At 72.7% G+C, this 56,657-nt stretch carries 48 protein-coding genes (1 of these 48 running past the window's edge); 21 read left to right on the top strand and 27 right to left on the bottom strand.

From position 1 onward, the window contains the following. Positions 1-31: 31 nt before the first annotated feature. From ABZ805_RS17800 to ABZ805_RS17860, 13 genes are all read right to left on the bottom strand, one after another. On the bottom strand, positions 32-877 hold the full coding sequence (locus ABZ805_RS17800) for a zinc ribbon domain-containing protein (RefSeq protein WP_358441109.1): 846 nt from the start codon (positions 875-877) through the stop codon (positions 32-34). 491 nt (positions 878-1,368) lie between these two features. Beyond that, positions 1,369-1,938 carry a phage tail protein gene (locus tag ABZ805_RS17805; protein ID WP_358441112.1) on the bottom strand — a complete coding sequence of 190 codons (570 nt, stop codon included), beginning with the start codon at positions 1,936-1,938 and terminating at the stop codon, positions 1,369-1,371. After that, complete coding sequence (locus tag ABZ805_RS17810) at positions 1,935-3,899, bottom strand: putative baseplate assembly protein (protein WP_358441115.1); 1,965 nt, start codon at positions 3,897-3,899, stop codon at positions 1,935-1,937. Before ABZ805_RS17810 ends, ABZ805_RS17805 begins: the two co-directional genes overlap by 4 nt. After that, on the bottom strand, positions 3,899-4,321 hold the full coding sequence (locus ABZ805_RS17815) for a GPW/gp25 family protein (protein ID WP_358441118.1): 423 nt from the start codon (positions 4,319-4,321) through the stop codon (positions 3,899-3,901). The genes ABZ805_RS17810 and ABZ805_RS17815 overlap by 1 nt, the downstream gene beginning before the upstream one ends. After that, the gene (locus ABZ805_RS17820; RefSeq protein ID WP_358441120.1) at positions 4,318-4,632 is read right to left on the bottom strand and encodes a PAAR domain-containing protein; all 315 of its coding nucleotides are present in this window, start codon (positions 4,630-4,632) and stop codon (positions 4,318-4,320) included. Before ABZ805_RS17820 ends, ABZ805_RS17815 begins: the two co-directional genes overlap by 4 nt. Positions 4,633-4,711: 79 nt before the next feature. Beyond that, complete coding sequence (locus ABZ805_RS17825; RefSeq protein ID WP_358441123.1) at positions 4,712-6,529, bottom strand: VgrG-related protein; 1,818 nt, start codon at positions 6,527-6,529, stop codon at positions 4,712-4,714. Beyond that, positions 6,529-7,248: a peptidase M23 gene (locus ABZ805_RS17830; RefSeq protein ID WP_358441126.1), complete on the bottom strand. Its 720-nt coding sequence runs from the start codon at positions 7,246-7,248 to the stop codon at positions 6,529-6,531. The genes ABZ805_RS17825 and ABZ805_RS17830 overlap by 1 nt, the downstream gene beginning before the upstream one ends. Before the next feature lie 13 nt (positions 7,249-7,261). Then, positions 7,262-7,690 carry a phage tail protein gene (locus tag ABZ805_RS17835; RefSeq protein WP_358441128.1) on the bottom strand — a complete coding sequence of 143 codons (429 nt, stop codon included), beginning with the start codon at positions 7,688-7,690 and terminating at the stop codon, positions 7,262-7,264. A 14-nt stretch (positions 7,691-7,704) separates the two neighbouring features. After that, positions 7,705-10,602: a hypothetical protein gene (locus ABZ805_RS17840; RefSeq protein WP_358441131.1), complete on the bottom strand. Its 2,898-nt coding sequence runs from the start codon at positions 10,600-10,602 to the stop codon at positions 7,705-7,707. A 5-nt stretch (positions 10,603-10,607) separates the two neighbouring features. Further along, positions 10,608-10,766, bottom strand: coding sequence for a DUF6760 family protein (locus ABZ805_RS17845; protein ID WP_358441133.1), 159 nt, complete (start codon positions 10,764-10,766; stop codon positions 10,608-10,610). Further along, complete coding sequence (locus ABZ805_RS17850; protein ID WP_358441136.1) at positions 10,763-11,230, bottom strand: hypothetical protein; 468 nt, start codon at positions 11,228-11,230, stop codon at positions 10,763-10,765. The genes ABZ805_RS17845 and ABZ805_RS17850 overlap by 4 nt, the downstream gene beginning before the upstream one ends. Then, positions 11,227-11,667, bottom strand: coding sequence for a phage tail protein (locus ABZ805_RS17855; protein WP_224959754.1), 441 nt, complete (start codon positions 11,665-11,667; stop codon positions 11,227-11,229). Before ABZ805_RS17855 ends, ABZ805_RS17850 begins: the two co-directional genes overlap by 4 nt. A gap of 223 nt (positions 11,668-11,890) precedes the next feature. Continuing rightward, the gene (locus tag ABZ805_RS17860) at positions 11,891-13,411 is read right to left on the bottom strand and encodes a phage tail sheath family protein (RefSeq protein ID WP_358441139.1); all 1,521 of its coding nucleotides are present in this window, start codon (positions 13,409-13,411) and stop codon (positions 11,891-11,893) included. Positions 13,412-13,645: 234 nt separating this feature from the next. Between ABZ805_RS17860 and ABZ805_RS17865 the strand changes: the two genes are divergently transcribed. Beyond that, positions 13,646-14,221: a DUF4157 domain-containing protein gene (locus tag ABZ805_RS17865; protein WP_358441142.1), complete on the top strand. Its 576-nt coding sequence runs from the start codon at positions 13,646-13,648 to the stop codon at positions 14,219-14,221. A gap of 86 nt (positions 14,222-14,307) precedes the next feature. Here the strand turns inward: ABZ805_RS17865 and ABZ805_RS17870 are convergent, their stop codons facing one another. The 3 genes from ABZ805_RS17870 to ABZ805_RS17880 all read right to left on the bottom strand — a co-directional run bounded on the left by ABZ805_RS17870 (position 14,308) and on the right by ABZ805_RS17880 (position 15,329). After that, a complete protein-coding gene (locus ABZ805_RS17870) occupies positions 14,308-14,742 on the bottom strand; it encodes a VOC family protein (protein ID WP_358441144.1) in 435 nt (144 codons plus the stop codon). A gap of 159 nt (positions 14,743-14,901) precedes the next feature. Continuing rightward, positions 14,902-15,087: a hypothetical protein gene (locus ABZ805_RS17875; protein WP_358441146.1), complete on the bottom strand. Its 186-nt coding sequence runs from the start codon at positions 15,085-15,087 to the stop codon at positions 14,902-14,904. Positions 15,088-15,095: 8 nt separating this feature from the next. Beyond that, positions 15,096-15,329, bottom strand: a complete 234-nt coding sequence (locus ABZ805_RS17880) for a hypothetical protein (RefSeq protein WP_358441149.1) — start codon at positions 15,327-15,329, stop codon at positions 15,096-15,098. A gap of 674 nt (positions 15,330-16,003) precedes the next feature. Here ABZ805_RS17880 and ABZ805_RS17885 point away from each other — a divergent pair. Both ABZ805_RS17885 and ABZ805_RS17890 read left to right on the top strand, forming a co-directional pair. Continuing rightward, a complete protein-coding gene (locus ABZ805_RS17885) occupies positions 16,004-16,852 on the top strand; it encodes a helix-turn-helix transcriptional regulator (protein WP_358441152.1) in 849 nt (282 codons plus the stop codon). Continuing rightward, positions 16,849-17,052, top strand: coding sequence for a DUF397 domain-containing protein (locus ABZ805_RS17890; protein WP_358441155.1), 204 nt, complete (start codon positions 16,849-16,851; stop codon positions 17,050-17,052). The genes ABZ805_RS17885 and ABZ805_RS17890 overlap by 4 nt, the downstream gene beginning before the upstream one ends. Before the next feature lie 68 nt (positions 17,053-17,120). Here ABZ805_RS17890 and ABZ805_RS17895 read toward each other — a convergent pair whose 3' ends face one another. Then, positions 17,121-18,182, bottom strand: coding sequence for an aldo/keto reductase (locus ABZ805_RS17895; protein WP_358441229.1), 1,062 nt, complete (start codon positions 18,180-18,182; stop codon positions 17,121-17,123). A 132-nt stretch (positions 18,183-18,314) separates the two neighbouring features. Here ABZ805_RS17895 and ABZ805_RS17900 point away from each other — a divergent pair, with 132 nt between their 5' ends. Then, positions 18,315-19,145: a helix-turn-helix transcriptional regulator gene (locus ABZ805_RS17900; protein WP_358441158.1), complete on the top strand. Its 831-nt coding sequence runs from the start codon at positions 18,315-18,317 to the stop codon at positions 19,143-19,145. Between the two features lie 580 nt (positions 19,146-19,725). Next, on the top strand, positions 19,726-20,067 hold the full coding sequence (locus ABZ805_RS17905; protein WP_358441161.1) for a hypothetical protein: 342 nt from the start codon (positions 19,726-19,728) through the stop codon (positions 20,065-20,067). Between the two features lie 210 nt (positions 20,068-20,277). On the opposite strand, the gene ABZ805_RS17910 is transcribed toward ABZ805_RS17905, so the two are convergent. Next, a complete protein-coding gene (locus tag ABZ805_RS17910; RefSeq protein WP_358441164.1) occupies positions 20,278-20,913 on the bottom strand; it encodes a TetR/AcrR family transcriptional regulator C-terminal domain-containing protein in 636 nt (211 codons plus the stop codon). A 49-nt stretch (positions 20,914-20,962) separates the two neighbouring features. Here ABZ805_RS17910 and ABZ805_RS17915 point away from each other — a divergent pair, with 49 nt between their 5' ends. Continuing rightward, entirely contained in the window at positions 20,963-22,399 is a 1,437-nt protein-coding gene (locus ABZ805_RS17915) for an FAD-dependent monooxygenase (RefSeq protein ID WP_358441167.1), read from the top strand. A gap of 593 nt (positions 22,400-22,992) precedes the next feature. On the opposite strand, the gene ABZ805_RS17920 is transcribed toward ABZ805_RS17915, so the two are convergent. Continuing rightward, positions 22,993-23,391 carry a hypothetical protein gene (locus tag ABZ805_RS17920; RefSeq protein ID WP_358441170.1) on the bottom strand — a complete coding sequence of 133 codons (399 nt, stop codon included), beginning with the start codon at positions 23,389-23,391 and terminating at the stop codon, positions 22,993-22,995. 155 nt (positions 23,392-23,546) lie between these two features. Between ABZ805_RS17920 and ABZ805_RS17925 the strand changes: the two genes are divergently transcribed. Both ABZ805_RS17925 and ABZ805_RS17930 read left to right on the top strand, forming a co-directional pair. After that, positions 23,547-23,846, top strand: a complete 300-nt coding sequence (locus tag ABZ805_RS17925) for a hypothetical protein (protein ID WP_358441173.1) — start codon at positions 23,547-23,549, stop codon at positions 23,844-23,846. Next, positions 23,843-24,148 (top strand): hypothetical protein, encoded by a 306-nt coding sequence (locus tag ABZ805_RS17930; RefSeq protein WP_358441176.1) that lies wholly within the window; start codon positions 23,843-23,845, stop codon positions 24,146-24,148. The genes ABZ805_RS17925 and ABZ805_RS17930 overlap by 4 nt, the downstream gene beginning before the upstream one ends. A gap of 6 nt (positions 24,149-24,154) precedes the next feature. Here the strand turns inward: ABZ805_RS17930 and ABZ805_RS17935 are convergent, their stop codons facing one another. From ABZ805_RS17935 to ABZ805_RS17950, 4 genes are all read right to left on the bottom strand, one after another. After that, on the bottom strand, positions 24,155-26,116 hold the full coding sequence (locus ABZ805_RS17935) for an ATP-binding protein (protein WP_358441179.1): 1,962 nt from the start codon (positions 26,114-26,116) through the stop codon (positions 24,155-24,157). Beyond that, positions 26,113-26,805 carry a DUF4255 domain-containing protein gene (locus ABZ805_RS17940; RefSeq protein ID WP_358441182.1) on the bottom strand — a complete coding sequence of 231 codons (693 nt, stop codon included), beginning with the start codon at positions 26,803-26,805 and terminating at the stop codon, positions 26,113-26,115. Before ABZ805_RS17940 ends, ABZ805_RS17935 begins: the two co-directional genes overlap by 4 nt. A 46-nt stretch (positions 26,806-26,851) precedes the next feature. Next, entirely contained in the window at positions 26,852-29,917 is a 3,066-nt protein-coding gene (locus ABZ805_RS17945) for a hypothetical protein (RefSeq protein WP_358441185.1), read from the bottom strand. Between the two features lie 119 nt (positions 29,918-30,036). Continuing rightward, on the bottom strand, positions 30,037-30,666 hold the full coding sequence (locus ABZ805_RS17950) for a LuxR C-terminal-related transcriptional regulator (RefSeq protein ID WP_358441187.1): 630 nt from the start codon (positions 30,664-30,666) through the stop codon (positions 30,037-30,039). A 138-nt stretch (positions 30,667-30,804) separates the two neighbouring features. Between ABZ805_RS17950 and ABZ805_RS17955 the strand changes: the two genes are divergently transcribed. From ABZ805_RS17955 to ABZ805_RS17980, 6 genes are all read left to right on the top strand, one after another. Next, positions 30,805-32,130 carry a hydrolytic protein gene (locus tag ABZ805_RS17955; RefSeq protein ID WP_358441190.1) on the top strand — a complete coding sequence of 442 codons (1,326 nt, stop codon included), beginning with the start codon at positions 30,805-30,807 and terminating at the stop codon, positions 32,128-32,130. Positions 32,131-32,615: 485 nt separating this feature from the next. Beyond that, complete coding sequence (locus tag ABZ805_RS17960; protein ID WP_358441192.1) at positions 32,616-34,091, top strand: helix-turn-helix domain-containing protein; 1,476 nt, start codon at positions 32,616-32,618, stop codon at positions 34,089-34,091. Between the two features lie 59 nt (positions 34,092-34,150). Next, the gene (locus ABZ805_RS17965; RefSeq protein WP_358441195.1) at positions 34,151-35,056 is read left to right on the top strand and encodes a YegS/Rv2252/BmrU family lipid kinase; all 906 of its coding nucleotides are present in this window, start codon (positions 34,151-34,153) and stop codon (positions 35,054-35,056) included. A 164-nt stretch (positions 35,057-35,220) separates the two neighbouring features. Then, positions 35,221-38,349: a DEAD/DEAH box helicase gene (locus ABZ805_RS17970; RefSeq protein ID WP_358441197.1), complete on the top strand. Its 3,129-nt coding sequence runs from the start codon at positions 35,221-35,223 to the stop codon at positions 38,347-38,349. A 153-nt stretch (positions 38,350-38,502) separates the two neighbouring features. Then, positions 38,503-39,504 carry a DUF4333 domain-containing protein gene (locus ABZ805_RS17975; protein ID WP_358441200.1) on the top strand — a complete coding sequence of 334 codons (1,002 nt, stop codon included), beginning with the start codon at positions 38,503-38,505 and terminating at the stop codon, positions 39,502-39,504. A gap of 51 nt (positions 39,505-39,555) precedes the next feature. Then, a complete protein-coding gene (locus ABZ805_RS17980; RefSeq protein ID WP_358441203.1) occupies positions 39,556-40,776 on the top strand; it encodes a GNAT family N-acetyltransferase in 1,221 nt (406 codons plus the stop codon). Between the two features lie 34 nt (positions 40,777-40,810). Here the strand turns inward: ABZ805_RS17980 and ABZ805_RS17985 are convergent, their stop codons facing one another. Next, complete coding sequence (locus ABZ805_RS17985) at positions 40,811-41,722, bottom strand: 5'-3' exonuclease (RefSeq protein WP_358441232.1); 912 nt, start codon at positions 41,720-41,722, stop codon at positions 40,811-40,813. Positions 41,723-42,096: 374 nt separating this feature from the next. Here ABZ805_RS17985 and ABZ805_RS17990 point away from each other — a divergent pair, with 374 nt between their 5' ends. From ABZ805_RS17990 to ABZ805_RS18010, 5 genes are all read left to right on the top strand, one after another. Next, on the top strand, positions 42,097-43,245 hold the full coding sequence (locus ABZ805_RS17990; RefSeq protein ID WP_358441205.1) for a Xaa-Pro peptidase family protein: 1,149 nt from the start codon (positions 42,097-42,099) through the stop codon (positions 43,243-43,245). A gap of 20 nt (positions 43,246-43,265) precedes the next feature. Continuing rightward, a complete protein-coding gene (locus ABZ805_RS17995; RefSeq protein WP_184485032.1) occupies positions 43,266-43,706 on the top strand; it encodes an Lrp/AsnC family transcriptional regulator in 441 nt (146 codons plus the stop codon). 488 nt (positions 43,707-44,194) lie between these two features. After that, positions 44,195-45,760, top strand: coding sequence for a condensation domain-containing protein (locus tag ABZ805_RS18000; protein ID WP_358441208.1), 1,566 nt, complete (start codon positions 44,195-44,197; stop codon positions 45,758-45,760). Beyond that, on the top strand, positions 45,757-47,190 hold the full coding sequence (locus tag ABZ805_RS18005) for a condensation domain-containing protein (RefSeq protein ID WP_358441210.1): 1,434 nt from the start codon (positions 45,757-45,759) through the stop codon (positions 47,188-47,190). Before ABZ805_RS18000 ends, ABZ805_RS18005 begins: the two co-directional genes overlap by 4 nt. 6 nt (positions 47,191-47,196) lie before the next feature. Next, entirely contained in the window at positions 47,197-48,654 is a 1,458-nt protein-coding gene (locus ABZ805_RS18010) for a condensation domain-containing protein (protein WP_358441213.1), read from the top strand. On the opposite strand, the gene ABZ805_RS18015 is transcribed toward ABZ805_RS18010, so the two are convergent. From ABZ805_RS18015 to ABZ805_RS18025, 3 genes are all read right to left on the bottom strand, one after another. After that, a complete protein-coding gene (locus ABZ805_RS18015) occupies positions 48,641-49,510 on the bottom strand; it encodes a DMT family transporter (protein WP_358441216.1) in 870 nt (289 codons plus the stop codon). The genes ABZ805_RS18010 and ABZ805_RS18015 overlap by 14 nt on opposite strands. Positions 49,511-50,430: 920 nt before the next feature. Further along, positions 50,431-50,862, bottom strand: a complete 432-nt coding sequence (locus ABZ805_RS18020) for an OsmC family protein (RefSeq protein ID WP_358441218.1) — start codon at positions 50,860-50,862, stop codon at positions 50,431-50,433. A gap of 474 nt (positions 50,863-51,336) precedes the next feature. Further along, entirely contained in the window at positions 51,337-52,032 is a 696-nt protein-coding gene (locus ABZ805_RS18025; protein ID WP_358441221.1) for a helix-turn-helix domain-containing protein, read from the bottom strand. A 174-nt stretch (positions 52,033-52,206) separates the two neighbouring features. On the opposite strand from ABZ805_RS18025, the gene ABZ805_RS18030 reads away from it, so the two are divergent. Continuing rightward, complete coding sequence (locus ABZ805_RS18030; RefSeq protein ID WP_358441223.1) at positions 52,207-54,930, top strand: MMPL family transporter; 2,724 nt, start codon at positions 52,207-52,209, stop codon at positions 54,928-54,930. 20 nt (positions 54,931-54,950) lie between these two features. Further along, on the top strand, positions 54,951-56,657 hold the 5' portion of the coding sequence (locus ABZ805_RS18035; protein WP_358441226.1) for a YhgE/Pip domain-containing protein. The gene runs 219 nt beyond the window's last position; 1,707 of the gene's 1,926 nt are visible here — the first part of the coding sequence; it begins with the start codon at positions 54,951-54,953; its stop codon lies off the right edge, out of view.

Consider the following 56,657-nt stretch of genomic DNA (forward strand, 5'->3'; position numbering starts at 1 on the left):
GGAGGCGCGCCGACTTCGTGCGCGGGCCCGGTCACCGGGTGAAGAACTCGACGGCGGCGAGCGCGATGTGCTTCTGCGGGGTGAGGCCGCGGGCATCGAGGATGGTCACCCGCACCTGCGTGATGTCGCTGCGCCCGATGTCGAGGTCGAACCCCTCCGGCTGGTCGGGGATCTGCTCCCGGGTGGATTCGACCCGCCCCCGCTTGTCGGTGGTGGTGATCTCCACTTCGGAGGGGTGTGCTTCGGCGTAGAACTTCTCGACGTCCCGGGACTGCCCGACGGTGATGATCATTCCGACCAACCGGGTCGGCTTCTCGAGCTCGAACTCGATCCACTCGCCGGGGGCCGACGTTCCCCAGTACTCGTTCACGACGATGGTGGAGGCGTTCAGCGCGGGGTGGCCGGGGAGCTCGCTGCTGGCGGTGGTCTTCGAGATGGTGGCCGGCACGGGGGCGAGCGTCTTGTCCAGCACGTCCTGCACGAGCCACACGCCGAACGGCCAGAGCAAGTAGCCGGCCAGGACGATCGCGAGGACGGTGCCGAGGATCGCGATCCGGCGCCAGAGCCAGCGCAGTCGGCTGCGGTCCGGGCGCTGCCGCCAGCGGAGCCGGGTCGGTTCCTCGTCGGGGGCGGGGTTGAGCGGGGTGGCGCAGCGGACGCAGAACCGCCGGGTCGGCGGGTTGGGCGTCTTGCAGGACGGGCAGGGCGGCCCGTCCTCGGTGACGGGCGTGGGTTGCACGACCTGCTGTTCGGGGCGGGGCGCGACGGGTTTCGCCGGTTGCACTGCGGCGGGCTGCTCGTCGTCCGCTTCCTCGTCGCTCGCCGCGGCCTGCGCGGGAGCGGGGCTGGAAGTGGGGGCGGGTGGTCGCGGTGGCATCGCGGCCGGTGGGAGCGGAGCTCCCGGCGGGCCGGGCGGTGGTGCCCCGGCGGGTCCGGGGCCCGAACCGGGCCCGGGCCTGGGGCCGGGTCCTGGCGGGGGCGTGGAACTCGGGCCGCCGGGCCGTCCCGGTCCGGGTGGTGCTTGACCGTGGACCGGCCCGCTGCGCGGCGGTGCCTGCCCGGGGAACGGGCCGGGTGGTGCGGCTCGTCCGGAGCGGTCCGGCCCGGGTGGCCCCGGGGGTGGTACGCCTCGTCCGGGCTGCGGAGGCGCGGCGGGCGGTGGTGCCTGCCCGCCGGTCTGCGGAGGTGCGGCGGGCGGTGGCGCCTGCCCGCCGGTCCGGGGCGGTGCCGCCGGGCCGGATCCGCCGGGCCCCCCGGCACCGTCCCCCGCAGGCGGGGTCGACCGTTCCCAGCCGAGGTAGCTGCCGCAGTTGCCGCAGAAGTCGTCGGTCTCGGCGGTGCGGGCACCGCAGTTCGGACACGGTCGCATCAGCGTTGCCCCTGTTCTGGCGAGGGTGGCCCGGGCAGGACTTCGACGGTGCAGGTGAGGTGGATCGGGCTGACGGAGTCGACGAGCGCGGTGACCTGGGCGTGGTCCACGGCGGCGCGGCCGGGCCACACCTGCACGCGCACGGTGGTGTTCGGTTCGCCGCCGAGGACGTTGCCGGGCCGGGTGGACCAGGTGGCGCCGGGTCCGTCGAGGATCCGGCAGTGCACGCCGAGGCACAGCCACAGCCGGTGCGCGAGCCCGCGGGCGGTGCCCTTCCAGCGGTGCAGTTCGACGGCGCGGGCGACGACGGCGCGGCGCAGTTCCAGCGGCCAGTCCGGTTCGAGTTCGGTGGCGACCCAGGTGCCGAGCCAGGCCACGAAGTCCTCCGGTGCCAGCGCCGGGTCGAAGTAGTGCGCCAGGTTGTCCAATGTGGACAAGATGGGGGCGAGCACGTCGTCGAGACCCGCGGTGAACTGCTGCGCCAGCTGGTCGCCCGCGTACATCCCGGGCAGCTGTTCCCCCATCGGGTAGCGGCTGCGCAGTCCGGGTACCGCCGCCCGCCCCGTCATCGGGGCTCCGCGCCGTCGTGCGGGGCGACCACGACCTGGTGCTGGTGGGAGAACACGAGGGCGTGCGCGGGCAGGTCGATGCGGTCGGCGGGGGTGCCGCGCCTGCCGGTGATCGGATCGGCGGGGAACAGCCGAACCTCTTCGACGAGCCCGACGCCCTCGACGCGCTGGAGGACGGCGAAGATCTCCCCGACCTGCACGGGTCGGCCGAACGGCCAGCCGCCGCCGTCGACGCCGCCGCGCAGCGGGTTCAGGTACGTGTACAGCGCATCGAGGGCGTCGCGGTCGATCCGCCCGGTGTCGGCGCCGGTGGAGCGGAGCCGGGCCACGACGGTGATGCCCTGGTAGAACGGCGGTTCCACGACGATCCGCGCCCCCAGCAGCCTGCGTTCGTCGAGTCGCGAGGCGATGGTCGCCAGCAGCTGCTCGCTGGGGATGAGCTGCTCGAAGCGGATGCGATCACCGGTGTCGGCGACGGCGCCGGGCACGACGAGCAGCCGGGCGGCGCCGGGGTCCTGCTCGGCCGCGGCGGGCAGGCAGCGGATGCGGGCGGCGGCGGGTGCGGCTTGGCGGGCGATCTGCTCGTGGTCGGAGGCGGTGACGGCGCGCTCCTGCAGCTGCAGCTGGTGCGGGGCGCGGATCTTCGCCTCGGGGATGGTCTCGCCGTCGACGCCGCCGATGGCGGCTTCCCGGTTCTCCACCTCGGAGATGTAGGGCTCGGAGCTGCGCAGCACGGAGATGGCGCCGCGCGCGACGTTGCCGGCGCGGCCGCCTCCGGTGCGGTAGCGGGGAACGCGCACCTGGGCGCCCTTCGGCGGGACGGCGCCGTAGTACCGCAGCGACCCGTCGGCGAGCCGCACGGCCGGCGGGAATCCGAACTCGCCGGTGGTGGGGTCGAGGGTGACGTGCCGGTCGGCGGGACCGGAGCGGCCGAAGTGGTCGACGACGGTCCAGTCCTCCCAGCCGTCCTCGGTGGAGACCTGGACGACGACGGGGTCGCCATCGGTGAGCACCGGTGCGATGTCCGCGGTGAACCGCTGCCCGGGGACGCCCTCGGATTCACCGAGCGGCACGTCGGCGTGCGTCTCGGCGTGCTCGACGCCGGTGGTGCCGCCGACGGTGGAGACCTCGGCGATGCGGACGGTGGGGGATTCGGAGTAGAACGGCTGGTCCGGCACGGGCGCGGTGACGCGGCAGCGCAACCACCCGGCGCGCACCCCGGCGACGGTGGAGGGCGTGTGCCCGGGACCGATCTGCAGCAGCACCTCACCGGGCTTGTTGAGCCCGCCGGTGGTGTCCTCGAACGCCTCGCACTCGGCCCAGCGGGTGCCGTCCCACGCCTCCCACACCAGCGGCGGCTGACGAGGGTCGACGCCGATGCCTTCGACCTGGCTGTCGAGTTCGACGGCGATGACGCAACGCGGCACGGCACCGCTGAGCCCGAACAGCATGGCGTCGCCGACGGCGGGTTGGGCTTGGAAGCACGGAACGTCCTTGGCGGCTTCCAGATCGGCGGTGCGGTCCTCGATGGTGCCGGTGGCGGAGATCGTGACGAGGGTGCGCAGCTCGCACGGCACGATGGGCAGGTCCTGCTCGGTGGCGAACACGACTTCCCGGTCGGCTTCGGTGTGCGCGGTGGCGACCTCGGTGCCGCGGGGCAGCAGCACGGTCTCGTTCTGCGCGGCGGACAGCCAGAAGGTGACGTCTCCGCGCGCGGCGGTGGGCGGGAACAGCCGCACGCCCATCAGGTCGAGGAACGCGAGGTAGTTCTTCTCCGGCACCCGGTTGAGCCGGTAGACGAGCTGGTCGACCATGTGCGCGAAGGTCTCGATGAGCGTGACGCCCGGGTCGGAGACGTTGTGGTCGGTCCATTCGGGGGCGCGCTGCTGCACGTAGCGCTTCGCTTCGTCGACGAGCTGCTGGAAGCGCCGGTCGTCGAGGTTGGGCGTGGGGATCGCCATCAGGCCGCGCCTCCCGCTCCGGGTTCGCCGCCGTCTGGGATGGTGTAGAAGGGGAACACGAGGTTGCGGCGGTCGTTGGTGGACCGCAGCACGTAGTGCACGTCGATGTAGAGCACGCCTTCCTCGTCGGGGTCCAGGGCGATGACGACGTCCTCGACCTCGATGCGCGGTTCCCAGCGCTGCAGCGCGGACCGCACCTCGAAGGCGATGCGCCCGGCGGTCGCGCCGTCGGTGGGGGAGAAGACGTAGTCGTGCACGCCGCAGCCGAACTCGGGCCGCATGGGGCGTTCGCCGGGTGCGGTGCCGAGGACGAGGCGGATGGCCTCCTCGATCTCCTGCTCCCGCCCGACGAGGCCGATGCCGCCGGTGGGGGTGACGCGCAGCGGGAATCCCCAGCCGCGGCCGATGAACCGCTCGCTCACATCGGGCCCCCGATCAGGACGTTGGGGGCGCCGATCAGGACTTGCGCGCCGCAGGAGGACTTGTCGAGCATCTTCGCGGCGGGCATGCCGCCGATCAGCACGACGCCGCCGCGGGGCGGGCTGGGCAGCAGCACGTTCGCGGGGCCCAGCAACGCGTGCGGGGGGATCGGGCAGCCGACCGTGCACGTGGTGACGGCGGCCGGTTTGCCGCCGATGAGGACGGTCATGACCTTGGCGGCCGCGGGGCCCACCGGGGGGCCGACGGTGCCGCCGTGGCTGGTCGGGTCGCCGATGCGGGCTGCTGGGGCCATTGCGGTGCTCCTCGTGCTGGGCGGGTGCCGGTAGTGCCGGGGCGAGTTCCGGTGGTGCCGCGGGCGTGGTGCGCGGCGGTCAGTTGATCCGCACCATCGGTGCGTGCAGGGCGGCGGAGGCGGTTCCGCTGACGTCGGTCATCGCGCCCCGCACCGTGGTGCTCTGCATCGCGCTGACCGTGGCGTTGGAAATCGCGTCCACGTTGATGTTCTTGCCCTTGATGGTGATGTCGCCGGTGCCCGCGTCGAGCGTGATCCCCTTGTCGTCCAAGGTGATGGCGCGGTCCACGACCCGGCCGCCCGCCTTCTTCAGCGAGATCGCGATGCTCTTCGCCTTGTCGTCCATGCGGATCTCCAACCGGTCGTCCCCGCTGGCGATCCGCACGCCCGGCGGTCCCTTCTTGCTGTCGATCAGTTCGAGCCGGTGCCCGTCCCGGGAGACCAGCGAGCGCCACGCGACCTTCCCGCGTTCGATCAGCGGGAGCTTGTGCTCGGACGGCTTGTCCTTGCCGTTGTAGAGCCCGCCGAGCACGTAGGGCTTGTCCAGGCAGCCCTGTTCGAAGGCGACGAGCACTTCGTCCTTGACGCTCGGGGTGATCACGCCACCGCCCTGCCCGCCGAGCTGCACGGTGCGCGCCCAGTCGGAGGTGTACTTGGCGTCGAGCCACGGGAAGGTGAGCTTCACCCAGCCGCGGCCGCCCCCGGCGGGTTCCTGGACGTCGGTGACGATCGCGTTGACCACCCCCGGGATGCGCGGTCCCCGGTCGGGCGCGTTGGCCCCGGTGGCGAGCCCGGCCAGCGACCGGTCCGGGCTGGTGCTGACCTGCACGGTGGTGCGGTAGCCGAGGCTCGGTTCGATGACGTGCTGCACTGCGGTGGCGGTGTACTTGCCGGAGAACTTGTCGCCCGCGTTGCCGAGCGCGATCGGCACGCCCGCGCGGAGCTTCGGATCTCCTTCGACGACCGCTTCGATCTCGCCGAGCCCGGCGCTGGTGGCGGCCGACAGCGAGTCCGCCAGCGCATCGGCTTCGGCTCGGGTGCCGTAGGCCGTGTCGGTGACGACGGTGTCGTTCTTCTTCCCGAACTGCTTGATCGCCTCGGCCGGGGTCATGCCGGGAACGGTGGTCTTGCTCGGGGTGACGGGCTTCTTGGCGACGACGGGTTTCTTCGTCTTCACGTCCCAGCCGCGGACCTCCACGCTGCCGACCTGGTCGGTGGAGGTGAGCACCGCGCGCAGCGCCATCAGGTTCCGCCCGTACTCCAGCACGAACGGGCTCTTCGCCGCGGAGGTGGTGGGTGGGGGCGCCGAGGCGGCCGGGGTGAGCGGGGCGAAGTCGAGCTTGCCGGTCTCGTCGACGCGGACCGTGGCGCCGTGCTCCTGGGCGAGGTTCTGCAGGAAGTCCCAGTCGGAGATGTTGGGCTGGGCCAGCTGGGTGTAGGTGATCGGCTTGGCCTGCACCTTCCCGACCGTCAACCCGGCACCGACGGCGACCTTCTCCACGATGGCGTCGGCCTTCATGTTCTTGAACGCCACCACTTTCCGGCCGCGCAGCAACCGGTGCGCCTTGTTCATGGCCCGCACCACGGTGAACGAGCCGGTGCCGTCGGAGTCCAGTTCCAGCGCGGTGACCTCGCCGGCGAACAGCTTCTCCGGCTTCTTGTCGCCCGCGGTGGACATGGACACGGTCAGCTCGGTGCCGATGGTGATGGGGGTGGCGGTGAGCAGTTCGTGGTTCGGGTCCCGGAAGGTGAGGGTCGCCGCGTCGGGCAGTCCCACGTTCTCGTCGACGACGCAGGACACCAGCTGCGCCTGCCACTCCTTGGGCAGCTCGGCGGGGCACTTGATGATCGGATCGGCGGCGAACGACCTGCCGTCCTGGTCGGTGGACTTGCCCATCACGCACCGTCCTGTCCGGACTCGTCGAGGGCCGGGACGAGCAGTTCGCTGCCCGGCACCAGGACCATCGGGTCGTCGATCCCGTTGGCTTCGGCCACGTACCGCCACGCCGTCGCGTCGCCGTACTCGGTCCACGCGATCTGCGGGAGGCTGTCCCCGGCGATGACCCGGTGGGTGCGGCGCGCCGTGTCCGAGCCGGAGGTGGGGTTCTGGCCGGGGGTGTCGATGCTGGCTTCCTCGATGCCCAGCGAGCAGGTCGCGCGCAGCGGTTTGCCGTCGACGTCGAACAGCGAGTAGTTCACCGAGAAGCTGTTGAGCACCCCGTCGAACGAGGTGGTGCGAGCGGTGCCCCACTCGAACCGGATCCACGGGCTGGCCGGGGTCTTGGCGTCGATGCTCTTCGCGGTGGGCACGCAGGCCACCATGAGGTCTTCGACCTTCTGCTCCACCGAGTCGTCGTGCTTCTGGGTGGCGTCGAGGAACACCTCCAGCTGCAGCGACCGGGGGCCGCTGCCGACGAACTCGGGCAGCGCCGATTCGGCGGCCATCCGGGCCGGTTTGCGCCGCCACTCGGTGCTCTTGGTCAGCGCGAGCTTGTTCGGGTTGAACTGGAGTTTGACTCGCTTGAGCTCCTTTCCAGGTTTCGCGCCGACCTTGGCGGGCGGCTCCATGATGAGGATCTCGGCGCGGGCGAGGTTCTTGGCGCTGGTGGCGGCCATCCGGCTCCTCCTCTCAGGACGGTTGCAGGCCTTCGTGGGCGATCTCCAGGGTTTCGATCGCCGCCTGGGAGTTCGACGGGTCGAAGGACGGTCCCTGCCAGCTGACGGGCACGATGCCGATGACCTGCCAGCGGGCGATGGGTGTCAAGTTCGGCTGCAACGCGACGATCTCGCCGTTCTTGCGCTCGGCCTTGCGCATCGTGTCCGACAGCCACTTCGCGATCTTGGTGGTGTCCTTGGTGACGGGTCGGGTGAACGTGATGTTGGTCCAGGTGATGCGGGTGGGCAGCTGCCAGGAGAACGAGTTGTTGCCGCCTTCGGCGAACTGCTCCACCTCGACCTGCGCGCCGAGCCCGGAACAGGTGTGGAACCGGCCGAGGTCGTTGCCCGCGATGGCCAGCCGGAAGAACACGCTGCTGGCGAAGATGTCCTTGGACGACATCGGTTTGCTCCTTCTCAACGCCTGCGGTCGTAGGTGCGGCCGAACCGTTCGCGGCCGTGGCGCAGCTCGGTGCGCAGCAGCCTGCCGACCGGTTCGACGAGGCGGCGGGCGAGTTCGTCGACGTCCTGCCCGCCGCCGGTACCGGTGCTCTCATCGGAGTCGGAGTCGGTGCTCTCCTCGTGCTGCTCGGGGACGACGGTGACCGGGACTCCCGGTGGGACGCCGGGAACCTGCGGGGCGGGCTGGTCCTGCTTCGGTGCTTCCCGTGCGGGAGGCGGGGTTTCCGGGGCGGTGTTGCGCTGCACCGGCCGGGCCGTGCGCACCGGCGGCGGCGTCCCCGTTTCGTCCACTGTGGATTCCATCGGGATCGGTGGTGGTGCGGCCGCCGCCGCGGGGACGGTCGCCGAGGTGTCCGAGCGTTGCACCGGTGCCGGTTCGGCCGGTCGGTCGCCGGGCTCGCGGCGGGTCCAGCGCAGCGGCGCCACGGCCCGGTGCTCGGCCTGCGACGCCGTCGCGTTCGGCCGCGGCTGGTCCAGGCGGGTCCTGGTGGTCAGCGGCCGGGCCGTGAGCAGCGAGCGGGCCCGCTGCACCGGTGCGGCGGGGTGCGCCGGGCCGTGGTGCAGCCGGGGGACCAGGTCGGGTTCGTCCGGCGCGGTCGAGGAGTCCGGTCGTGCGCGCTGGACGGGGTGCGAGCCGGTGGGGACCTCGTGCTGGTCGGCGGGGGTGTTCGCGGTGGGCGGTGTCTCCGGCGCGGCCGCGCTGCTCGGTGCGGTGCGCCGCTGCACCGGGGTTGTGCCGTGCCGGGCGGTGGTGCTCGGGTGCGCTGGAGTGACCGCGTGGTGCGGTGTGGTCGATGGTCCCCGGGCGGCGCCGGACGGCTGCTGCGCGGCAGGACCGGGCGACCGCTGCGCGGTGGTGCCGGAGGGTTCCTGCGCTCCGGTGGCGCTCGGGACGGCCGGATTCCGTTGTGCGGTCGGCAGATCGGCGCTGGCCGAGTGCTCCGGCGTCGACTCCGCGGTGCCGCCGGCCGGGCGCGAGCGCTGGATCGTGGTGTCGCCGAGCAGCGGTGCGGTGCCCTCCGCGGTGCTGCTGCCCGTGCTGCCGTGCGGCGCGTCTCCGGCAGCGTCCGGGGTCCGGCTGCGCTGAACCGGAGTCGCCGGGCCGGTGCTCGCGGGCTGGGTGTTCTCCTGCCGGGAGCTCGCCGACCGGGAGATCGCGGGCGGGGAGCTCTCCTGCTGGGAGCCCGCGGGGTCGGCGCTCGCACCGGCGAGCGGAGTGGCGACCGGATCCGCCGGTGCGGGGTCGTCCGGCGTCGTCGCCTGCGGTTCGCGCTGCGAGCTCGTGGTGCGCTGGACCTGCGGGGCGTCGCCGAGCAGCGGCGCCGTCTCCGCACCGCCGGGGTCTACCGCGTCGCCTGGGCCGACCGCGCTGCCGGGACCTACCGCGCCGCCGGGCTCGCCCTGGCCGGGTGCGGGCAGGGTGCCGCCGGGGCGCAGCGGGGTCGCGGTCTCCGGCAGCCGCCCCAGCGGTTCGCCGAGGCCACCGCGGGAGCTCGGCGTGCTGCGCTGCACCTCGGTGTGCGTGGTGTTCGGGCGCTTCCGGCCGCGCGTGGCCGGGGAAGGACGCTCGGGCCGCTGCTCCGGGGCCGGTTCCGCGGCGCGCTGCACCGGTGGCGGTGCGGGGGAGCCCGTCGCATCGTGGTGCAGCGGCACCGCCCCGGACGGCATCCGCTGCACTGGCCCGCCCAGACCCGACTGCCCGGAAGCGCGGTCCGGGCCCAAGGTGGGGCGGGTGGACCCCGGAGCGGTCGATCCGGCTCCGGTGGTGGAGCCACCGGTCGCGGCCGTGCCGGGCGCGGTGCCGGAGTCCGCCGGTGTGCCGGGGGTGCTTGTGGCGGTCGGTCGAGACACGTCGGATCGTGCCGGTGGCGCACCGGAGTCGGCGTGGCGCTGCACCACGAGATCCACGTCCGAGCCCGGCGGCTCGGCACCCGTCGACGTCGCGGGCTGCACCGCATCCGCGGCGTGCGCGGTGGTCGCGGGCAGCCGGCGCGGGGTGAAGCGGGTGATCGGCCGCGCCCTGGTCAGCGGCGGCGCGAGCCTGCGCAGGGCGACCCGTTGCACCGCGCCCGAGCCGGGGGAGCCGCCTCCGGCCGGGGTGGCGGATACCGAGGCGGCGGAGGGCCCTGCCCCGGCGGACGTGGCGCCGGCAGCAGCGGTGCCGGCGGGCGCCGTGCCGGTCGAGCCCGTTCCCGACGGCGGAGGGCTGGACGAGGTCGCGCTGGACGAGCTCGGCGCGCCGGAGGTGGCCGCCGTGCCGGGTGAACCGGTGTTCCCCGACGATCCGCTCCCGGACGAACCGGTCGAGCCCGACCCGCCACCGGCCGGAGGACTCGCCGCACCACCGGACGCAGTCGGCGAACCCGCCGAACCGGAGCCGCGCCCCGCACCGCGCCCGGACATCGCCCCGCGCGCGGCGTCCCGGCCACGACCGGAGCCCCGGCCCGACGACCGCCACTGCACCGCCCGGCGCGAACGCGGGACGGCGGCTTCCGAGTCCGAAGTGGACTCCGATTCCGGTTGCACCCAGGTGAACTCCGCGTCGTCCGACCGCTGCACCGGCCGTCCGTCCGCGCGCGCCAGCCCGCGCATCACGCCGCTCGGCGCATCGCCGGAGAGCCGGTGTCCCAGCCCGCCGCCCAACACCCCGTGGTCCCGGAACGAGGCGACGGACGCGCGGAAGCGCTCGGGCCGGATCACCTCGCCCGAGTCGCGCTGCAGCACCCCGCGCATCGGCGCCGCGCTCCGCCAGCCACCACCCGGCTCCGCGGCGGGGGCGGCCGGCGCGGCGGGATCCGGCGCCGGGGCGTCGGCCCGGCCGAAGAGGCGGCGCAGTGCGGTCCAGCGGCTCATCCGGCTCACCTGCTCTCGTTCACCCGCGTGTTGATGCGGGCGATCTCCCGCACCCAACGCCCGCGTTCCAGGTGGTCCAGGTCCAAGATCTCCTCGCGGGTCCAGTGGAAGTGGTAGGCGATGTACGCGACCTCCTCGTGCAGCCGGTCGGCCGCGTACGTCACGATTCCCCCAGGCCGTCACCGGCCAGGTCGATCTCGAACCCCGTCCCGCAGGACGGGCAGGTCACCCCGGCGCGGGTGTGGCCCTCGCTGTTGATGCGGCGGTAGAAGTCCTGCAGGAACGCGATGTCGGTGGCGTACATGTTCTCCACCAGGCCGGAGTGCACGTCGGTGATGTCGCCGAGCCGCGTGATCACCTGGCTCAGCAGCACCACGCTCAGGTAGGCCGGGTTCTCCTTGACCCGCAGGTCGATCTGCGGGCGCAGCTCGTCGCGCGCCGTCGCCAGCCGCATCCGCCCGTGCCGGTGCAGCGTGCCGTCGGTGTGCCGGTAGCCGCGCGGCAGCTCGAACTCGAACTCGTCGTGCGGTGCTTGCGGCACGGGGCGTGCGGCGGTGGCCGTGGTGGTGTCGGGCTTGCGGGCTCTGAACTGGTCCAGATCGTCGAGCGAGTTGACCCGCCGCCTCATTCGACCTCGATCCGCTCGAAGGTGATCGTGGCCTTCTCGGTCGCCGCGTTGGACTCGCCCGCGTTGAGGCCGGGGCCTTCCCACTTGCTGACCCACGCGTCGTAGAGCTGGATCCGCCGCACGACGGTCCCGTTCGGTTCCATCACCTCGATGGTCAGGTTCTCCCGCGCGTCCTCGACCTCGCCGTCGGACACCGTCTTCTTGAGCCACTTGGTGAACTCGGGGCTCTCGGTCATGCCGCGGGTGATCGTCACCTCGCCGCCCTTGTGCCCGCCGGGCTGCTTCTTGTTCATCATCTTGCCGGTGTCGGTGACCTGCTGGGTCTCGACCACGTCCTGTTCGACGGTCAGGCCGCTGACCTCTTTGATGGACTCGACCGTGACCCCGCCCAGCTGCACGCCGAACCGGTGGACGGAAAGACTGTCGCCTTCTGCCATGACTGATGAGTCCTTTCGGGAAATGGTCTGCGTAGCGGGTCGGGTGGCGGAACCTCAGCGGGTTCCTCGCTGCGGGATCTTTTTCCCAAGTGGCTCCGCCACGAGGGAAAAAGCTGTCCTCGCGAGGAACCCGCTGAGAACCCGCGGCGGTGCCGGTGTCTCGGGTGGTCGCTGCTCAGCGGCTTCGCCGCTGACAGGACACGGACGAGAACCGGCTGACGGGTCACTCGCTCAGGAGGCTGGAGCTGTCGGAGAACTGGCTGAGGCGGAAGATGACGAACTCGGCGGGTTTCACCGGGGCCACGCCGATTTCGCAGACGACCTGGCCGAGGTCGATGGATTCCTGCGGGTTGTTCTCCCGGTCGCACTTCACGTAGAAGGCTTCGGCCGGGGTGCGGCCGAACAGGGCGCCGTCGCGCCAGGTCTGGGTGAGGAATGCGCTGATGTTGCGGCGGATGCTGGACCACAGCCGGTCGTCGTTCGGCTCGAACACCACCCACTGGGTGCCGATCAGGATCGACTCCTCCAGGTAGTTGAACAGCCGCCGCACGTTCAGGTAGCGCCACGCCGGGTCGGAGGACAGGGTGCGGGCGCCCCAGATGCGGATGCCGCGGCCGGCGAACGCGCGCACGCAGTTCACGCCGACCGGGTTGAGCAGGTCCTGCTCGCCCTTGCTGAGCGTGGTCTCCAGGTCCACGGCGCCGCGGATCACCTCGTTCGCGGGTGCCTTGTGCACGCCGCGCTCGGTGTCGTTGCGCGCCCACACCCCGGCGACGTGCCCGCTCGGCGGCACCATCTTGTTGCGGCCGGAGGACGGGTCGAACACCTTGATCCACGGGTAGTACAGCGCCGCGTAGTTCGAGTCGTAGCCGGCTTCGTCCATCCGCCAGGTCCGCACCTGCTGCGCGTTCAGCCCGGGCGGGGCGTCGAGCAGGGCGACGCGGTCGCCGAGCTGCTCGCAGTGCGAGATCGCCGCCAGTTGCACGGTCTTCACGCCTTCGGCATCGATGAGGCCGCGCTGGTGGGCGCTCATCAGGTCGGGGACGGCGACGATGGTGATCTCGTCGATGGTCTCCAGGCCGCCGAACCCGGTGCGGGCGGCCAGATCGCCCACGTACTCCCGCGCGTCGAGCTTCGCCGGGGTCGTGGCGCTGGGCGGCGTGCCGGGGACGGTGATGCTCTGGTTGTCGGGGCGGGCGAGGGTGCCGCTGGACTGCTCGGTGACCTCGATGAGCTTCGAGTGCTCCTTGACCTGGGTCACCACGTAGCTCTTGACGTTCTTGCGGGTGGAGACGTCGTGGGTTTCGGCGACCTTGCCGCCTTGGCGCACCACGAGCTTGAACCGGTCGTCCGGCGGGTTCTCGCCGTCGGCGTCGGCGACCTCCACGGTCACGTCGGAGGTGGTCGCGGACAGCGCGGAGACCTGCAGGCCGCCCAGCTCCACCGGTTTCGGCGCGGGCGTGGCGGGCGCCGCGGCCTCGGACGGGCCGCCGATGCGCACCACGTAGGCGGAGCCGCCGCCGTTGGCGAAGTAGCCGTAGACGGCGTGCGCGAGGTACCCGTCGTCGAAGCCGCCGAAGTGCTGCACGTACTGGTTCCAGTTCGTGACCAGCGTCGGCTGGTGGAAGGGCCCCTGCGGCGCGAAACCGACGAAGGCGGCCACCGCGGTCCCGACCCCTTCGATCGGCCTGGCCCCGCTCTGGACTTCCTCCACGTACACGCCAGGGGACAGGTACGACGGCATGCTCGCTCCTTCGTCTGCGGCGTTCGTGCACCCAGAGCTTTCGCCACCGCCCGGCCGCGCCGCCATGTCCGCTCGACCTGCGCCGAGGGCAGCACGAGTGCCTTCTCGGGCAACCCGGCGTTGCCTCGGCAGGCAGGCGTGGGTGGTTGCCCCGCCCTCTGCCCTTCCGGGCATTCCCGGTGCGCGGCCGGGTCAGGTAGGAGTGGTGCCGTTGCCGGGTCAGGAGGAGGGGCCATGCGGGAGCACGAACAGCACGAGACGGCGAAGTCCGCGGCGAAACCCGAGCGCACGACCCGAGCACCCGAGCACTCCGGCGGCGCCGAGGAACTGCTGCACCTCCAGCGCACCCTCGGCAACGCAGCCGTGGCCCGGCTGGTCCAGCGGCGGATGGCGCCACCGGAACCCGCTCCGGAGCCGGCCCCGGAGCCCGCCTGGTCGGGCGAGGACGTGTTGAAGTCGTCCGGGAAACCGATGGACGCGCCGGTGCGGCAGGAGATGGAGACCCGGTTGGGGGCGGACTTCTCCGACGTGCGGCTGCACACCGGCGCCACCGCGCAGCGCTCGGCCACCGAGATCGGCGCGCGGGCCTACACCTCCGGCAACAACGTGGTGCTCGGCTCCGGCGCCTCGGACAAGCACACCCTGGCCCACGAGCTCACCCACGTCATCCAGCAGCGCTCCGGCCCCGTCGCGGGCACCGACAACGGCAGCGGCCTCAAGATCTCCGACCCGTCCGACCACTTCGAACGGGCCGCCGAAGCCAACGCGCACCGCGCCATGCGCGACCCGCTGGAGGATTCGGAATCCTGATCCGCGCACCAGGTGAATGGCCCATTCGCCCACTCAGCACGGTCCGATGGGCCATTCACCTGGGCGCATCCGGGTGACAGGCCCGCTCAGCCGAGCGGCTGGGCGAGGGCGACGATGACGCCCGCGGGGCCGCGGACGTAGCAGAGCCGGTAGGCGTCCTCGTACTGCGCGATTTCGCCGACCAGCTCACCGCCGTGACCGCGCAGCCGCGCCACCGAGTCGTCCACGTCGTCCACCGCGAACATGACGCTGCGCAGTCCCAGCGCGTTCGGCGGCTCCGCGTCCCCGCCGATCGCGGCCGGGTTGCGGAAGTTCGTCAGCTCCAGCTGACCGTGCCCGTCCGGGGTCCGCATCATCACGATGTCGACCCGGACGTCGTCGATCCCGTTGACCCGGTCCACCCACGGCCCCTCGACGGGAGTGCGGCCCGCCTCCTCCATCCCGAGCTCGGTGAAGAACGCGACGGCACCGTCGAGATCCTCGACGTTCACCCCGACATGGTCCATTCGCAGAATCGCCATCCGGTGACGGTAGAGGCGATCACCCACGTTCGGCGCGGAACACGGCCGTCACAATTCGGGGTCGTCGCGTGATTCGCCCGCGCCGTTCTCGTCGAGCTGGATGCGTGCGCCGTCGGGGCGGTGGATCCGGTTCGGCTGCCCGGTTCGTCGTCCGCTCGGTCAGAGCTCTTCGAGGCCGTGCAGCACGCGTTCGTAGAGCGCGATGGTGCGATCCGGGGTGGTGTCGGCCTGAAGATGACCGGTCAGGTGGAGGACGTACCCGGTCGATCCAGGTCGGGAGAGGAGACCGGGGCGTCGGCTGGGCGGGAACGCCGAGTTCGGGTCGGTCGGGAGCAGTTCGGGCATCGCGGGGCTCAGAGGCGGGGGTTGTTCTTGGCCCAGGTGTGGGCTTTTCGGGCGACGTCGTGGTCGTTCACCCAGGGCTGTGCGACGGGAACGGTGTCGATGAGGGCGTGGTCGCCGCGGTCTCCGCGCCGGTCGCCGGAATGCACCGTGAAGACCGGGTCGGGGCGGCCCCAGCGCACGGTGATGTCGCGACCCGGCTCGTAGTGCCAGGCGCAGGGAAGCCCGTAGGCCCTGGGAATCATGGGGCGTCCTGGAGGAGCGGCCGTCCGGGCCTCCGCTCGGACGGGAGGGGAAGCTCGGACGGAGAGGGAGTTCGGGCAGCTCGAGGGAAAACGGGAATCCGGCCGCACGACGGGGGAGGGAAAGTCGTGCGGCCGGACGTTCCGGGCCGCGCTCGGGGATGACGCGGCCCGGCCCGGAACCGGCACCGGTCGAGGGGCGTCGTCAGGTGCCGGTCCGCCCGGCGGGACGTCGGTGGGCATCCCGCCGGGAACCGGTGGATCAGTGGAACCCCGTCGGCCACCCGAGTTCGGGGGCACCGGCGGCCGACGGGCGATCACCCACCGGAGCATCGGCACGGCGGGCGACCGGGACCGCTATCCAGCCGTCACCGGTCGGAGGGTGGAACGAGAAATGCGCAGTCGGGTCAGAACGCCGGAGTTCTCCGCTGTGGCAACGCTTTCCGGCGATGCCGAAGGCAGTGGGCGGAGCGCTCGTAGCAGACGTCCATGCGCCGTACCTCCTACGACTGGTCGGCTGCGCGAGGGAGATCCGCGCCGACGGGAAGATGAGATCCACCAAGGTGGTACCAAATGGTTCACTCGGTCCTGAACAAGATCTCAGCTGCCGGAAAGATCGCGCAATTCCCTGATCGGGGGACATATAAGTGCAGTTCGGAGTGCTTATGATTTGGTACATGGCTGGTACCACTCCGAAGGCGCGCGCGATCGGCGCCGAACTGCGCAAGGTAAGGAAAGCCGCCGGGTTCACGCTGCGGCGGCTGGCCGTCGAACTCGGCACATCGCACGCGTCGGTGTCGAGATGGGAGACCGGGGCGCGCACGCCGCGACCGCACGACGTCGCCGCGTACCTGGCGCGGGTCGGCGCCGGCGCCGACCTCCGCGAAGAACTCGTTGAGCTCGCACAGGACCCGGACGGATCCCACTGGCTCTCGGTCGGCATGCCGGATCAGCAGCGGCAGGTCGCGACCCTGCTGGAGATCGAGCGCGAGGCGGCGAGGATCACCACGGTGTCACCGCTGTTGATTCCGGGACTTCTGCAAACGGCTGAATACGCGCGTTCGATCATGAACCTCGCCGGGGTCCCGACCGACGAGATCGATACCCGAGTAGCAGTGCGGGTGGGGCGACGCGATGTCATCGCGGGGAGGAATCCCGCACAGTTCCGGGCGTACGTGGGAGAAGCCGCGCTGCGCACGATCATCGGTGGCCCTGCAGCGATGTCCTACCAACTGGAGCAGTTGGTGCAGTTCGGGCAGTGGGACAACGTCGAGCTCCAAGTGGTGCCGCTTCGCGCTGATTGGCATCCAGGGATGGAAGGGCTCTTCTCGATCGCCTCGTTCGGTGACGGCCGAGATCCCGTGGTGCACCTGGAAAATCGGATCTCAGGGTTGTTCCTGCATGAGACCGCCGAAGTCTCCGCCTACGAAGAAGCACTTGGCAGGATGGACGAAGTGGCGTTGAGTCCGGCAGAGTCGACCAAGTTCATCGTCGGCATCATCGAGGAGGCGGAGGCGACGGTATGACGGTGCGGCAGGAGATTCCCAGCGGCTGGCGGAAGTCGAGCCGGAGCAGCCAGACCGACAGCTGCGTCGAAGTCGGCCGGGTGACCGGTGGTGCTGCGGTCCGGGATACCAAGGATCGGGGCGCGGGTCACTTCACGGCGACCAGCGCGCAGTGGTCGGCGTTCGTGGGCGCGATCAGGCACGGCCGCTTCGACGCGTGAGTCGCGAGGACGAGCCCTGGCGGAGGAATCCGCCGGGGCTCGTCCCGTAACGCGTGCCGCTGCGCTCGTCAGCGTGGTGCGAGCTTCAGGTCTCCCGCGGTGGCCTGGCGGATGTGGTCGCCGGCGAGCATGTCGTGCGGCAGGCCGAGTTCGATCGCGCTCGCCGCGTTGAGGCGGGACAGCTGGGTTTCGGTGAGCTCGACGTCGAGGGCGCCGAGGTTGTCCACCAGCTGCGCGGTCGTGCGGGCACCGATGATCGGCGAGGTGACGGCCGGGTTCCGCAGCGTCCAGGCCAGCGCGACCTGGGCGGGGCTGTGCCCGATCTCGGTGGCGACGTCCCGCACGGTCTCGGCGATGGCGAGGTTGCGTTCGGTGACGGTGCCGAGGGCGTGGTTGAACTCCTTCCGGTTGCTGCCGTCGTTCGCGCTCCCGCCGCCGGTGAGGTCCGCGCGGGTGTACTTGCCGGTGAGGACGCCGCCGGCCAGCGGCGAGTACGGCACCACGCCGAGCCCCATCTCGCGGGCCATCGGGATCAGGTCGCGTTCCCCGCCGCGCTCGACGAGGTTGTACTCGATCTCCAGCGCGATCAGCGGTGACCAGCCGCGCAGGTCGGCGATGGCCTGCATCCGCGACACCTGCCAGGCGGGGGCGTTGGAGATCCCCACGTACAGCACCTTGCCGCTGCGCACCAGGTCGTCGAGCCCGCGCAGGATCTCCTCGACGGGCGTCGTGAAGTCCCAGACGTGCAGGTACAGCAGGTCGAGGTGGTCGGTGCCGAGCTGCCGCAGGCTCGATTCGACGGAGCCGACCAGGCTCTTGCGGTGCGCGCCGCGCGAGTTCGGGTCGCCGGGCCTGCGCAGCGTCGTGTACTTCGTCGCCAGCACCAGGCGTTCGCGGTCGTGGCGGGTGAATTCGCCGAGGAGCCGTTCGGAGCTGCCGTCGGTGTAGGTGTTGGCGGTGTCGATGAAGTTGCCGCCGCGCTCCACGTAGGTGTCGAACAGCGCGCGGGATTCGTCCCGCCCGGCGCCCCATCCCCACTCGGTGCCGAAGGTCGCCGCGCCCAGCGCCAGCGGCGAGACCCGCAGCCCGGAGCGGCCCAGCGGCCGGTAGGTGTCCAGGGTGAGCGGCATCGCGTCCTGCTGAGTTCCCATCGTGTTCTCCCGTGTTCGTCGTGCTCCGACGAGCCTCCGCCGACGCGGGGAGGGGGGTAAGGGAAGGCACTTCCTGGGAACACCGGTCCTACCCCGGCTGTTGGAGGTGTCATGACGCCCAGCACGGTGGATCCGACGCAGGAATTGGCCGCGTTCCTGCGGACCCGGCGCGAACGCCTGGACCCGGACGACTTCGGCCTGCCGAAGCGGCGGTCCCGCCGGACTCCGGGATTGCGCCGCGAGGAGGTCGCCGAGCTGGCGGGGATCAGCATCGACTACGTGGTGCGGCTGGAGCAGGCGCGCGGGCTGCGGCCCTCGGCGTCGGTGGTGGAGGCGCTGGCCAGGGCGCTGCGGTTGAACCCGGACGAACGCGCCTACCTGTTCGCCCTCACCCGGCACTACCCGCGCGGCTCCGACGGTGTCGCCACCGCCGCGGCGCCGCCGCTGGCCAGGTTGGTCGACGACCTCTCGCCGCTGCCCGCGATGCTGATGAACCACCGCTTCGACGTCCTCGCCTGGAACGCGGAGATGGCGGGGCTGCTGCTGGACTTCGGCTCGCTGCCCGCGCCGCACCGCAACGCGATGTGGTTGTGCCTGGCGCACCCGGAGATCCGCGAGTACTACGTCGACCGCGAGCGCGTCCTCCGCGAAGGCGTCGCCCACCTGCGCACCGCGTGGGCCGCGCACCCCGAGGACCGGGCGCTCACCGACCTCATCACCGAGATCACCGAGCAGGACGCGGAATTCGCGCGCCTGTGGTCGCAGCGCGACGTCAAGCTCAACGGCCGCGGTGGCAAGGCGATGCGGCATCCCCGGCTCGGCCCGATCGACGTGCACTTCGAAGTCCTGATGCCCCTGCAGGACTCCGACCAGCGCCTCATGATCTGCCGCCCGGCCGACGAACCCACCCGCCGAGCCCTGACGCGACTCCCGAACCGCTGACCCCCGCACAGCCGAGGCCTACCCGGACTAAGTGCAACGGTTTCGCGCGTGCCGGGTGGTGAAGTTCGGCCGATCGCGCGCATGAGTGGATTGGCTGACGTCGATCCGATGTCGGGGCTCTGCTCGTCGTCTCGTTCACGTGAAGACGACGCTGCAAGCGCCTTCGACGTACGTCCGGTGATGGGTCCGCAGATCTCAAGGAGGTGCGAGAGACCGGAAAATTCATCCTCTCGGTACGGGAACCGAACGATTGATCAAGCCTGTTTCGAGCAACAGCTCATCTTCTTCTCAGAGGTGGCTCGTTCGGGGAAATGGGGGTGTCGGGATCATGTTCGCGTAGGCAGAGGAGGATGATGGGATATTGGAAGAAACATCCGCGCAAAGACATGGAGAAGGTCCTCGAAGTCTTCCACCGGCACGGTTGGCGCATTGAAGATCCGCCCACGTACTACCGGGTGAAGTGTCCATGCGGGGATCACCAGCGTTCGATCCACCTCACGCCCAGCAATCCCGAATACGGACGGCAGGCGCTAAGCTGGCTCCATCGGCAACCGTGCACACCGAACGAAGGAGGCTCCAAGTGACGGTCGGCGTACTGATCCACTGGCAGTTCAGTGTGCAGAGCAGCACTGTCGACCTGTTCGATCACGGCGACCGGCTCACCGAGGCGCTCCTCGAACAGGAGGTGTGCACTCCTGAGCTCGCCGACTCGGCGGTGTCCGTCGACCGAGGCCGGGGGCTCGTGGAGGTCGAGGCGAGCGCCAAGGCGGACTCCGTCGACGAAGCCATAGCGGTCGGGCAGTCAGCCATCCGGGCTGCCTTGCACGCCTGTGGCGTGAGCACCCCGTTCTGGCCGTCGCACGACGACTTGCTGACTCTGATTCCGCGGAAGCTGGCGACCGAGGAGCAGGCGGTTTCCTGAACCGAATCCCAGCCCGCCGAATGACAACGGCGTGGCTTCGGTGCGAATGGTCGGGGCGAGAAGTGTCGTTACCTCACGCGCGCGGATGGGCCGCGTGATTTTCCTGCCGGGGCTGGTCGTCCGCACGGCCTGCACCTGCGGGACGGCTCCCAGCTCACGGCCGAGGTCGGCGTCGTCGAACCGCGTCGCGTTGAGGGCTCGGTGACGTGTTCATGTCGAGTCTCGGCCAACGATCTTGCCGGAGCTTCCTGCCAGCAGCCGCCGGATTCCGTCTTCGAAGCGGTCGTCGAAGGTGTCGGTGGCGAGGGTGTGCAGCGAGGCGATCAGCGCCGGGTGGGTTTCGGGGTCCGCGGCCCGGGCGAGCCGGTCCTGGTCGGCGTCGCCGGTGGTCTGCTGCTCCTGCGTGAGGCCGAGGGTGAAGTAGACGAGCGCGTAGAAGATTCGGGTGGCGGCCACGGGATCGTCATGCGATTCGCGGAGGGCGGCGAGCAGCGCTTCGCCGAAGCGCAGCGTGTGCGGTTCGGGGACGTGGGTGCCGGTGACGAGGGCCGCGCCGTCGCGGTGGGCGAGCAACGCGCCCCGGTAGCGGCGGATCAGCTCGCCCGCGCGCTCGTCGGCGGCCTCCGGCAGGCCGGTGTGGTCGATGGTGCCGACGACCGCGTCCGCCATCAGCTCCAGCAGCCGCTTCTTGGTCTTGACGTGCCACAGGACGGTGTTCATCTGCACGCCGAGCCGGTCGGCGACCGCGCGCACCGTCACGGCGTCGAGGCCTTCCTCGGCCAGCAGCCGCATGGCCGCGTCGACGACGTCCGCCGGGCTGAGCGCCGCTCGTTGCGCCTTGGTCATTGACCTAGTTTACTGGAGATGGCCATTGGTCACTGACTAAGGAGTGCTCGTGGAAGACGTCGTGATCGTCGGAGCCGGGCCCACCGGGCTCTGGCTCGCCGCGGAGCTTCGGTTGCAAGGGGTGTCCGCGACCGTCCTGGAGGCGAAGCGCGAACCGGAACCGCACTCGAAGGCGCTCACCCTCCACCCGCGGACGATCGAGATCCTGGGCATGCGCGGCATCGCCGACGACTTCGTCGACGCGGGGATTCCGCTGCCCACCGGCCACTTCGGCGCGCTGGACACGCGGCTCGACTTCCGCGAGCTCGACACGCCCTACCCGTTCACCCTGTTCCTGCCGCAGGTCCGCACCGAAGAACTCCTGACCGCGCACGCGCGCGAGCGGGGCGTGCCGATCCACCGCGGGCATCGGGTCACGGGCCTGGAACAGGACTCGGACTCCGTACGCATCGAGGTCGAGGGGCCGTCCGGGCCGTACCGGCTGGCGGCCCGCTACGTCGTCGGCTGCGACGGAACCCGCAGCACCGTGCGGACCTCCGCCGGCATCGGATTCCCCGGCACCGGCACCACGATCTGGGGCTGGCTCGCCGACGTCGTCCTCGCCGACCCGCCCGCCGGAGCGATCAGCGAATTCGGGCCCGACGGCGGCGTGCTGGCCGTTCCGATGCCCGGTGGCCGCACCCGGTTCGTCGGCATCGCCCCGGAAGACCACGTGGCCGAGCATCCCGGCGAGCTGACCACGGCGGAAGTGCGGGACAAGCTGGAACGCGCGCTGGGCACGGACTTCGGGCTGCACTCGCCGAGCTGGACCTCCCGGTTCGGCAACGCCACCCGGCAGGCCGACGCCTACCGGCGGGGGCGGGTGCTGCTCGCCGGGGACGCCGCGCACATGCACTTCCCGACCGGCGGAGTCGGGCTCAACGTCGGATTCCAGGACGCCACCAACCTCGGCTGGAAGCTCGGCGCCACGCTCAACGGCACCGCCGACGCCGGACTGCTGGACGGCTACCACGCCGAACGGCACCCGGTCGGCGCGGACCTGCTCGACTCCACCCGGGCGCAGACCGCGCTCATGACCACCGGTTCCGTCGAAGGCCTGGCACTGCGCGGATTCCTGTCCGGCATGATCCGCGACATCCCCGAGTTCTCCCGGGCCCTCGCCGAACGCCTCGGCGCGCTCGACGTCCGATACCCGGCCGCCTACTCCGCGCACCCGCTGACCGGGCGGCGCGCGCCGAACCTGGCGTTCGCGGACGGCGGCGAGCTGTTCCCCCTGATGCGCGGCGGAAACCACGTGCTGCTCGACTTCACCGCCGCCGGAGCCGGCACCGCGCTGCCACCCGGAACGCGGCGGCACCGGACCGAGCTGCGCGGCGCCGCCGAACCGTGGGCGAACGCCGAGGCCGTGCTCATCCGCCCCGACGGCCACGTCGCCTGGGCCGTCGACGACGCCGCCGCCCACCGCTCCGGCTCCGCCGCGGCGTGAGTAACCTGACCAGACCGAACGAAAACGGCCCTACCGCCAAGCAAAACCCCAGCTCAAGAAGTATCAGCCCCGCGCACGCGGGGATGGACCGTAGCGGAGGGACGGGCGGTTCGACTCGGCGAAATCGGCCCCGCGCGCGCGGGGATGGGCCACCGAGCGGGTGACGGTGTGCGGGCGGGGGTGCATCGGCCCCGCGCCCGCGGGGATGGGCCTCCCGACGAGATCGCCCCGATGGACCCGATCACATCAGCCCGCGCACGCGGGGATGGACCCTCGGTGAGGACCAGGCGGGTGTCGGCGTCGTTCATCGGCCCCGCGCACGCGGGGATGGACCGGCGCGCAGCAGGTCGTGCATGATCCAGCCGCGATCAGCCCCGCGCACGCCGGGATGGACCCGTGGGGCCGATCACCTGTATCAAGCCCATCGAATCGGCCCCGCGCAAGCGGGGATCGACCACCGCGCCAGTGGTGGAGTGCGAGTGCCGGGGATCGGTGAGCGCGCGGGGTGGGCGTGTTCCGGGGGAGGTTCGTTCTCGTTCGCTCGCGTGGGGCGGCCGCCGGTGGTGCAGTGCTGATCGGGGGCGTGGGGGCCGCTACCGCCGCTCGTCGTCCTGGACGATCCAGGGCATGTTCTCCGGTTCGGCCCGGCCGGGCAGGTGTGCGTTGAGCACCGGGGGCAGCCAGGTCGTGATCGGCACGCCGAGTTCGGCGGACCACCGCTCCAGCAGCGCGGCCTGCTCGGTGTCCGGGTGGAGGCGGACCTGCACCGGACCGGAGCCGAGGTAGTGCACCTCGTCCTTGGCGTGCGGCGACCGGAGTCGCGCCCGCGCGCCGCGCACCACGTCCGGCACCCGGTCGCGCACCGCCCCGATCGCCTCGAACACCACCGCGGTGGCCGTGCGCCCGTCCGCGCAGCAGGTGTCCAGCCGGGCCTGCAGCGCGTCCGACACGAACACCGTCCAGGGCGCCGATCCGCCCTCCCACATCGCCATGTCGGGATGTCTACCAAACGGTGCTCCTGGCTTCCTGGCCGAGCCGCGCGGGGCCGGTGGCGGCCTCGGCGGGCCTTGGACCGGCACATGTGGGTATTGCCCACCTGCCCACTGGTGGCATACTGGCCGAGAGGCCTACGAGCAGGGGAGAACGCATGGGCGCGATAGCTGAAACCGATGCCGACTTCGAGCGCATCGCCGAGGTCGAAGCCGATGAGCGTTCCCGCATCGCGCTCGGGCGCGCGGGCGTGCGCCGGAAAGACCGCTACCTCGTGTTCAAGAACGAGGGAACCGGTGAGATCCGCATGATTCCGATGGCCAGCGTCCCCGCCCGCGAAATGATCATTTGGGAGAACGACGAGCTCCGCAACTCCTTGCTGCAAGGGCTCGCGGACAGCTCGGCCGGACGCATCTCCTACCGGGATGACTACTTGGAAGGCGACGACGACGAGTGAGCGCGCCCCCGTTCATCCTGGCTTACTCCGCTCAGGCGCAGAAGGTCATCGAAGATCTGCAGCGGCCGCGCCACAAGGAGAAGTGGACGAAAGTTCGCAAGACCTTGCGGCTGTTGCGCGACATCGGCCCATCGCACCCGGGGCTCCAATCCCACAAGTACCACTCGATCACCGGGCCGGACGGTGAGGGCGTGTGGGAGTCCTACGTCGAGAACCACACTCCGGGTGCATGGCGAATCTGGTGGACGTACGGCCCAGGAGTGGACGAACTGACGATCATCACGGTCGGTCCGCACCCGTAGGAGCGCCTACTCGAATTCGGCGTCGAAGGTGAGGCGGCCGAGTTTGGCGTACTCCTGATGGATGGCGGTGCGGAGGTCGGTCATCGCGACCGGGCGGTCGGCTTCGGCGGCGAGGTAGGCGGCGGTGACGGCGCAGGCCCGGATGGAGCCGCCGGCGAGTTCGAAGTGCTCGGCGCAGAAGTCCAGGTCGAGGTCGTCGGCCCGGGGGAGGGCGTCGCCGAGGGTGCGGTGCCAGAGGGCGCGGCGCTGGGCGGGCTCGGGCATCGGGAAGTCGGCGATGACGTCCAGGCGGCGGGTGAAGGCCTCGTCGAGGTTGGCGCGCAGGTTCGTGGTGAGCACCGCGATGCCGTCGAAGGACTCCATCCGCTGCAGCAGGTAGGCCGATTCGACGTTGGCGTAGCGGTCGTGCGCGTCCTTCACCTGGGAGCGCTTGCCGAAGATCGCGTCGGCCTCGTCGAACAGCAGGACGCCGTTCACCCCGGCGGCTTCGGTGAAGATGCGCTCCAGGTTCTTCTCCGTCTCACCCACGTACTTGTCGACCACTGTGGACAGATCGACGACGTAGAGCTCCATGCCGAGGTCGGCGGCCACCACCTCGGCGGACATCGTCTTGCCGGTGCCGGACTCACCGGCGAACAGCGCGACCACGCCGCGGCCGCGACCACCGCCGGGCCGCATCCGCCACTCGCCGAGCACCCGGTCCCGGTGCCGGGCGCGCACCGACAGCTCCGCCAGCGCCCGCGTCGTCCGCTCGGGCAGCACCAGGTCGTCCCAGGTCACGCCCGGTGTGATGCGGCGGGCCAGGCGTTCCAGCCCGGCGCCGTTCTGCGCGCGCACCCCCGCCCGCAGGTGGCCGGGGTCGAGCGGCCGTCCTTCGAAGCGGGCCAGCCGGGTCGCCACCGACGCGGCGCGGCGCACCTGGTCGGTGCCCAGCCGGTACGCGCTCAGCGGTGCGACGTCGACGTCCCCGGCGCCCGCCTCGGCGAGCGCGCGGCGCCACTGCGCGCTCCGGTCCGGTTCGGGCAGCACGATCGACAGCGGCGCCTGCCGCGCCCAGGTCGGGTCCCAGCCGCCGGAACCGTGCAGCAGCAGCGGAATCCGCTCCGACTCGTCCAGCAGCCGCCGCACGGTGCGCGCGGATTCGTTGCGGGGCAAGGATTCCAGCGGACCGAGCACTACGCCCGCCCGCCGCAGCCGCGCCTCCCGCGCCAGCTCCGCCACCGGGGGCTCGGCTTCGGCCGCCAGCGCCGTCGCATCCAGCACCAGTGCCGCGCGTCCGCTCACCGCCAGCGCGTCCACCGCCTGCTGCTCGGCGCCCGCCGCACCGCGCAGGTGCACCGCGCCGATGCCGGCGTCCAGGCCGGTGGCGAGGCGTTTCGCCAGCTCCGCCGGTTCCGCCACCGGCTCGTCCACCACCCGCGCCAGGCCGCGCAGCACCGGGTCCGGCTCGTCCCCGCCGAGCAGGTGCGCCACCACCCGGTCCGGCACCCGCAGCGTCCTGGTCAGCAGCGGCCGCTCCGGCTCCTGCACCTCCAGCAGGCCGCCCGCGACCAGCGGCGCCTCGGTGGCGAAGCGGAACCGGTCCGCGCCCGCCGTCGGCATCCCGCACAGCTCCAGCACCATGCCCGCCGTCGCCCGTCGCCGCGTCACGTCGTCGTTGAGGTAGCCGTAGAGCCGCTCGAACCGGGCGTCCAGCTCGGGGGCCAGCGCGACCAGCAGGAACTCCACGTCCCACGCGTCCAAGCCGAAGTCCGCGGCCAGCCGAGCCAGCCGCGCGCCCGGCTCGGCGACCTCGACCGGCTCCGCAGACCAGGACGCCGACGGGGATGCCAGCACCCGCCGCACCATCTCCTCGGTGAGGTACAGACCGCGGTACGGGTCGTCGCGGTCCGGGTCGGCGCGGGCGTCCAGCGCGGCCCGCACCCGCTGCTCCACCGCGCGCAGCCGCTCCCACAGCTCGCCGCTCACCGCGGGCCCCGCATCCGGCGGCGGCCCTCCGGGCGCGGCTTCGGTGAGGAGAACCCGTCGCCTTCGGCGCCGGTGCCGTCGTAGCGCAGGTGCCGCTGCTCGTCGGCGGGCCCCTCCGGGAACGAGGCCCGGCCGCGCAGCGCCATGCCCTCCGTGACCGGCGGGCCGACCGGGCGCAGCACGCCCGCCAGCGGCGCGGTCACCCGCAGCGAGAGCGACGGCTTCAGCTCGCCGCCCAGCGCCGACCACACGTCCGTCGGCGACCGGTTCTCCGCCAGCTCCCCGCCCGTCTCCAGCGACACCGCCAACCCGAGCTCGCCCAGCGAACCGGTGCGCCACTGCGGATCCAGCGCCTCGTACCGGATGAGGCCGCGCAGCGCCCGCGCCAGCAGCCGGTGCTCGTCCTGCGGGCGGTTCGTCCACGCCGTCACCAGGTAGGACAGCTGGAACCAGCGCGGCGGGTCGAACCGGCCCACGATCTCGCCGGACTCGTCGAACCGGTCCACCGCACCGGAGTGGCGCAGACCGGGCTGCTCGCGGATGTCGTAGAGGAACACGTTCACCGTCGGCGCGTTGCGCTTCGCCGCCCAGTCCGTGGTGGGCGGGTCGAACGCGAGCTCCACCCCGGAACCGGGCACGCCCTCCTCGGCCAGCAGCAACCGCAGGCCCTCGTCGACTTCGTGGATCATGCTGCCTGCACTCCTGTTCCGGGCGGGCGTGCGGAGCGGGCCGGGGTCACCGCCGTCCCACCAGCGGCGGCGGCACCCCGGGCGCGACGACCAGGAACGGTTCCGGGATGTGGACCGGGCTGAAGCCGGCGCCCGCGGCGGTGATGTCGCGCGGGCCGAGCCGGTCCTTCGGCAGGATCAGCAGCTGCGCCGCGAACCTCCCGTCGGGGCCGGGGAACGTGGGTGCGGCGGCCGCGGTGATCCCCGGCGTCCAGTTCAGCCGCACCGGCACCCCCGGCGGGAAGTCGAAGCCGCGCACCGAGGTCACGAATCCGGGCTCACCGACTTCCGGCACCGCGATGATCCGCGGTTGCAGCACCCGGTACGGGGCGCGCGCCACGTTGTCCGCCGGGGTCGTGTCGGTGCCGGTGGTGCGCAGCGTGCCGGTGATCTGGCCGTCCAGCGCGGCGTTCGGCGCCAGCAGGAGCCGCACCGGCCGTTCCGCGCCCGGCGGCAGGTCCGGCAGCAGGCACTGGCTCGCGGAGCAGCCCGGCGGCAGCGCCCGCACCGGAATCCCCGGCGGTAGCGCCATGTCCAGCGTCAACCCGGTGGCGGTCGAGCGGCCCGCGTTGCGCACCGTGAACGTCACGTCGGTGCGGCCGCCCACGTAGGACGGGTTCGGATCGACCCGCACCGCCACGCCCGGGGCCGCGGGCGGCGGTGGTGGCGGAGGCGGTGGAGGTGGCGGGGGCTCCGCCGCGACGACCGGCACGATGGTGGTGGCGGTGTTGTCGGCGGGCCTGCTGTCCCGCATCCGGCTCTCCGCCCGCCAGCGGAGCCGCTGGTCACCGCCCCGCACGCCGACGACGGTCGCGGTCACCCGCACCTGCTGGTCCGGTTCGAGCAGGCCCAGATCGCACTTCCCGCCCTCTCCGCAGCTGCCCTCGGTGGAGTCGATCCCGGTCAGCCGCGCGCCGTCCGGCACGGTGAGCTCGGCGGTCGTGCGCGGTGCGGAGGCGGGGCCGTTGTTGGTGATCTGCGCCGAGATCCGCACCTCGTCGCCCACGTCGATCTCGTCGGTGCGCTCCGGCGCGGACACGCTCACGTCGACCGTGGCCTGCCAGGTGGCTTCCTTCTGCCTGCCGGGGAAACCCTGGGTGAGCTGGGTGATCCGGCCGGTCTGCATGTCCACTATGGACTGGTGTTCGGGGCTGTTGACGTCGGCCCGCTCGGAGAACACCGCGCTGCTCCCGTCCGGGGACCAGCTGAGGTCCCGCGGCTGGAAGTGCTCCGGTGGATCGCCCCCTTCCCCCGGTTTGTCGCGGCAGGCGTCCTCGGACTCCGGGAGCAGCACCGAACAGGACTGGTCGTCGATCTCGTAGCGGTACAGCCCGTGCGGTTCCCGGTTGAACGCCAGGCTCTCGCCGTCCGGGGAGAACGCGGCGCTGTCGTCGATCACCCGCTGCGGGCAGTCGCACAGGTGCTCGGTGACGTTGCGCTGCTGATCCAGGTCGCCGACCTGGGCGAACCAGATGTGGTTGTAGCGCTGCTCGTCCGGCACGATCAGCTGCCCGCGGCTGAACGCGAGCCGCTGCCCGTCGGGGGAGAACACCGGCTGGGTGTCGTCCTCCGCCTCGTTCCGCACCGGCACCCGGTCGAGGACCTTGCCGGTGGCCACTTCCACGATCACGATCCGGCTCTTGCCTCGGTTCTGATCACCGGGCTGGCCGCCGGGGGAGCGGCGCGCCACCGCCATCTTCGTGCCGTCCGGGGACCAGGCCGCGTCGGTCTCCCAATCGCCCTGCTTCCGGTCCGCGATGGGCAGTTCGCGCCGGTTCGAGCCGTCCGCGTCCACCAGCTGGATGCGCTGCCGCCGGTCGCCCTGCGGTCCGCTGAACACGCTCACCGCGAGCGTCGCGCCGTCGGGGGAGTAGGACTGCCGCTGCGTCCACGGGTCGTACTTCGGATCCGGCTCGAACAGCTTGCTGGAGTCGTCCGCCGCCGCCGGGTCCTCGTGCAGCACATCCACGCCGAGGCTGCGCGGATCGCTGCCGTCGGGGCGGATGTCCTGCAGCTGAGCCACGTTGAAGCAGCACGCCGTCGTGCGCGCCACCAGCAGCCGCCCGCCCGGCAGCAGCGCGGGGGAGTCGACCTCCCGCACCTCGTCGAGCATGAGCACCGGCGTGTTCGAGGTGGGCGCGCTCGGCACGTCCACCCGGTACACGTAGTTCGTGGTGAACCGCCCGCTCGGCAGGTCGTGGCTCAGGAACAGCAGGCACTCGCCGTCCGCCCGCCACACCGGCCAGAAGCTCGTCCACGCGGCCTGGTCGCCGCCGAGCAGCGCGTCCCCGGTGGTCTGTCCTGAGCTCGACAGCACTCGCACCTGCTGGTCGTAGCTGTCCGAGAGGTTCCCGTCCGGGTCGAAGGTGTAGGCGATCCGGTCCTCGTCCACCGGGTTCCACGCGGGCTGCACCGCGGCCCCGCTCGGTTCCCGGGTGCGCTGCTGGGCGAACGCGCCGGTGACCTCGCGGGTGTAGATCTGCCAGCGTCCCGACGCGTTCCCGGCGAACGCGATCCGCTCGCCGTCCGGGGAGAACGACGGCCACGTCTCGTCCGACGCGGAGGTGGTCAGCCGGGTCAGCTGGGTCCCGTCGGTCCGCACCCGCCACAGGTCCCGCTGCGTGCGTTGCCCGCCGGCCGGTTCCGCGGAGTCGAACACCACCCAGCGCCCGTCCGGGGACAGCTTCGGATGCGCGGCGTCCCGGCCTTCGGTCAACCGGCGCACCTCGCCCGCCCCGTCGCGCAGGTACACCTGCGCGGTGGCCTCGTCGCGGAGGCTGGTGAACACCACGAGGTCGCCGCGGGTGGCCGGATCCTCGTCGAAGTGCGCGGGCCGCTCCGCCAGCAGCGGTTCCGAGGTCTTCCCGTCCGCCGACCCGGAGGTGTCGTCGACCGACCCGATGCTGCGGTGGCCCGGCCCCGAGAACGCGATGCGCCCCGGCGGCGGGTCCTCCGGCTCCTGCTGCGCCGTCGCGGGCGGCAACCAGATCAGCCCGCACAGCACCACGAGCACCCCGAGCAAGGCGCCCCCGACGCGCATCCACCCGCGCCGGAACGCGCCCGACACCTGCATTCCCCACCTCCGAGCTCGGCACCCGCACTGATCCTGTCCGTCGGCAGGGGCACCCGGGAGGTCCGGTCAGGCACCGGAACGGGAAGCCCGCGGGGGACTTTCGGGCAACCCGGGGTGGATCAGATCAGTCCCTGCCGCATCACGTGGCCCACCGCGTGCGCGCGGTTGCGCAGCTGCAGGCGGGTGGTGACCTCGTGCAGGATGTTCTTCACCGTGCGCTCCGAATACGACATCTTCACCGCGATCTCCCCGGTGTCGAAGCCCTCCGAGATCAGCCGCAGCACCTCCACCTCCCGCGCCGTCAACGTCGACAGGTTGAACCCCTGCGCGGCGTCGGCGGAATTGCGCTGCAACCGGCCCACGTGGTCCAGCAGCCGGGAGAGCATGTCGCCGGGCAGCATGCTCTCCCCGCGCACCAGGGCGGTGATCAGCCCGACGACCCGGTCCTGCTCGGCCTCCGCCCGCCGCAGCACCGCGGACACCCCGCACTCGATGACGATGCGCAGCGCGTTCTGCCCGAACTCGCCGACGATGAGTCCGGTGCGGGTGCTCGGCGTCCGCTGCAGCCGCCGCAGCAGCAGCACCGCCTCGTCGTCCACCCGGTCCACCACGACCAGCGACACCTGGGCTCGTTCGTGCTCGTCGAGCTTCAGCACGTCCACCTCGGGACGTGGGCGCAGCTGCGCGGTCACGCCCGCGTGCAGCAGCGGATCGCCCGCGTGCACCGCGACGGGCACTCTCGTGGTCATGTGCGCTGTCTCCTCACCTCGGGTGGAGTGTCCGGGAGGTCCGGGCAGTGGAGTTGCGTCGTTGCGGGCAGCCGCCTTGCCCGCCCGCTGCCCGCGCGGCCCTGCCGCGGACGGCCGGGGGCACCTAGCTTTCGTCGGGTGAGCACCTCAGCTGAGTGGGAGAACGAGACGATCGTGGTCGCCCCGGGAGGGGAGGCCACCACGACCCTGACCGTGCACAACGGCACCGACATCGTGGAGGCCTACGAGTTCGAGGTCGTCGGCCGCTGCGCGCCGTGGACGGTCGTCGAACCGGCGCGGCTCTCGCTCTACCCGGGGACGCGGGGCAGCGTGACGCTGGTGCTGCGCCCGCCGAGGTCTCCCGAGGCGCCCGCGGGGGAAGTGCCGCTGGGGGTGCGGGTCACCCCGGTGGAACGACCGGACCTGGCCGCGGTGCCCGAGACGACGGTGCACATCGAACCGTTCCAGCAGCTGCGCGCGTGGCTCGCGCCGCAGCGCCGCCGCGCCTGGCTCACCGGCCGCTACGACGTGATGCTGCACAACCAGGGCAACACGCCGGTCGACGTGCCCCTGGAACCGAGCGACGCCGCCGAGGAACTCCGCTTCCGGCTGGAGGAGACCCGGCTGCGGGTGGACCCGGACGACCAGGTGGAGGTGCGGCTGCGGGCGCGCGCCCCGAAGCTCCTCTGGTTCGGGAAACCGGTGCACACGCCGTTCATCGTCACCGCCTCGCCGATCGCCGTCCACGACGCGGCGCCGGTGCCGACGGGGGCCGGCCCGCTGCCTGCACCGGGGCTCGACGCGTACCCGGAACAGCTGGACGGCGAGCTGCACCAGCTGCCGATCCTGCCGAAGTGGCTGCTGGCGTTGCTGGCGCTGCTGCTGGCGCTCGTGCTCGCCTGGTTCGCGCTGATGAAACCGGCGCTGGAGTCGGCGGCGAGGGAAGCCGCGGAAGAACGGGCGCAGGAGCTGGCGCGCAACGGCGAACTCGCCCCGCCCCCGCAGCCGCAACCCGAACAGCCGCCCGCGCAGGAACCGGGCGGGGACCAGCAGCAGGGCCAGCCGCCCGGAGCGGTTCCACCCGGGAGCAATACGGCGCCGGACGGCGGGCAGTTCTCCACGACCATTCGAGTGACCACGAATGGCGGAGGCAGCGCGGCGGAGCCGTACATCGTTCCGGAGGGCAAGGTGTTCTTCATCACCGACTTGGTGTTGGCGAACTACCAAGGGGACGAAGGCGTTCTCACCATTTGGTTCGGCGGCCGCCAGATCAGCGTGATCGCGCTGGAAACGTTCCGGAACCAGGACTACCACTGGGTCACACCGATCGCGGTACCGGCGGAAGGGCGAGTCGTCGGACAGGTGAATTGCAGCCTGCCCGGAACTCCGCCGTCCGGTCAGCGCGCGGACCGGTGCCGGGAGGTGCTCAACGTGAGCGGTGTGCTGCGCGATGTGCCGAGATGATCCGGAACTCCCGAATTCCGGCATTCCGCCGAAGTATCGCGAACGCCGGTCGCACCAGCGCCGATGGCCCGCACGGTGCCCCGGCATGCGCATCCCTCCCCGAATCGATCGCACGCCGCCCGACCGGCGCCCCCCTGATCCAGCGAAGCACGAAATGCCGAGCCCGGCCAGGAAGATCCACCGGAAGAACCGGGGTGCCGATTTCTTCCGGTCCGGCGGCGCCGCTCGGCTGATCGAGTGTCTTTCCGCTGCCATTCGGATGCGTCCATTCGAGCGGCCGGAATGCGCCCGGTGACAACGGATCCGCGGGAAAGGGAATCGCGAGTCCCCGGGCGTTGTGCGGCGCGACGCGGCACCGGATAATGGTGTCCGGAGAGCGCCGGGGGGCGTCGGGAAAGAAGTTCGCACCGCAGCGCGGCGGTCGGAATTCCGGCAGGGCACGTCGGCGGACCGGGTCCGCCGCTGCGGAAGAAGTGGTGGGGTAGATGGCGCAGGTCGGTCCCGGCGACACCCCGCACCCCGGTTTCGGGACCGTGCTCCGGCGGCGCCGCGCCCGCGCCGGGCTCACCCAGGAGGAACTGGCCCGCCGCACCGGCATCAGCGCCCGCGCCATCGGCGACATGGAACGCGGCCGGGTCGCGCGCCCGCAGGCCCGGACGCTGCGCTCGCTCGCGGCGGCCCTCGCCACCGACGAAGCGGAACTGCGGAACCTGCTGCCGCGCCCGGAGGCCGCGCCACCCGCGGCCGACCCGGACTGGGGCGGGCTGCTGTGCGCCCCGCCGCCCGAGATCGCCGACCTCACCGGCCGCGAACGTGCGACCGACGAGCTGCGGTCCGCGCTGGCCGCGTCGCGCCGCCCGCGCAGCGCCCCCGCCGTCGCCGTCACCGGAGCGCCCGGCGTCGGCAAGTCCACGTTCCTGGTGCACACCGCGCACCGGCTGGCCGAGCGCTACCCCGACGGCTGCTTCTTCCTGCCCATGCACCGGAACGGGCGGGTGCCGCCTGCGGACGCGCTCGGCGTGGTGCTGCGCGCGCTCGGCGTCGCCGAGCACCGGTTGCCGGCCGGCACCGACGCGCGCTCCAGCCTGTACCGGTCGCTGCTGCGGAACCGGGCGGTGCTGCTGGTGCTCGACGACGTCACCGACGAAGCGCAGGTGCGGCCGCTGCTGCCCAGCAACCCGGACTGCCTGCTGCTCATCGCCGGGCGGGGCGGGCTGGCCGGGCTGGAATCGGTGACGCGGATACCGCTGGACGTGCTCGCCCCGGCCGACGCGGTGCGGCTGCTCGGCGGCATCGCCGGAGCCGAGCGGGTGCGCCGCGAACCGTCGGCGAGCCTGGCGCTGGCCGAGGTGTGCGGGTACCTGCCGCTGGCGCTGCGCATCGCGGGCAACCGGCTCGCCGGGCGCCCCACCTGGCGGGTGTCCGACCTGCTGCGGTTGCTGGGGGACCGGCGCAGGCGGCTCGACGCGCTCACCGCGGGCGATCTGGGGGTGCGGCCCTCCTTCGAGGCGGCGCACCGGCGGTGCGGGCAGCCGGCCAAGGTCGTGTTCCGGCGGCTGGCGCTCGGCGCGGACGCGGAGATCACGGTGCGGCGGGCGGCGCTGCTCGCGGAGCTGGACGTGGACTCCGCCGAGCGGGCGCTGGAGGAGCTGGTGGACCTCGGGCTGCTGGACTGCGCGGCGGGCGGCGGGCGCTACGCCCTCGCGGAGCTGCCGCGGCTGTTCGCGGAGGAGCGGTTCCGCGCGGAGGAACCGGCGTGGCCGAGCCCGGTGCGGGCCGCCGAGCGCGCCTGCGCGGGCCCGGCCCGCCCGGCCGCCCGCGCACCGCACCTGCCGCAGGCGGCGGGCCACGAGCAGCACCGCGTCGCGGAACCCCCGCTGCGGGGGGCGTGGCGCGCGCTCGAAGGCCTCGTCCGGTTGGACGAGTCCACCCCGGATTTCGGCGCGAACGGCCGCCGCTGACCGGCGGCGCCGGAGGGGCGCTGGTCACGTGACGGGGGCGTGGGCCACGATGTTGCCCCATGCGCACCGTGGTGTTGATCAATCCAGCTTCCGGCCGGGGCCGCGCCGCGGCCATCGCCGCGCAGGCCGTGCGGCGGTTCCGCGTGGTCTCCGCGGTCCGGGTCGTGGTCGCCGCCGACGCCGCCCAGTTCGCGAGCGCCGCCCGCGCCGCGGTGAGCGACGACGTCGACGTGCTGGCCGTGGTCGGCGGGGACGGTGCCGCGCACGCCGCGGTGCAGGTCTGCGCCGGGGCGCGCACCGCGCTGGCGATCATCCCGGTCGGCACCGGCAACGACCTGGCCCGCGCGCTCGGCCTGCCCACCGACCCGTTGGAGGCCGCCCGCGCCGCCACCGACGCCGTCCAGGGCGGGCACCGCAGGGCGCTGGACCTGGGCCGCGTGGTCGGCGGCCAGCGGTTCGCGACCGTGCTGTGCGCCGGGTTCGACGCCCAGGTCAACGGCCGAGCGAACCGCTCCCGGCTGCCCATCGGGCGCGCCCGCTACGACGTGGCGGTGCTGCACGAGATCGCGCGGCTGCAGGCCATGCCGCTGCGCGTGGAAGCGGACAACGTGGTGCTCGACGTGGCCGCGACCTGCGTGGCCGTCGGCAACACCCCCTACTACGGCGGCGGGGTGCCGATCTGCCCGGACGCGGACCCGACCGACGGGCTGTTCGACGTGACGGTCGTCGGGGAGGTCGGCCGCGCCGACCTGCTGCGGGTGCTGCCCGCGATCCGCAGCGGCAAGCACGTCGAGCACCCGGCGGTGCGCACGCTGCGGGCCCGTTCGGTGCGGCTCGGCGGCGGCAACGGCTGGACCGCGTTCGCCGACGGCGAACCGCAGGCCAGGCTGCCGGTGAGCCTGCGCTGCCAGCCCGCCGCGCTGCAGGTGCTCGCCCCGGCCGCCGCCAAGATCGACGCGGCCTGAGCTGCTCGTTCGCCCCAGGTGAACGGCCCGTTCGCCCGCGCACGCCGCTCGGACGGGCCGTTCACCTCGGCGCCCCGGGACGTGGCCGGAGCACTGCGCGTGCGACGACGGTCGGTGCGATGTGAAAGCCTGTCAGGGTGGCTGTGAGCCGTTCGCACTCCGACATGTCGCATCCGGATCGCTCGGGATCGGATGAGAAGAACCCCGGTTCGCCGGGTGACCCGGCCGCCGAGAACCCGCCCGCGGTGGAACCCGGTTCCGCCGACGCGTCCCGCGGGAGCGGGGGAGCCCCGCGCCGCAACCGGACCCGGGGCGGCCGCCGCACCGGTGAGCAGGACCGGGGCGCCCGGCCCGCAGGTGGGCCGAGCCGGGAGGACCGGTCCGCCGACGAGCGGAACCGGGACGACCGCTCGACCGGGGAGCAGGACCGGGACGACCGCTCCGCTCCGGAGCAGGACCGAGGTGACGGCCCCGTCGCGGACGAGGCCCGCCGCGGCCGCTCCACCGGCGAGAACGCCCGCCGCGCGGCCCCGGGCGACGCACCCGCCTCGCCCGCCGAGTCCTACGCCGCGCACCGCCGCCGCAGCGCGCACCCGAAGTTCGCCGAGTTCGCGGGCTCGATGAACTTCGAACTGGACGCATTCCAGCGCACCTCCTGCCAGGCCCTCGAATCCGGCCACGGCGTGCTGGTGTGCGCGCCCACCGGCGCGGGCAAGACGGTGGTCGGCGAGTTCGCGGTGCACCTGGCGCTGTCCGAGGGCCGCCGCTGCTTCTACACCACCCCGATCAAGGCGCTGTCCAACCAGAAGTTCGCCGACCTCTGCGAGCGCTACGGCGAGGACGCGGTCGGCCTGCTCACCGGGGACACCTCCATCAACGGCGACGCGCAGGTCGTGGTGATGACCACCGAGGTGCTGCGCAACATGCTCTACGCGGGCTCGCGAGGCATCGACCAGCTCGGCTACGTGGTGATGGACGAGGTGCACTACCTCGCCGACCGGTTCCGCGGCGCCGTCTGGGAAGAGGTGATCCTGCACCTGCCGCAGCACGTGCAGCTGGCCAGCCTGTCCGCGACGGTCAGCAACGCCGAGGAGTTCGGCGAGTGGCTGGTGGCGGTGCGCGGCGACACCACCGTCGTCGTGGACGAGCACCGCCCGGTGCCGCTGTGGCAGCACATGCAGGTCGGCTCCCGGATGTTCGACCTGTTCGGCGGCGAGACCTCCGAGCGGGAGCTGACGCTGAATCCGCGGCTGCTGCGCCACACCCAGGAGCTGTCCCGAGTGCACTCGCCGTACGGCCGCGGCCGCGGCGGCCCCGGCGGCGGCAAGCGCAAGGGCGCCCGGCCACCGCGGTTCTTCGCGCCGTCGCGGGTGGAGATCCTGGACAGCCTGAACTCGGCGGGCCTGCTGCCCGCGATCGTGTTCATCTTCAGCCGCGCCGGTTGCGACGCCGCGGTCACCCAGTGCATGCGCGCCGGGTTGCGGCTCACCGGTGAGCACGAGCTGGACGAGATCCGCGAGGTCATCGACGAGCACACCAGCTCGCTGCCCGAGGCGGACCTGACGGTGCTCGGCTACTGGGAGTGGCGCGACGCGCTGGAGCGCGGGGTCGCCGCGCACCACGCCGGGCTGCTGCCCGCGTTCAAGGAGACGGTGGAGGAGCTGTTCGTCCGCGGCCTGGTGAAGGCCGTGTTCGCCACCGAGACCCTCGCCCTCGGCATCAACATGCCCGCCCGCACCGTGGTGCTGGAGCGGCTGGTCAAGTTCAACGGCGAATCGCACGTCGACCTCACGCCCGGCGAGTACACCCAGCTCACCGGCCGCGCGGGCCGCCGCGGCATCGACATCGAAGGCCACGCGGTGGTGGTGTGGCAGCCGGGCATGGACCCGAAGCAGGTCGCCGGGCTCGCCTCGACCCGCACCTATCCGCTGCGCTCCTCGTTCCGGCCCGGCTACAACATGGCCGTGAACCTGGTGCAGCGGGTGGGCCGGGACGCGGCGCGGGACCTGCTGGAGCAGTCGTTCGCGCAGTTCCAGGCGGACCGCTCGGTGGTCGGCCTGTCGCGGCGGGTGGACCGCAACGCGGAAGCCCTGGAGGGCTACGCCGAGTCGATGACCTGCCACCTCGGCGATTTCGCCGAGTACTTCGCGCTGCGCCGGCGCATCTCCGAGCGGGAGAAGGTGCTGGCCAGGCAGAACCGGGCGTCCAAGCGGGCGGAGGCGGCGAAGTCGCTGGAGAACCTGCGCAAGGGCGACGTCATCCAGGTGCCCGCAGGTCGCCGCTCCGGGCTGGCCGTGGTGATCGACCCCGGCCTGGAACCGATGGGGGAGCCGCGTCCGCTGGTGGTCACCGAGGACCGCTGGTCCGGCCGGTTGTCCGTCGCCGACTTCACCTCCCCGGTGGAGGCGCTGGGCCGGATGCGGCTGCCCAAGCACGTGGACACCCGCTCCCCGAAGTCCCGCCGCGACCTGGCGTCGAGCCTGCGGGACACCGGGATCTCGGTGGGCGGGCGCGGCGGGCGCCGGTCCGACGTCGGCGACGACGCCGAGCTGGCCAGCCTGCGCCGCGCGCTGAAGGCGCACCCCTGCCACGGCTGCGACGAGCGGGAGAAGCACGCCCGCTGGGCCGAGCGGCACGAGCGGCTGCGCTCGGAGACCGAGCACCTGCGGCGCAAGGTCTCCACCACCACGCACTCGCTGGCGCGCGCGTTCGACCGGATCATCGGCCTGCTCGCGGAGCGGGACTACGTGGCGCCGGACGATCCGGAGCAGCCGGTCACCGAGAACGGCAGGCGGCTCACCCGGCTCTACAGCGAATCGGACCTGCTGGCCGCGGAATGCCTGCGCGCCGGGATCTGGAAGTCCTTGCAGCCCGCGGAACTCGCGGCCGTGGTGTCCGCGCTCGTCTACGAGACCCGGCGGGAAGGCGCGGTCTCGCCGCCGGTGCCGTCGGGTGCGGTGGCCGACGTGCTGGACAGGACCTGGGACGTGTGGGGCGAGCTGGAAGAGGACGAGCGCAGGCACAAGCTGGACCGCACGCGCGAGCCCGATGCCGGGTTCGCGTGGCCGGTGTACCGGTGGGCGCGCGGCGAATCCCTGGAGCGGGTGCTCACCGCCGCCGAGTCCACCGGGCACGAGCTGTCCGCGGGTGACTTCGTGCGCTGGTGCCGCCAGGTGGTGGACCTGCTCGACCAGATCCGCGACGTCACCGGCAAGTCCGATCCGGTGGGCGCGGCGGCGGCGAAGGCCGTCACCGCGATCCGCCGGGGGGTCGTCGCCGCGGGCGCGGTCTGATCGGGCGCCGCGCCGGGATCGGTTGCGGCGGCGGCTGAATCGAGGCGGACCCGGCGGGGGTCATGGCGCGGTGGCGCGCTGTGATTGGATTCGGGGGAGCGGTGCGTCGGGGGTCGCGCACCGCAGAACTCTCAGCTTTCCCGGAGGTACCAGATGAGCGGCCCCAACGGCCCGTCCCCGCAGGGCGGTCGGCCGGCGCAAGGGCACCCCGGTTCCGCGGCCGGTGTCGGCCAGCGGACCAACCCCGGTCTCCCGGTCCCCGGCCGTCGTCCCGGGCGGCCGGGCCAGGGCAGGCCCGGGCAGGGCGGTCCCGAGCAAGGCAGGCCCGAGCAGGGCAGGCCGGAGCAGGGCGGGTCCGGGCAGACGCAGCCCGGCCAGGTCCAGCCGCCGGCGCAGCAGCAGACCCGGAACCAGCCGACGCCCAACCAGCCGACGCCCAACCAGCCGACGCCCAACCAGCCGACGCCCAACCAGCCGACGCCCAACCAGCCGACGCCCAACCAGCCGACGCAGAACCAGCAGGCGCAGCAACAACAAGCGCAGCAGCACCAGAACCAGTCGGCGCAGCAGCAGGCCTCGCACCAGTCGCAGCAGCAGACCGTCCGGACCCAGCACCCGCGGCAGCAGCAAGCCCACCCGCGGCAAGGGGAATCCGCCCCGCAGCAACCGGGACCGGACCGCAGGCCCGGCGGCGCGAACCAGGACACCCGGCCCCGCACCGGCGACGCGGGCGCCCGCCCGCGGGCCACCGGCGCCGAGTCGACCGCCCCGAACCTGCCGCCGATCGTCGTCGGCCCGCCCGGCCGCGGCTCCGCCCCGCCGTCGGCACCGCGCACGAGGTCGAAGGTGCCGTGGGTGTTCGGCGGCGCGGTCCTCGTGACCGTCGCCGGATCGCTCGCCGTCGTCGGTTTCGTGCACCCCGGCGTGCTGGTGCACGACCGGTTCGACGCGGACGGCCTGCAACGGGGGGTGGAGCAGACGCTGCGCGACTCCTACCACCTGGGCACCGTCGAATCGGTGAGCTGCCCGGCGGGCCAGGAGGTCGTCGCCGGGAACCGCTTCGACTGCCAGGTGACCCTCGGCGGCGGGACCAAGCCGGTGTCGGTGACCGTCCGGGACTCCTCCGGCATCTACGAGGTGGGCTACCCGCGGTAGTCGGCGGGGAATTCGCTCGACGAACTCGGCGGTGCTGGGCAGGATGCAGGCGTGACCGACGTCCACGTGCGGCCGCTGGCCGAATCCGAGTACCGCCCGAGCTTCGACCTGTTCGTGACCGCCCTGCACGAACCGCAGCGCGTCGGCGACGACCGCTGGCGCCGCTCGGTGGCCCGGTACGAGCCGGGCCGGGTGCTCGGCGCGTTCCTCGACGGCGAGCTCGCGGGCACCGCCCTGTCGCTGCCTTCCACGCTGGAGGTGCCCGGTGGCGCGGTGCTGCCCGCCGCCGCGGTGACGGGGGTGGCGGTGCGCGCCGACCGCACCCGGCGCGGCCTGCTGCGGGAGCTGATGCGCGCGCAGCTGGCCGACCTGCGCGAGCGCGGGGAGCCGCTGGCGATGCTGCACGCCTCCGAGACGCGGATCTACCCCCGCTTCGGCTACGGCCTCGGCACCCGTTCGCAGCGGGCCCGGGTGGCGCGCACGCACGCCGAGCTGCGCCCGGACGCTCCGGTCGGCGGGCAGGTGCGGCTGGTGGACGGGATCGCGGCGGAGAAGCTGCTGCCGGAGCTGTACGCCCGCATCGGCACCGGCAGGCCGGGGCTCATGGCGCGCAGCGACGGCTGGTGGACCACGCGGCTGGGCGCCGCGGTGGAGAACGGCGGAACGCTGCGGGTCGCGGTGCACTCCGACGAGTCCGGCACCGACGACGGCTTCGCGCTGTGGGAGCCGTCGAAGGCGGACCACCAGTTCGGCGACGGCGCCGTCCAGATCCAGGTGAGCGACCTGCACGGCGCGGACGACACCGCCGTCGCCTCGCTGTGGCGGTTCCTGCTGGGACTGGACCTGGCGACCTCGGTGATCGCGGTGGACCGGCCGTTGGACGAGCCGATGCCGTGGTGGCTGGCGGACCGGCGCGGGTACGGCGTGGACCGGGTGGACGACGACCTGTGGGTGCGGCTGGTGGACGTGCCCGCGGCGCTGGCCGCGCGGTCCTACGGCGCGGCGGCCGCGGTCGTCGTGGAGGTGCGGGACGCGTTCCTGCCGCAGAACTCGGGCGCCTACCGGATCGGCCCGGGCGGCGCGGAACCGGTGGCGGACGCGCCGCAGCTGAGCCTGGACGTGGACGTGCTGGGGTCGCTGTACCTGGGCGACGTCGCCCCGAGCACCCTCGTGGCGGCGAACCGCATCGACGTCCACGACCCGGCGGCCGTTCCCGCCGCCGACGCCCTCTTCGCCACCCCGCGCCTCCCGTGGTGCGGAACCGGGTTCTGACCCTTCCCGGCGGCCGAACGGGCTGTGCCCGGTGTCAGAGCGCGGCGATGAGGCGGTCCAGCGGGCCGCCGAGGCCCCAGCGGGCGCCGAGCTCGGCGAGCCGGTCCGGGTCGGCGGGCGCGGCGGGCACCGGGTCCGGCCGGTCCAGCACCACCGGCGCGTCCCGCACCACCCGCACCACGGCGGGCGCGGCGGCCAGGTACTCGGCGGCCTCGGCGAGCTTGCCGCGCACCCGGGGCGTGAGCCGCCGGTCGCCCTGCTCGGACGCCGCCAGCAGCGCCGCCAGCGAACCGAACTCGGTGATCAGCTTCGCGGCCGTCTTCTCGCCGATCCCGGCGACCCCGGGCAGCCCGTCGGAGGGATCTCCGCGCAGCACGGCCATCTCCGCGTAGGCGTCGCCCGCCCGCGCGGGGTCCAGCGCGTAGCGCTCGGCGAGCTCGTCGGGACCGAAGTCCTGCGCCTTCGCCAGCCCGGCGCCGACGTAGCGCACCCGCACCGGGACGGGACCGGACCGCACCAGCTGGAACAGGTCGCGGTCGCCGGTGACGACCTCCACCGGGTCGGTGGATTCCCGTTCGGCGAGCACGCCGATCACGTCGTCGGCCTCGTAGCCCTCGGCTTCCGCGGTGGCCACGCCGAGCGCGTCCAGCACGTCCAGGATGATCGGGATCTGCGGGCCGAGGGTGTCCGGCACCTCCTCGGCGTCCGGGTCGGCCTCGGCCACCCGGTGCGCCTTGTACGACGGCAGCGCCGCCACCCGGAAGGCCGGCCGCCAGTCGTTGTCCAGGCAGGCGACCACGCGGGTCGGCCGCCGCTCGCCGATGAGCTTCGCCAGCATGTCGCAGAATCCACGCACCGAGTTCACCGGAATCCCGTCCGGGGAGGTCAGCGACTCGGGCAGCGCGTAGTAGGAGCGGAACCACAGCCCGGCGGAGTCGATCAGCATCACAGAACCCGTCACGGCGCCCACTCTGTCACGGCGGGCCGACACCGCCCGGCGGGCAGGGCTGTCCGATCGCCGACCGGCGGGTCGGGCCGCCAGATCGCCGCAGGGCTGTCAGATCACTGTCACCAGGCGGCTCGAGCGGCGCCATACAGTCTCAGCAGCCCGGTGCGCACGCGCCGCGCACCGCGGCTTCCCGGCCATCGCGGCCGGGGTGCGGAGCGGCCCGTCGCCGACCCCCGACCGGTGGGCGGGTCGCTCCGGCCCGCGCCGGACGGCGCCGTCCCGCATCGGACGAATGGACCATTCGCCCGAACCGGCTGGGCGAACGGGCCATTCACCTGGCGCGCGGCGCCCGGCGGTTAGGCTTGGTGGCCATGGCCACTGACTCGCTCAAGCAGGATCCCGCGGTGTTCTCCGCCCGGTTGCGCCGCGCCGCGGAGACGGCGGCGCGCGCCGATCTGGATGCCCTGCTGATCTCCCCCGGTTCGGACCTGCGGTACCTGCTCGGTGCCCGCGGTGAGTCCTTCGAGCGGCTCAGCACCCTGGTGCTGCCCGCCGCGGGCGGTGCCGCCCCGGTGCTGGTGCTGCCGAAGCTGGAGGCGCCCGGTTACGCGGACGTGCCCGCCGACGAGCTCGGCATCGAGGTCGTGACCTGGGTGGACGGTGAGGACCCGCACGCGCTGGTCGCGGACCTGCTGCGCCGCGGCGGCCGCACCCCGTCCCGGCTGGGCGTCGCGGACGTGATGCCGGCGCTGCACTGCCTGCCGCTGCGTTCCACGACGGGCGCCGAGCAGGTGCTGGCCGGTTCGGTGCTCCGCGAGCTGCGGATGCGCAAGGACGCCGCCGAGATCGAGGCGCTGCGCACGGCGGGTGCCGCGATCGACCGGGTGCACGCGCGGATGGGCGAGTTCCTCCGCGCCGGGCGCACCGAGGCGCAGGTGGGCGCGGACATCGCCGCGGCCATCGTCGCGGAGGGCCACGTCGAGGCCGAGTTCGTCATCGTCGGTTCGGCCGCGAACGGCGCGAGCCCGCACCACGCGCTGTCGGACCGGGTGATCGAGGCCGGTGACGTGGTGGTCGTGGACATCGGCGGCCCGATCGCGTCCGGCTACAACTCGGACTGCACCCGCACCTACGCGGTGGGCGAGCCGGCGCAGCCGGACGTGGCGGAGACCTACGCGGTGCTGCAGGCGGCGCAGGACGCGGCGGTGCGGGCGGTGCGCCCCGGCGCCACCGCGGAATCGATCGACGCCGCGGCGCGGGAACCGATCGCGGCCGCCGGGTTCGGCGAGCACTTCATCCACCGCACCGGGCACGGCATCGGGCTGGACGTGCACGAGGAGCCCTACATCGTCGGCGGCAACGCGCTGGAGCTGGAGCCGGGCATGGCGTTCAGCATCGAGCCGGGCATCTACCAGGCGGGCAGGTGGGGCGCCCGCATCGAGGACATCGTGGTGGTCACCGAGGACGGCGTCCTGAGCGTGAACGAGCAGCCGCACGACCTGGTGGTGCTGCCGGCGTGAGCGACCGGAATTCGGGCGAACTGGAAGCGACCGACCGCGCGATCCTGCGGGAGCTGGCGCACGACGGCCGGTGCAGCTTCACCGATCTGGCCGAGCGCGTCGGGTTGAGCGTGTCGGCGGTGCACCAGCGGGTGCGGCGGCTGGAGCAGCGCGGCGCGCTGCAGGGCTACGTGGCCAAAGTGGACGGTGACCAGATCGGCTTGCCGCTGACGGCGTTCATCTCGTTGACGCCGATCGATCCGGCCGCGCCGGACGACTACCCGCAGCGGCTGGAGCACCTGCCGGAGATCGAGTCGTGCTACTCGGTGGCGGGCGACGAGTCCTACATCCTGCAAGTGCGGGTGGCCTCGCCGCTGGGTCTGGAGGAGCTGCTGCGGCAGATCCGGGAGGCGGCGAAGGTCTCGACGCGGACGACGGTGGTGCTGTCGACGCCGTACGAGCACCGGCCGCCGCAGATCTAGCCGCGTCCGGCCCGCATCCAGCCCGCGACGTTCCGACATGGCGGTACCGATCCGTTCGGTGCCGCCATGTCCGTTCTCCGGGTCGTGCCGTGATGAACGGCGTCTGTTGCACCGATGCGAGTTCGTGGTGAATCGTGCGGCAAGATCGATAAAACTCGCGATCAGCGCGAAAGTTTTCACGTCGCCGAGAAAAGATGCAGTCCAGTGAGAAGTATTCACGGACCGGTGGAATGCTATTCCGATCTTACTTGGTGGACATCGATTTCGGCCCCGCTGGGCTGCGAAAACGCGCGATTCGCGGAATCGGGCCTTGCGGCCGCGCAGTTCCCCGGTTTTGAATGACCGCCCCAGCGCGCTGGACCGGCGGGGCCCCGAAACCCATTCCGGTCTCCTTGCGGCATCATGGCCTCGCCGCGCACCGGAATGGTCCAGTGCGACGACGAGACCGAGGCGCGCGGGGCGCGGTATCGGCAACCTGATTGGGCGGCATGAGATTCACGGAGATCGCGGACTACAGCGTCCGGCCGGGCGAGGCGGCGCGGTGGTGCGTGTCCCCGCCGGACGGGGCCGAGCCCGAACCCGACCCGCGCCCGCCGTCGCACCTGCAGCAGGCCCACGTGCGGGCCAGGGCGGAGCAGGGTGCGACGAGCGACCCGAGCTGGCTGGCGGTCGGTTTCGACCTGGACGGCCCGCTGGACGAGCCGGCCTGGCGCACGGCGCTGCTGGACTGGCTGGACCGGCACGAGACGCTGCGCAGCGCCCTGCGCCCGGACGGCGACGAGGTCCGGCGCCACACCTGGGAACCCGGTCGATTAACGGTCTCCCGCACCGGCCTCGGTACCTTCCGGGATCCGGCCGAGGCCTCCGACGCGCTGCGCGAGCTGTTCAACGCGCGCACCGATCCGACGAGCTGGCCCTCCTTCGCCTTCGTCACCGTCTCCCGCGCCGACTCGTGCACGGTCTGCCTCGCCTTCGACCACGGCAACGTGGACGGCTACTCGATCCTGCTGGTGCTGCACGAGATCCGCGAGCTCTACCTCGCCGCCCGCGGCGGACGCGCCGCCGACCTGCCCGCGGTGGCGGAGATCGGCAGCTACGTGGACTTCTGCGCCCGGGAGCGGGAGTACACCGACGGTTTCGAGCGCTCCGACGAGCCGGTGGCGCGGTGGGCCGAGTTCCTCGCCGACTGCGGCGGCGCACCGCCCGGGTTCCCGCTGCCCGCGGGCGCGCCGTTCGCCGCGGACGGGTCACGCCAGCACGGCCTGTGCGAGTGGCTGGTGGACGCGGACGGCGCCGCGGCGTTCGAGCAGGCGTGCCGCCGCAACGGGGGCAGCGCGTTCTCGGGGGCGCTGGCGGCGCTGGCGCTCGCCGCGGCCCGGCCGGGGGCCGCCGACGCGCCGGACCGGTTCCGCGCGTTGCTGCTGCTGCACACCAGGTCGGCGCGGTCGTGGGCGCGATCGGTGGGCTGGTTCGTCGGCCTCGCCCCGGTGGAGCTGGCGCTGCCGGTGGGCGTGACCGCCGCGGGCGCCGCCGGGGTGCCGGACGGCGTGGATCTGCTGGACCTGCTGCCGAGCGCGGGCGCGGCGTTGCGGCGGGCGAAACCGCTGTCCACGGTGCCGGTGCCGAAGGTGGCGGAACTGCTGGGCGTCGAGCTGCCGCCGCGGTTCGTGGTGTCCTACATGGACCTGCGGTCCAGTCCGGGATCGCGCTGCTGGGCCGAGTCGAACGCGCGGGCGCTGCACGCCCCGGCCAGCTCCGCGGACGAGGTCTACCTCTGGGTGATGCGCAGCGTCGAGGGCATCTACGTGACGAGCAGGTTCCCCGGCGCGGATCAGGCGGACGCCGCGGTGCGCGAGTACGTCGCCCGGCTCCGCTACCTGGTGCTCGCGGCGGCGGCGACGGCCGATCCGGACCTGGTGCCCGAGTTCGCGCCACTGTGGACGGACGTCGAACTTCATGATCAAGTAGGGTCGGGCGCGCGCACGCCGGTCGGCGCGGGTACGCGGCACACCGGACTGGACCACGACGTGGTGCTGAAGGGAACTCGTCCATGAGGATGAACGCACTCCGCGACTACGAGCCCGCTCCGGGCAGGCTCGTCGAATGGCACCCGTCGGAGTCCACTTCGGACTCGGTGGGTTCGGCGCTGGAGCACCCGGCGCCGCCGTCCTCGTTCCAGGAGAACCACCTCCGCCGCTCGCTGGCCAACGACGCCGCGGGCGCGGTGCACTCGCCGTGGCTGGCCACCGCGTTCGACCTGCCGGGGGAGCTGGACCCGGCGGCGATGGCCGGGGCGTGGCAGCGCTGGGTGCGCAGGCACGCCACCCTGCTGACCTGGTTCGAGAACACCGGTGACGAGCTGCGCCGCTGCGCGCTGGACGCCGCGGACGTCGAGTTCGTGCCCGTCGAGGCCGGCGAGTACGACAGCGGTGCCGACATCCGGGACCACCTGCTGCACCGGTTCGCCACCGCTACCAGCGCGCTGAGCTGGCCGCCGTTCGTGCTCGGCGCGGTGCTGCGCCCGGAGTCGTCGACGGTGTTCTTCGCGGTCGACCACGCGCACACCGACGGCTACTCGATCTTCCTGGTGTTCGACGAGCTGCGCCGCCTGTACCTGGAGCAGGTCACCGGCGAACCGGCCGAGCTGCCGGAGGTCGGCGACCACGCGGACTTCGCCGCGCTGGAGCGCGCCCGCGAACTCGGTCCGGAGGAGCAGGCCGCGGCCGCGCGGACCTGGGGCGAGTTCTGGCTCGACGGCGGCAGCAGGCCGCCGTCGTTCCCGCTGCCGCTGGGGCTCGGCGACGAACCGCGCGGCAAACTGCTGACCGAGCGCGAGTTGTTCGACGACGCCCAGGCCACCGCGTTCGGCAAGCGCTGCCGGGCGCACCGCGGCGGCTTCCCGGCCGGGATCTTCGCGGCGCTCGCGATCGCCGCCGCCGAGCTGGCCGGCGCGAGCTCGTACCGCACGCTGACCCCGGTGCAGACCCGCGACGAGCCGCGGTGGGCCGCGGCGCAGGGCTGGTTCGTGAACCTGGTGCCGCTGCACTTCTCGCTCGCCGGGCTGAGCACCTTCGGCGAGGTGCTCGCCGCCGCCGAGGAGGCGTTCGTCCGCGCCCGCGCGATCGCGGACGTGCCGGTGGTGAAGCTGCTGGAGGTGCTGGGGTCGCAGCTGCGGCTGCAGGAGGACGCGCGCACGGTGCTGCCGATCGTGTCGTTCATCGACCTGCGCCGCATCCGCGGCTCCGAGCTGTGGGCGGAGGCGGGCGCGCAGGTGCTCAGCGGCCCGGGGGAGGGTTTCGACGTGCCGATGTGGATCAACAGGTTGCGCGGGCTGACCTACCTGAAGGCGAGCTACCCGGACACGCCGGTCGCGGCGGCGAACGTGGCCCGCTACCTGGACCGGACGAAGTCCGTGCTGCACCGCGTGCTCGCCGACGGCGACCACGAGTTCCGGACCGCCGCGTCGCTCGCGGCCGTGGAGTGATCGCCGGTGCACGTCACGACCACCAGCGCGTTCGACCCGCCGCCCGGCGAGGTCGTGGAGTGGACCGCTTTCCCGGCCCCGGGCCACGAGTTCACCCCGAGCGAGGTGCCGCCGTCGCTGAACCAGCGCTTCCACCTGGACGGCATCGCCGCAGGCGGGGCGCCCCACTGGCTGGCCTGCGCGTTCGACCTGCCGGGGGAGCGGGACACCGCTGCGCTGGCGGAGGCGTTCGGCCGGTGGGTGCGGCGGCATCCCGGGCTGCTGAGCCGGTTCACCGAGCGCGGTGGTGAGATCGGCCGCGCGGTGCTCGACCCCGATGCGGTGGCGCTGCACCGCGAGGACGCCGGGGAGTTCCGGACTTCGGCGGCGGTGCGCGCGCACCTGGCACGGCGGTTCGCCGAGCAGTGCCACCCGCTGCGGTGGCCGCCGTTCCTGCTCGGCGCGATCCGGCACGAGCGGGGGATGACGGTGTTCGCCGCGTTCGACCACTCCTGCGCGGACGCCCAGTCGATGGCGGTGGCCGCGCACGAGATCCAGGTGCTGTACCGCGCCGCCGCCCGCGGTGAGGAGGCGGCGCTGCCCGCGGTCGGCGATTTCGTGGCGCACTGCGCGGCGGAGCACGCGGCGGTCGCCGCGGCGCGGGTCGACGCGGTGCGCACCACGCCCGAACCGGGATGGGACGCGCCGGGCCTGGAGGTGCTGGGCGCGCCGCCCGCGCCGATCGGCGAGCACCCGGCGGTGACCTACTGGCGGGACTTCCTGCTGGACTGCGGCGGCACGACGCCCGCGTTCCCGCTGGAGCTCGGGGTGCGGCCGGGCGAGCCGGTGCCGCAGCGCTCGACGACGGACCGGCTGCTGGACGCGGAGTCCGCGGACGCGTTCGACGCGGCCTGCCGGTCCGCGGCGGGCAGCGTGTTCACCGGCCTGCTGGCGGCGGCCGGGCTGGCGCTGCGCGACCTGGGCGCGGAGGACCGGATCGGGCTGCTCGTGCCGCTGCACACCCGCCGCGAACCGCGCTGGCGGCACGCCGTCGGCTGGTTCACGACGAACGCGCCGATCGCGTTCAACGTGGTGGACAGCCGGTTCGCCGAGACGCACACGCACGCGAAGGTCGCGTTCCGGGAGGCGCTGGGCACGCTGGGCGTGCCGCTGCCGACGGTGCTGGCCGCCGTCGCCGACGACTACGAGCGGGTGCGCCGCGACATCTTCATGCTGTCCTACGTGGACTACCGCGGGATGCCGGTGTCCCTGGAGTTCCCGGAATCCCGGCCGCGGCACATCAGCAGCGAGACGGTGGCCGACGACGTGCAGCTGTGGGTGTCGCGCACCGCCGACGGGCTGTTCCTGCGCACCCGCCTGCCCGGTACGCCGGAGGCGGAGGCGGCGGTGCGCGGGTTCCGCGCCCGGCTGGTCGCGGCGCTCACCGCGGCGGCGCGCCGTCCGGTGGCGGTCAGGGCAGGTTGAGCAGCACGATCCCGGCGAGCACGACGGCGCTCGCGACCACGCGCCCGCGCCCGAGGTGCTCGCGGAACAGCACCGCCCCGATCAGCGCGCCGAACACGATGCTGGTCTCGCGCAGCGCGGCGATGGGGGCGAGCGCGCCGCGGGTCTGCGCCCACAGCACGATGCCGTAGGCGGCCAGCGAGAGCACCCCGCCGAGCAGCGCGCCGCCCGGTGCGGAGCGCAGTTGTCCGGGCAGCGCCCGGCCGCGCACCGCGAGCGCCAGCGGGGGCAGCGCGAGGCCTTGCAGCAGGAACAGCCAGGCGCCGTAGGTGAGCACGTCGGTCCGGTGCACGCCGACGCCGTCGAGCACGGTGTAGAGCGCGATCATCAGCCCGGTGCCGAACGCGGCGGCCGATGCCGGTGACCGCGCCGCGGTGGGCCGGCCGCCGACGAGCACCAGGCTCATCAGACCGGCCGAGATCACCAGCACTCCCGCGAGCTCCGGCGCCGAGATCCGCTGCCCGAGCACCGTCGCGGACACCAGCGCGACGACCCACGGCGCGGTGCCGCGCGCGAGCGGGTAGACCTGGCCGAACTGGCCGAGGCGGTAGCTGAGCATCAGCCCCACCTGGTAGAGCACGTGGGCGGCGGCGGAGGCGAGCACGTACGGCCATGCGGCGGCGGACGGGAAGCCGGTGCACAGCGCCGCGACTCCGCCGACCGCGGCGTAGCTCAGCGCCATCAGCGTGAACCCGGCGAGCCGGTCGTCCATGCCGTGCGCGAGGGCGTTCCAGGTGGCGTGCAGCAGCGCCGCGCCGAGCACGGCGAGCACGACGTCGATGCCGATGGCCGCCTCCCAGGTCCGGCCACAGCCCACCCGACACCCCGCGATCACGTCAAGGCGCACGCCCCGTCCGTCCGGGCGCAGCAGCCGGACGGGCCGCTCGGCTCCGGGAAGCCTCGCAGGCCCGTGACGTCGGAATTCGCGACGACCACTGGGGAATCGGGATCGGGGAACCCTCGTGGGCAAGTCCTTGCCGAGCGGGGAACAACTTCCCCTTCCCAGTCCGGTCGAGGAAAGGGTCCGGTGCTTCGTCGCCGTGCTCTTCGCCGGATGGTTCGCGGCACCGATGTTCGGGAGCGGAGCGCGCACGGGCTACCGGTCGTAGCGGACTTGACGGCGGCGACGGACGTCGACCATGGAGCAGCGCCTCCGGCGGGGAATCCCGCTGCGCGGTTCTCGGCGTCGCGCACCGCCGCGCCATCGGTGGTTCGCCCGACTCCCACGCGGCCGCCGTCGTTGCCGCGCAGGTCGACGTGCGCCGGTTGCTGATCATGTTCGAGTTCGCTGCCGTCGCACCGACTCGGCGATGGCCGCGGCGATGCGGTCGCGCGAGTCCGGCTCGATCAGGGTCGCAGAGCTGACGGCCGCTACCGCTGCTGCCCGTAGGTGCAGCAGGTGCGAGGAGATCCCGTTCTCCAGGTCGACCACGGGGCTGCGGTAGCCGGTCCCGCGAAGCGTCTCCTGATCCGTGCGAGGGAACGGGCCGCGTGGCTGCGGGGGCTCCCGTCCGCAGCGAGGACCCGGCGATTCGGGTTCGCGCGGGGGAGGACGCCGTGGCGTTCCACCCCGGACGGCGATGCCCCCGCGCATCGTCGGTTCGTGATCGCGGACCGCGTTCCCGGAAGGAGAGCGGCGGTGTGCGCGGCGACGCGGGTGCACGGCCCGTTCGCCCGCGGGTGTGGGACGAACGGGCCGCGCACCCGAGGTGGTGCGCCGCCGTGGCGACCGGCGGGTCAGGACAGGATGGCTTCCAGGGTGATGGTGGTGCCGGTGAGGGCCGCGGAGACCGGGCAGATCTCCTTGGCCTTCTGGGCCGCCTGCTGGAAGGTGTCCTCGTCGGCGCCGGGCACGGTGGCCTGCACGGTCAGCGCGATGCCGGTGATGGCGAAGCCGCCGCCGGACTTGCCGAGGGTGACCTCGGCGCTGGTGTCGATCCGCTCCGGGGTGAGTCCGGCTTCGCCGAGCACTCCGGACAGCTGCATGCTGTAGCAGGACGAGTGCGCGGCGGCGATGAGCTCTTCGGGGCTGGTCTGCCCGGCCGGGTCCTCGGCGCGGGTCGCGAACGACACGGGGAACTGCCCCGCGTTCGAGGAGTCCAGGGTGACGAGGCCCGAACCCGAGCCCAGGTCGCCGGTCCAGCTCGTCGTGGCGTTGCGGTCGGCCATGACCTCTCCTTCTGCGTCGGTGTCGTCGGGTGCGCGCGGTGGCGCACTCGGGATCAAGAACGTTCCGACCTTCGCAGAGCTTCCACTCGGACGCCGTGCGGAATCCCACCCACCGCCCGACCGATCCGCATCCGCCCCGGCGCCGAACCTCTCGCCCCACTTTTGTTGCGGGGTGGTCCGGTGGCAGAACCTCACTGCCTGTCTCCGAACCTGCCCGGCGGGTCGTGTCGGTTTCCTGTCAGCGGCGAAGCCGCTGAGCAGCGACCACAGAGCAACTCGCACCGCCGCGGGTTCTCAGCGGCTTCCTCGCGAGGACGGCGATGTCGCGGTGTGCCGGACGTGCATCGGACATCGATCCCGCAGCGAGGAAGTCGCTGAGGTTCCGCCACCCGAGCACTGCGCGACAGAAGTAGCGGGACAAGCAGTCAGCGGCTTCGCCGCTGACAGGCAGACGTGCAGGTTCGAAGACGGTCGTCAGTCCCCGTCCAGGGTGGTGGTGAGGCTGTGGACCAGCAGCGGGAGGGTCCGCATCACCTTCTCGCGCACGCTGCGGTCGGGATCGTCGTCGCCGGCGAGGATGGTCTCCTGCATCGCGGAGTCGAACTGGTCGATGAGCAGCCGGGTGAGGTCGAGCGTGTCGATCCGGAAGCGCACGCCGACGGCCCGCACCGCGGTGTCGATCATCGTGGCGAGTTCGCGCTGGAAGGAGTGCGCGGCGGCCAGGAACCGCGGGGCCACTTCGGGATCGCGCAGCGCCAGCAGCCGGAACTCGCTCTGCACCAGGCACCACTGCCGGATGTCCGGCTGGAACGACATGACGTCGGCGATGATGCCCTCGATGTGCGCGGGCGCGGGTTTGCCGCCGGATTCGCCGAGCGGCGCCACGAGGTGCGCGAAGTGTTCGCGCAGCGTTTCGAGCCGGGCCCGGTTCTCCCGTTCGGTGAGCTCGAAGAAGAGCTCTTCCTTGCTGCTGAAGTTGGAGTAGAACGCGCCCCGGGTGAAGCCCGCGTCGTCGGCGATGGCCTCGATGGAGGCGCCGTTGATGCCGTGCTCGCTGAACTGCCGGTAGGCGGCGTCCAGCAGTCGTTCCCGGGTGCGGGCGCGCCGGGCGGTCTCGCGCGCGGGCGCGTCCGAGTGCCCTTCGGGTGCGACGAGCTTGTTCGCGCTCATCACGAACCTTCCTTCCTGCGGTGTACACCAGCGGATTTCCCGCCGATCGCGGCCCGCGTGGAACCGACCCATCCTATCCGATACGCTCATGTATCGGATACAGCGTTGTATCCACTTCCCCTGATCTGGTGATCCGCCGTCCGGCGAGAACCTTCCCGGCGACAGGAGTGTGGCGTGTCCTCGTTCCTCTACACACTGGGGCGGCGGGCCTACGCGGCCCGCAAGACCGTCCTCGTGATCTGGCTGCTCGTGCTCGTCGTGACCGGCGGCGCGGCCGGTCTCCTGTTCAAAGGAATGGACAACAACGTCACGATCCCGGGCACCGAGGCGCAGAACGCCCTCGACCGGCTGTCGGTGACCTTCCCGCAGACCAGCGGCGCCTCCGCGCAGATCATCGTGGTCGCCGACGACGTCCGCGCCCCGGTCGTGCAGCGCGAGGTCGAGCGGTCCGTGGACGAGCTCGAAGGCATGGACGAGGCCGCCTCCATCGTCTCGCCCTACAACGCGGACCTCGGCGGATCGATCAGCGAGGACGGCGAAGCCGCCCTGATCATGATCCAGCTCGAGGGGCAGACCATGGAGATCGGTCAGCCCACCAAGGACCACATCGCCCAGATCTCCGCCGACCTCCAGCAGCGGTTGCCGGAAGGCTCGCAGGCCTCCTACGGCGGGCCGCTGTTCGCGCAGAGCTTCCCCGGCATCAGCATCGTCGAAGCGCTCGGCCTGGTGATCGCCATCGTGGTGCTGATGATCACGCTGGGCTCGTTCCTCGCCGCGGGTATGCCGCTGGTGAACGCGCTGATCGGCGTCGGCGTCTCCACCGCGCTCATCCTCGTCTCGACCGCGTTCGGCTCCGTCACCGCGACCACGCCGCTGCTGTCGCTGATGCTCGGCCTGGCCGTCGGCATCGACTACGCGCTGTTCATCGTCTCCCGGCACCAGCAGGAACTCGCCCAGGGCGTGTCGCCGCAGGAGGCCGCGGCGCGGTCCACCGCCACCGCGGGCTCCGCGGTGATCTTCGCCGGGCTGACCGTGGTGATCGCGCTCGTGGGCCTCGGCGTCGCGGGCATCCCGTTCCTCACCACCATGGGCGTCGCCGGTGCCGTCGCCGTCGCCATCGCCGTGCTCGTCTCGCTCACCCTCATCCCGGCGCTGCTCGGCTTCGCCGGGGACCGGCTCACCCCGCGGTCGGCGAAGGCCGGGAAGCGCGCCCGCGCCGACCGCGCCAAGCCGCCGGTGGGCGAGCGGTTCTTCGCCGGCTGGGTCCGCGCCGCGACCCGGTTCCCGATCGTCACCGTGCTCATCGTCGTCGGCGTCCTCGGCATCGCGACGGTGCCCGCGGCCGGACTCCGCCTCGGGCTGCCCGACGCGGGCGCGCTGCCCCACGGCGACCCGGCGCGAGTCACCTACGACCTCACCGACGAGCACTTCCCGCAGGGCTTCAACGGGCCGTTGATCGTCACCGGCAGCATCGTCACCAGCGAAGACCCGCTCGGCCTGATGAACGACCTCAAGGCCGAGATCGAACGGCTGCCCGGCGTCGCCGACGTGCCGATGGCCGTGCCGAACCCGACCGCGGACACCGGCATCGTGCAGGTGATCCCGGAAGGGGCCCCGGACTCCGAGCAGACCAAGGACCTCGTCGAGGAGATCCGCTCGCTGCGCGGCCACTTCCAGGAGGCCTACGGCATCGACATCTCCGTCACCGGGTTCACCGCCGTCGGCATCGACGTCTCCGACAAGCTCGGCGAAGCGCTGCTGCCGTTCGGCGTCGTCGTGGTCGGGCTGTCGCTGGTGCTGCTGACGATGGTGTTCCGCTCCATCGCCGTGCCGATCAAGGCGACGCTGGGCTACCTGCTCAGCATCGGCGCCTCGATGGGCATCGTGACGCTGATCTTCCAGGACGGCTGGGGCGCCGAGGTGCTCAACGTCGCCCGCACCGGGCCGGTGATCAGCTTCATGCCGATCGTGCTGATGGGCATCCTGTTCGGCCTCGCCATGGACTACGAGGTCTTCCTGGTGTCCCGGATGCGCGAGGAGTACGTGCACACCAAGGACGCCCAGGCCGCGATCCGCACCGGATTCGTCTCCTCCGGCAAGGTCGTCACCGCGGCCGCGGTGATCATGTTCGCGGTGTTCGCCGCGTTCGTCCCCGACGGCGACGCCAACCTCAAGCCCATCGCGCTGGGACTCGCGGTCGGCGTGTTCGTCGACGCGTTCATCGTCCGCATGACGCTGGTGCCCGCGGTGCTCGCGCTGCTGGGGGAGAAGGCGTGGTGGATGCCGCGGAAGCTGGATCGGATGCTGCCCGCCTTCGACGTCGAAGGGGAGAACCTGCGCGAGGAGATCGAGCTCGCCGACTGGCCCAGCCCCGGCTCGAACGAGGCCATCGCCTGCGCCGGGCTCCGGCTGGACGACCCGGCCACCGGCGCCCCCGTGTACCGGGACGTGGGCTTCCTGGTGGAGCGCGGCGCCGTCCACGTGGTCCGCGGCGTGCACGAGTCCGCGATCACCGCGGTGCTGCTGACCCTGTCCGGCAGGCTCCAGCCCGACTCCGGACGGCTCAAGGTCCTCGGCTACGTGCTGCCCGCCCGCGGCTCCGCCGTGCGGTCCCGGGTCGCCTACGTCGACGCCGGTGCCGGCGGGGCCGACGCGGTGCGGGCGGCGCTGCGCGAAGAACCCGAGGTCCTGGTGCTCGACCGCACCGACCGGGCCTCCGACCCCGGTGAGCGCGGCCGCATCCGCGAACTGCTCACCGGCGCCGGGACCACCGTCGTCGCGGGCACCACCGGGCTCGCCGAAGCGCGCGACGTCCTGCCCGCGGGTGCCCCCGCCACCCTCACCGAACTGCGCGACGACGCCGCGATGCCCGACGTCCTCGCCGCCGCGATCCGCTAGAGAGCAGAGGTAAGCAGACGATGGCGAAGCGCCGCTTGATCCTCCCCCTGATCGGCCTGCTGCTGGTGCCGCTGGCGATCGCGGGCCTGCTGATCTGGTCGCTGGGCAAACCCGAAGACCGGCTGCACGACGTCAAGGCCGCCGTCGTGAACAACGACGAACCGATCGAGGTCAACGGCCAGCTCACCCCGCTCGGGCGGCAGCTGTCCGCGAAGCTCGTCGGCGGCGAGATCGAGAGCAACTACAGCTGGGAGTTCGCCACCCCGCAGACCGCCGCCGAAGGCCTGCAGGACGGCACCTACGCCGCGGTCGTGACGATCCCGGAGAACTTCTCCGCCGCCGCCACCTCCTTCTCCGGAGACCCGGCGCAGGCGAAGAAGGCCACCATCGACGTCAGCACCGGCGGCCGCAGCAAGTTCGCCGACGAAGCGATCAGCCGGGTCGTCACCAACACCGCCGCCGACCTGCTCGGCAGGCAGCTGACCACGACCTACCTGGACAACGTGTTCGTCGGGTTCAACACGCTCGGGGACAAGCTCGGCGAGGCCTCCGACGGGGCGACCTCGCTCGCCGACGGCGCGAAGCAGCTCGCGGGGGGCACCGACCAGCTCGCCGGGGGCGCCGACCAGCTCGCGGACGGGTCGCGGGCGCTCGCCGACGGCATCGGCGCGCTCGAAGGCGGCGCGCAGCAGCTCAAGACCGGGATGGGCGGGCTCGCCGACGGCATCGGGCAGCTCCAGCAGCAGACCGCGCAGCTGCCCGGCCAGGTCGGCCAGCTCGCCGACGTGTCCGCGCAGGAAGCGCAGGGCGTGCAGCAGCTCTCCGGCGGTCTGCAGGGCATGTCCGAGAACCTCGCCGAGATGAGCAAGGAGTGCCCGCCCGGCACGCTGCCCATCTGCAACAAGATCGCCATCCAGGCGGCCACCGCGAAGGCTCTCGGCGACGGCGCCGGGCAGCTGGAGCAGGCCAGCACCGGGGTGTCCGGCGGGCTCGCCGCGCTCGCCGGGAAGACCCCCGAGTCCGGTGGCGGGCTCCCCGCGCTGTCCGGCGGCATCGACCAGCTCCACGACGGCGCGCAGCAGCTCGACGGCGGTGTCGGCCAGCTCGCCGACGGGATCTCGCAGACCGGTGGCGGTGCCGGGGAGCTCGCCGACGGCGCCGACCAGCTCGCCCAGGGCGTGCGCGGGCTCTCCGACGGCGCGCACCAGCTCGGCGACGGCACCGGGCAGCTGTCCTCGGGCCTCGACCAGGCCGTGGAACAGCTGCCCAGCTACCCCGACGGGGACCGGGACAAGCTCGCCAAGACCGTCGCCAACCCGATCACCACCGCGGAGGGCAGCAGCCTCGGGTTCGGTTCCTCCGGGATCGCGCTGTACTCGGTGCTGGCGCTGTGGGTCGGCGCGGTCGCCACCTTCCTGGTGCTGCGCGCGGTCCCGCGCCGCGCGCTGGAATCCACCCGGTCCTCGTTCTCGTTGGCGCTGCGGCAGTTCCGGCTGCCCGCGGTGGTCGGGCTCGCGCAGGGGCTGCTGGTCGCGGTCGTCGTCGGCATCGCGCAGGACCTGTCGGTGGGCGGCTGGTTCGGCTGCGCCGGGCTGGCGATGCTCACCGCCGTCGCGTTCACCGCGGTGAACCAGGCGCTGGCGGGCGCGCTGCGCGGCACCGGCCGCTTCCTGGCGATGCTCGTCGCGGTGGTGCTGCTGGCCACCGGGTTCATCACCGCGGTGCCC

Origin of the sequence: Saccharopolyspora sp. NPDC047091, from assembly GCF_040643635.1 — a bacterium.
Classification (GTDB): domain Bacteria; phylum Actinomycetota; class Actinomycetes; order Mycobacteriales; family Pseudonocardiaceae; genus Saccharopolyspora_C.

What these genes read in the sequence shown, in the direction of transcription:
- ABZ805_RS17800 (WP_358441109.1), bottom strand. Translation starts at nt 877, where the DNA reads ATGCCACCGCGACCACCCGCCCCCACTTCCAGCCCCGCTCCCGCGCAG.
- ABZ805_RS17805 (WP_358441112.1), bottom strand. Translation starts at nt 1,938, where the DNA reads ATGACGGGGCGGGCGGCGGTACCCGGACTGCGCAGCCGCTACCCGATG.
- ABZ805_RS17810 (WP_358441115.1), bottom strand. Translation starts at nt 3,899, where the DNA reads ATGGCGATCCCCACGCCCAACCTCGACGACCGGCGCTTCCAGCAGCTC.
- ABZ805_RS17820 (WP_358441120.1), bottom strand. Translation starts at nt 4,632, where the DNA reads ATGGCCCCAGCAGCCCGCATCGGCGACCCGACCAGCCACGGCGGCACC.
- ABZ805_RS17825 (WP_358441123.1), bottom strand. Translation starts at nt 6,529, where the DNA reads ATGGGCAAGTCCACCGACCAGGACGGCAGGTCGTTCGCCGCCGATCCG.
- ABZ805_RS17830 (WP_358441126.1), bottom strand. Translation starts at nt 7,248, where the DNA reads ATGGCCGCCACCAGCGCCAAGAACCTCGCCCGCGCCGAGATCCTCATC.
- ABZ805_RS17835 (WP_358441128.1), bottom strand. Translation starts at nt 7,690, where the DNA reads ATGTCGTCCAAGGACATCTTCGCCAGCAGCGTGTTCTTCCGGCTGGCC.
- ABZ805_RS17840 (WP_358441131.1), bottom strand. Translation starts at nt 10,602, where the DNA reads ATGAGCCGCTGGACCGCACTGCGCCGCCTCTTCGGCCGGGCCGACGCC.
- ABZ805_RS17850 (WP_358441136.1), bottom strand. Translation starts at nt 11,230, where the DNA reads ATGAGGCGGCGGGTCAACTCGCTCGACGATCTGGACCAGTTCAGAGCC.
- ABZ805_RS17855 (WP_224959754.1), bottom strand. Translation starts at nt 11,667, where the DNA reads ATGGCAGAAGGCGACAGTCTTTCCGTCCACCGGTTCGGCGTGCAGCTG.
- ABZ805_RS17860 (WP_358441139.1), bottom strand. Translation starts at nt 13,411, where the DNA reads ATGCCGTCGTACCTGTCCCCTGGCGTGTACGTGGAGGAAGTCCAGAGC.
- ABZ805_RS17865 (WP_358441142.1), top strand. Translation starts at nt 13,646, where the DNA reads ATGCGGGAGCACGAACAGCACGAGACGGCGAAGTCCGCGGCGAAACCC.
- ABZ805_RS17870 (WP_358441144.1), bottom strand. Translation starts at nt 14,742, where the DNA reads ATGGCGATTCTGCGAATGGACCATGTCGGGGTGAACGTCGAGGATCTC.
- ABZ805_RS17875 (WP_358441146.1), bottom strand. Translation starts at nt 15,087, where the DNA reads ATGCCCGAACTGCTCCCGACCGACCCGAACTCGGCGTTCCCGCCCAGC.
- ABZ805_RS17880 (WP_358441149.1), bottom strand. Translation starts at nt 15,329, where the DNA reads ATGATTCCCAGGGCCTACGGGCTTCCCTGCGCCTGGCACTACGAGCCG.
- ABZ805_RS17885 (WP_358441152.1), top strand. Translation starts at nt 16,004, where the DNA reads ATGGCTGGTACCACTCCGAAGGCGCGCGCGATCGGCGCCGAACTGCGC.
- ABZ805_RS17890 (WP_358441155.1), top strand. Translation starts at nt 16,849, where the DNA reads ATGACGGTGCGGCAGGAGATTCCCAGCGGCTGGCGGAAGTCGAGCCGG.
- ABZ805_RS17895 (WP_358441229.1), bottom strand. Translation starts at nt 18,182, where the DNA reads ATGCCGCTCACCCTGGACACCTACCGGCCGCTGGGCCGCTCCGGGCTG.
- ABZ805_RS17900 (WP_358441158.1), top strand. Translation starts at nt 18,315, where the DNA reads ATGACGCCCAGCACGGTGGATCCGACGCAGGAATTGGCCGCGTTCCTG.
- ABZ805_RS17910 (WP_358441164.1), bottom strand. Translation starts at nt 20,913, where the DNA reads ATGACCAAGGCGCAACGAGCGGCGCTCAGCCCGGCGGACGTCGTCGAC.
- ABZ805_RS17920 (WP_358441170.1), bottom strand. Translation starts at nt 23,391, where the DNA reads ATGGCGATGTGGGAGGGCGGATCGGCGCCCTGGACGGTGTTCGTGTCG.
- ABZ805_RS17925 (WP_358441173.1), top strand. Translation starts at nt 23,547, where the DNA reads ATGGGCGCGATAGCTGAAACCGATGCCGACTTCGAGCGCATCGCCGAG.
- ABZ805_RS17940 (WP_358441182.1), bottom strand. Translation starts at nt 26,805, where the DNA reads ATGATCCACGAAGTCGACGAGGGCCTGCGGTTGCTGCTGGCCGAGGAG.
- ABZ805_RS17945 (WP_358441185.1), bottom strand. Translation starts at nt 29,917, where the DNA reads ATGCAGGTGTCGGGCGCGTTCCGGCGCGGGTGGATGCGCGTCGGGGGC.
- ABZ805_RS17950 (WP_358441187.1), bottom strand. Translation starts at nt 30,666, where the DNA reads ATGACCACGAGAGTGCCCGTCGCGGTGCACGCGGGCGATCCGCTGCTG.
- ABZ805_RS17960 (WP_358441192.1), top strand. Translation starts at nt 32,616, where the DNA reads ATGGCGCAGGTCGGTCCCGGCGACACCCCGCACCCCGGTTTCGGGACC.
- ABZ805_RS17965 (WP_358441195.1), top strand. Translation starts at nt 34,151, where the DNA reads ATGCGCACCGTGGTGTTGATCAATCCAGCTTCCGGCCGGGGCCGCGCC.
- ABZ805_RS17970 (WP_358441197.1), top strand. Translation starts at nt 35,221, where the DNA reads ATGTCGCATCCGGATCGCTCGGGATCGGATGAGAAGAACCCCGGTTCG.
- ABZ805_RS17975 (WP_358441200.1), top strand. Translation starts at nt 38,503, where the DNA reads ATGAGCGGCCCCAACGGCCCGTCCCCGCAGGGCGGTCGGCCGGCGCAA.
- ABZ805_RS17985 (WP_358441232.1), bottom strand. Translation starts at nt 41,722, where the DNA reads ATGCTGATCGACTCCGCCGGGCTGTGGTTCCGCTCCTACTACGCGCTG.
- ABZ805_RS17990 (WP_358441205.1), top strand. Translation starts at nt 42,097, where the DNA reads ATGGCCACTGACTCGCTCAAGCAGGATCCCGCGGTGTTCTCCGCCCGG.
- ABZ805_RS18000 (WP_358441208.1), top strand. Translation starts at nt 44,195, where the DNA reads ATGAGATTCACGGAGATCGCGGACTACAGCGTCCGGCCGGGCGAGGCG.
- ABZ805_RS18005 (WP_358441210.1), top strand. Translation starts at nt 45,757, where the DNA reads ATGAGGATGAACGCACTCCGCGACTACGAGCCCGCTCCGGGCAGGCTC.
- ABZ805_RS18020 (WP_358441218.1), bottom strand. Translation starts at nt 50,862, where the DNA reads ATGGCCGACCGCAACGCCACGACGAGCTGGACCGGCGACCTGGGCTCG.
- ABZ805_RS18025 (WP_358441221.1), bottom strand. Translation starts at nt 52,032, where the DNA reads ATGAGCGCGAACAAGCTCGTCGCACCCGAAGGGCACTCGGACGCGCCC.